Raw genomic sequence first — 57671 nt, forward strand, 5'->3', positions numbered from 1 at the left:
GGACTTGAAGGGCAAGTAACTGAAGTCGATGAAGAAAAACAAAAATTAAAAGTAAATATTGATATGTTCGGTCGTGAAACAAGTACAGAATTAGACTTTGAACAAGTAGACAAAATCTAAAACCGAGAACTTCTCGGTTTTTTTTGTACACTTTGCTTAGGTTGATCTCTAGGAAAGAAGGAAGAGACATGAAAAAAAGAGCGTTGGCAGTAATTATTTTTGGCCTTATTTTACTGAGTGCTTGTAGCACAGGGGCGAGCAAAACGACGGATAAGGCGGCGAATCAAAAGCCTACAACTTCGACAGTATCAGACAAAGAGAATAAAACGGCGACTCCGAGTTTATTTATTCATGGCTATAGTGGTACAAAAGGCTCCTTTGGTGGGATGCTGAAGCGACTTGAATCTTCTGGCGATGGCATTAAAGAGCTGACACTGACTGTTTCAAGTAGTGGTGAAGTCTCAGCGGAGGGTGAATTGTCGGGTGAGAAGAATAATCCGATGGTCCAAATTTTATTTGAAGACAATAAAAATAATGAATGGAATCAGGCGGAATGGCTACGGGGGAGCCTAGAATATTTGAAGGAAGAATATCAAGTCAGTCAGGTGAATTTAGTTGGTCACTCGATGGGTGGCGTCAGTAGTTTGCGATACTTAGGGGCCTACGGAAATGAATCGGATTTGCCAACTGTTGATAAATTTATCGCAATTGGCGCGCCTTTTAATGACTTTGACGAGACGCCGAGTCTAGCTGTTTTAGATGAAGAATTAGCAAATGGGCCGACGAATAAATCGGCACGCTACCAGGAATATCAGCAAACTATTGGGAATGTCTCAACGCAAATCGCTGTTTTATTGATTGGTGGACAATTAAGTGAAACAGATTTGAGTGATGGAACGGTGCCATTGGGGAGTGCTTTAGCAGTTAATGCGCTGCTAGCGCAAAATGGGAACCCTGTCGAAACGAAAATCTTTGAAGGCCAGAATGCACAGCATAGTCAATTACATGAAAACACGGCGGTTGATCAAGCAGTCAGTGAATTTTTATGGTCTGAAGAATAAGGGGTGAAAATGCTGATGATGGGAAAAGCTGAGATTTATGCCTACTTGGCTCAGCGAGGAATCTGGTATGAGGTGACGGAGCATCCGGCCGTGTACAACATGGCCGAATTAAGTACATTGGTGTTGCCGTATCCGGAAGCTGATGCCAAAAATTTATTTCTTCGTGATGATAAAAAGCGAAACTATTATTTAGTGACGGTCAAAGGTGAAAAGCGCGTTGATCTAAAGGAATTTAGAAAAGCCCAGGGGACGAGACCCTTATCCTTTGCGTCAGCAGAAGAGCTTGCGGAAAGGATGGGGCTCACGCCCGGCGCCGTCTCCCCGTTAGGGATACTGAACGATCATGCAGGCCAGGTTCAGCTAGTAATTGATGATGAGTTAGCTAAGGGAGCTGGCCGAGTCGGAGTCCATCCAAATGATAATACGGCGACTGTTTGGTTACGGACTGCTGATTTGGTCAAAATGATTGAGGAGCACGGGAATCCAGTCACGTATATGCGACTCTAGTGAAAGATTAATTAAAAAAAGCCTTCCTTGATATTTGTCCATCAAATATCAAGGAAGGCTTTTCTGTTGTGCTCATTTTTTGTTGGACTGGCTAGTCGGGTTCAAGCGAGAAGCACTCTCGAGAATCGCACGCAGAAATCAGGCTAAATATGTACGCGAATGGTTAAATCTTTCTTGCCCGAAATAAAAGGGTCACAAGACTATGGTAAAAGTTCTAGTAACATTTGCTCTTCTTTTGGTTTCAAACCCATTAGTTTAAGCTTAATTGTCTCATCTTTTGTTTGAATGCTAAGATGAATGACGCTAGCTCTCCGGATGGTGATATTTTCCAACTCTTCATAAAAGATAGTTTTTCCTTTTACTATGAGCGCGCGGTCGTATAATTTGATGATAGCTTTTGTCAGAAAAGCGTTAACTAAGAGAAATCCACCGACAACCATGCTGATAGCTGCGGAGCCCATGACAATGACTGGTGAAACCTCTGCGCCAGTATATAAACGAATATAAATGATATCTTCTGTCAGATATTGATGGACCATAAAACAGCTGTATAAAAATAATGGCAATCCTAAAATAATGGAAAGGACTCTGCCATTTTTAAATTCATACACTAACTGTCCCATTGATTCCTCTGTATTTTTCTTCTTTGAAGTAACGTCTTCCATGATAACCTCCAATAACAACTGATATTTTTATCTTTTTTATTATAGCATTTCAATAAATTCTGTAAATATTTTTTTAGGCTGTTACTCGTCAATCGATAAATCGTTTTTTGGCAGTCAATTTAAACACAGCTTTGGATGGATTCTTATCATCCTAAAATTTGTTATTTTGAAGTAGGAAAAGTTGGATAAAAGGTGTGAAATTGCCGATTTTCTGTGACTAACCTTCATTCGCACAACTTTTAGGGGATAAGTTAGGTGGATAATATAGGCAAACGTACGATTTACAGGATATATCCTTAATTGATACTCTACTAGAAACTTCAAAACAGTGCGAATAGGCACTAGTGGAAAAAAAGAGCTAGAGTATTTATTTTAGAGAGGGAGAGCTGAAATATAGGTTCGATTTCAGACGATTTTTCTGAGATTTCTCCGCAGAAGCTTATGTTTACGGGATTCATCAATTTCTACGAATTTTGATTTTACTATTTATTAGAGAGTAAATAGCAGTTTTTTCTCCACTGACCTTCATTCGCACAACTTTTAGAGGATAAGTCAGGTAGATAATACAGACTTTAAAGGGGAAACGTCCAATCTACAGGACATAGCCATAGTTGATGCTCTATTAGAAACTTCAAAAACAGTGCGAATAGGCACTAGTGGGAAAAAAAACTACGATCAGAAGATTAGGGAATCATCTTTTGGTCGTAGTCTGTAATTTAATTTGATTGTTTGTCGACTAATTCTTGGGTTAAGCGTTGTGCGGTGGGAGTGACAGCTAAGCCACCCTCTGCCGTTTCTTTGAAAATGGCGGGCATTTGTCGGCCGACTTGATACATGGCTTGGATCACTTCATCTGGTGGAATAACACTTCTAATACCAGCTAGGGCCATGTCAGCTGAGATGAAAGCTTGTGAGGAGCCTAATGCATTGCGTTTGACGCAAGGAACTTCGACTAATCCAGCTACAGGGTCACAAATGAGCCCCATCATATTCTTTAAAGTAATAGCAACAGCTTGAGCTGCTTGGTCAGCAGTCCCACCATTTGCGCAGACAAGAGCAGCGCTAGCCATGGCACTGGCGGAACCAATCTCAGCTTGGCAACCTCCTTCAGCACCACTGATGGAAGCACTATTGGCAATCACTAAACCAAAGGCACCAGCAGTGAAAAGAAACTCAATTTGTTGCTGATGGGTCAAGTTTAATTTTTCTTGGACAGCTAGCAGAACACCTGGAACGACGCCCGCACTACCGGCAGTCGGCGTAGCACAAATTAAGCCCATATTGGCATTGACTTCATTGATCGCAATCGCATTTCTGACTGCTGTTAAGATTGTTTGCCCACTCAGGAAATGACCAGTAGTCAAATAATCGTCTAAACGTTTGGCATCACCACCAGTAATCTTCGTGACAGAGGAAACACCCGCTACTCCGTCAGTAATCGACTGTTTCATGACTACCAAATTTTGTTCCATTAATTCAATAATTTGTTGGCGCGTCCGGCCACTTGTTTGAATCTCAGTGGCAATCATTAACTCTGCGACACTAGGATAATCTGTTGCTTGTTGGAGTAATTCTTCTATAGTAAGGAACATTTTTCGTCTCCTTTAGTCAAAATAATTTACACTATGAATGTTGGGTAATGTCACCAGTTTTGCTACGGTCTCGCCGATTTGCGGATCATCGACTTCGATAATCATGATCGCATTTTCCCCTTTGGATTCGCGCGTAACAGTCATGGTGCTAATGTTGCTGTCAGATTCTGAGAGAATGGCCGTGACTTTGGCAATCATTCCTGGGACATCCTGATGGACAATAATGTAAGTTGGCGTGCCCATGCTCAAGGAAATCTTGAAGCCATTCAGCTCGGAAAGTTGAATGTTGCCACCGCCAATCGAAATTCCTGTGACAGAAAGAGTCCGATTCCCTTTTTTTAAGAGAATTTTGACTGAGTTAGGATGCTCAGCTTTTTCTTTTTTTGGAACAAATAAAACTTCCATGTCTTCTTCGTGAGCAATCTTCAAGGACTCTGCCAAACGTGGATCATCTGGTTCCATACCTAATAATCCACCGACTAAGGCGATGTCCGTGCCGTGACCTCGATACGTCTTGGCAAATGATTCGTATAGATAAATATCTACTGAATCTGGTTGTTCACCGAAAATACTGCGCACCACTTTCCCGATTCGAGCGGCTCCAGCTGTATGCGAACTACTGGGGCCAATCATGATAGGTCCAATGATGTCAAATACGCTACGATACTTTAGTTGATCCAATCGATTCACCTCTTCGTTTTTTCATTTTTCGTACACTACTTACTGGTTGTAGTGTAGCACAAAGGATACGAAATAGAAGAGAATTTTTACGATTATTAGTAGAAAATTAGCGTAATGATAGCCCTATCTAATAAATAACAAAATATCAACAGTCCATTCATTTTGAGTATCGAAAATATAGAGAAACCAAGAGATTCTTACAGTTTACCAAGGGAATCCGTGCTATAGTTGAAGGGCAGCAATGACAGGAAAGCTGATGATGAAAATGGCTAATAAATGAAAAAGAAGAGTACATGGAAAAGAAGAGTACCAAAACCGAAGAGTAACTGTAGAAGAAACTGAGCTGAAAAAGTGACTGAACTGAAAAATGGATGAGCTGGAAAAAGGCTGCTTGAGAAAGAGACATGAGTGCGAAAAAAGACAAATGAAAAAGTTGGCAGTTGAAGAAATGAGAGCGAAAAAGCGGCCCATCGAAAAGGGAAGGGAAACTGATGATTATTGATTGCAAAGAAATCGAGTTTTTCTCAAAGAAGAAAGAAGTGCCGAATAAATATTATCAAATTCTAGAAAGAGAAATCGTTCAAGGGATTAAAAGTTTGTCTTTTGTTACCACTGTTAAGGTTAGACGAGCCAAGAAGACGAATTCCATTTATTTTGAAACACGAACCAAAAAATTAACAGAACCGTTGACTGTCTCAATCAGGACCCATGCGCCAATCGAGAAGCGACCTGACTATCTGTACATTCTTTTGCCTAATTATGAGGCGATGTCCAAAGTAATCGATGATATTCAATGGAAGTTTACCGCTCTCTATAATCAAAGTGTTGGCCTGGCAGAAAAAGAGGTTTATATTTGTCCAGAAGAGCGGCGTAACTTACAAGCCGACTTGGCCGATAAAAAGCGCCAGAAAAAGAAGAAAAATAATCTCCCAAATAAAGCTAAAGGAACACGCACTGATTTTAAACGAGCCCAAAAAGAGTCCTATGATGAGTTCTTAGAAAGCTTTAAAACAACTTCTGACTCGTAGGTATAAGGCGTTTAAAATGCTAGAAATCAGTGAAAATCATTGAAAAGGTCAAGAAAATAATGAAAAGTAGTTGAAAGTCGTTTAAATTTTGTTATAATAAACCAGTGTGCACCGAAGCACGCTATATTTTGTGTGCCTTACATTGGCATAGAAAACGAAAGTGGGAGGAGAAATATGCATCTCCAATTAACCACATCACGGACTCAAGGAGGTATGTCTCGTGGCAAAAAAAGTAGAAAAAATCGTTAAATTGCAAATTCCTGCAGGTAAAGCAACTCCAGCTCCCCCAGTAGGTCCTGCACTAGGTCAAGCGGGTATTAACATCATGGGATTCACTAAAGAATTCAATGCTCGTACAGCTGATCAAGCAGGTTTAATTATTCCAGTGGTAATCTCTGTATATGAAGACCGTTCATTCACATTCATTACAAAAACACCACCAGCAGCAGTATTATTGAAAAAAGCTGCAAAAGTTGAAAAAGGTTCAGGCGAACCAAACAAAACTAAAGTTGCTAAAGTTTCAAGCGATCAAGTAAAAGAAATTGCTGAACTTAAAATGGCTGACCTAAACGCAGCAAGTATTGAAGCAGCTATGCGCATGGTAGAAGGAACTGCACGAAGCATGGGAATCACTGTAGAATAATTCTACAATCGATTTGGCTCGTTAAGCTTAACTTAACAGCCACCCAAAAGAAGTAGCTTCTCAGTCGAATCTATATTGAAAGATATAGAATACGTGGGAGGTTAAACCGTTATAACCACAATCAAGGAGGAAACAAAATGGCTAAAAAGAGCAAAAAAATGCAAGATGCATTGAAAAAAGTTGAATTAACAAAAGTTTATCCTGTAGCAGAAGCAGTTGCTTTAGCAAAGGAAACAAATATCGCGAAATTTGACGCAACAGTTGAAGTTGCTTACCGTTTAAACGTAGATCCTAAGAAAGCGGACCAACAAATCCGTGGAGCTGTTGTTTTACCTAACGGAACTGGTAAAACACAATCTGTTTTAGTATTTGCTAAAGGCGAAAAAGCAAAAGAAGCTGAAGCTGCTGGCGCTGACTATGTTGGCGATGCAGACATGGTTCAAAAAATCCAAGGTGGCTGGTTTGACTTTGACGTAGTTGTAGCAACTCCAGACATGATGGCTGAAGTTGGTAAATTAGGTCGTGTCTTAGGCCCTAAAGGACTTATGCCTAACCCTAAAACTGGTACTGTAACAATGGACGTTACAAAAGCAATCAACGAAGTAAAAGCTGGTAAAGTAACTTACCGTGTTGATAAAGCTGGAAACATCCACGTACCAATCGGTAAAGTTTCATTTGATGATGCTAAATTGGTTGAAAACTTCAACACAATCCATGACACATTAATGAAAGCTAAACCATCAGCAGCTAAAGGTCAATACATGAAAAATATTTCAGTTACGACAACATTCGGACCTGGAATCCATGTAGATCAAGCTTCTTTCTAATTAATATACGAAAAAAACTTGACTCAGTCACCTTATCTATGGTAAGGTGATTGAGGTTAATAATTAACTGTACCGAAGACAGTAGGTGACTTAGGTCTTAATTTCCTACCGAGGACATTTATTGATGAACGTCAATAGTCCCTCTATGTCTACGGTGGCATGGGGTTATTTTTTTGCTTAAAATTTTATTTAAAGCAAATGAACCTCTCCATCAAAATCAGGAGGTGAAATATAAATGAGTGAAGCAGCAATTGCTAAAAAATCAGCAATCGTTGATGAAGTAACTACTAAATTCGAAGCAGCTGCATCTGTAGTAGTCGTTGACTACCGTGGATTAACTGTGGAAGAAGTTACTGAATTACGTAAACAATTGCGTGAAGCAGGCGTTGAAATGAAAGTTATCAAAAATTCTATCCTTTCTCGTGCTGCCAAAAAAGCCGGATTAGACGGTTTAGATGAAGTATTTACAGGACCAACTGCGATCGCTTTCAGTAATGAAGACGTTGTAGCACCTGCAAAAATCATCGACGGATTCGCCGCTAATGCAAAAGCATTAGAAATCAAAGGTGGGATTATCGAAGGAAAAGTATCTTCTGTTGAAGATATTACAGCCTTGGCTAAACTACCAAACCGCGAAGGACTTCTTTCTATGTTGTTATCTGTACTACAAGCGCCAGTCAGAAACGTGGCTTACGCTGTCAAAGCAGTGGCAGAAAAAGAAGACGATGCAGCTTAATCGCCGCATAGAATTTGTTTAAAAAATAAAACTATAACTTACTCAAAATGGAGGAAACACAAAATGGCATTGAACATTGAAAACATCGTTGCTGAACTAAAAGAAGCAACTATCTTAGACTTAAACGACTTAGTAAAAGCTATTGAAGAAGAATTTGGCGTAACTGCTGCTGCTCCTGTAGCTGCTGCTGGCGCTGCTGCAGGTCCTGCAGCTGAAGAACAAACTGAATTCACTGTAGAATTAACTGCAGCTGGAGATCAAAAAGTTAAAGTTATCAAAGCAGTTCGTGAAGCAACTGGTCTTGGCTTGAAAGAAGCTAAAGCTGTAGTTGATGGCGCTCCTGCACCAGTTAAAGAAGGCATCTCTAAAGATGACGCTGAAGCATTAAAAGCTGCTTTAGAAGAAGTTGGAGCTTCAGTAACTGTAAAATAACATTTGAAAATGTTGAGACTAGAAATCCTATTCAGTTAGGCTTTCTAGTCTTTTTATTTACTCTGAGACTATGTGTCGCATCCGGAATTCCTTCCATCAAAGAAGTTCGCAGTCTGGTCGCAAGCAGCTCAACAAAGTACGTTGATCTCATTGCTAAATCAGTTCAAACCAGCTGTAAGGGCTAAGGTCGGGTAAGGATGGTAAATTTCCAATTTCCCTTTTAGCGACCTACGCAAACCGTTCTACTTGGAATCTTGGTAAGTAGAACAGACAACACAGCTGGTAATTCATGATTCCCCTTCAAGGACTGCAGAACTTTTTGATTCCAGGAACTCCTACTGCTAAATTTATTAGCTATAATTTTGATTGAATAGGAATTGCAGACACATTTTATTGGACTATTAAGAAGTGAAGAGGGTAAGTTTTCTATTTGTAATGATAATTTAGTTTACCAATGAAATATTTACTGTTATACTTTGTCCGCATTCATTTGGCGAGTGAAAAAGGAGGAGAAATTAGATGGTGGTTAGACGAATAGGAATAAATCCAGAAGTTCTTCAGTTTCATATCACTAATTCTCGTATACCTGTAGAGATGATTAAATCAAAGGAAACGAATATCGAGTTGTTTCTAGCGGGAGAAAAGGATCCAACATTTAACCAAATTTCTACTATAGCTAAATTGATCAAAGTACCAACCGGATTACTTTTACTGAATAGAATAGTAGAAACAGAAGTAAACGAACTGAAGTTTAGAACGATGGATTCTGATGTAATTGATGAATTTAGCCCTGAATTAAGAGATTCGATTAAGGAAATGCAAGTGAAGCAGGATTTTTTAAGAGAAGAGATAGAGAATGAGCTAGATTTTATAGGGAAGTTTTCTGTAAGTGATGATTATATGGAAGTAGTCAGAGCCATTAGAGGATATCTGAATTTGCCTATTAATTTCTATGAAGAAACACAGCAAGCGGAGTTTGCCTACCTCAGAGAAAGAATAAACGCACTTGGTGTTTTCGTTTTTCTCAATGGCAAAGTGAAGGATAACTCTCACCGACCATTGGATAGCAATGAGTTCAGAGGATTTGTCCTAAGCGACAATAAAGCACCTATCATTTTTATTAATCAGTTAGACAGTAAGTATGGGAAAAAGTTTACTCTGTTGCATGAGCTAGTTCATTTATTCGTTGATGAAAATGAAATTTTTACACTTATTGAAACAAAGGATTATCATTATAGTCCAGTTGAGTATTTTGTGAACAAAGTGACGGCTGAAATTTTGGTTCCTAAAGAAGAAATAATGAAAATACGTGAGCTGAATGTCCCAAATTTATCAGAAAAATTCAAAGTGAGTGAATTTGTTATCGCAAGAAGACTCTATGATTTTAAATTTATAACTAAAAACGAGTATGAAATTCTAGTAAAGCGCTTAAAATCTGAATGGAAAAGAATAAAAACCGTGAAAAAATCAAGAGGTGGAAACTATCACAATAATTTGAGATTCAGAACAGACAAATCATTTATAAACTATGTTGAAAATGCGATAAATGACAATAGAATTTCTTACACAGAGGCTTTTAGCATTTTGGGTGTTGGTTATAAAGGGTATAAATCGTTGGTAGGTGGTATAGAATGACAGAGAAGTATCTGCTAGATTCCAACGTATATATAAATTTCTATAATCGTTATTATCAGGAAAATATATTTCCTTCTTTTTGGCGGGGAATTATTCCAATTCTGAATCAGAATGTTGTTATTCCTAAAATCGTGATTGATGAAAATTATCAGGACATTTGGTTTGCCAACTGGATTGATTTAAATTATTTACTACCTATTCTAAACCAAAAAGATTATCTCCATGAATGGGTAGACGTGTTAAGCTGTGTCGGTAGGAATAGTTGTTACAAGGATACGGCTCTAGAGTCAAGTCGAGGATGGGCACAAGAAACAATTGCAGATCCATGGATTATTGCGATTGCCCTGAAGGAGCATTTGACGATTGTTACTAGTGAGAAAAGAAATCCAAACCTAACGTCGATTAATCCATGTAAGTCTGCAAAAATTCCAGATATATGTGATGAGCTAGGGATAAGATGTATCACGATGAATCGTTTTTTCACTGAGATAGGATTGATTGTTTAATTAAGAAATCAATCCAGTTTAGCAATCAATATTGGACACGCTTCCTTCTTTTTGCTATGTTATTTAGAGGATAAAGAATAAAAATCAATTAGTAGTTGAGGATGACGATAGATGAATGAGGTATTTTTGGGAATTGATGTGGGGACAACGGCGGTTAAGTTGGGACTTATCTTTAAGGGTGAGCTTATCTACGAACAAGCTAGAAAAGTGACGACTTACTTTGGTGAACAGGGTGAACGCTATCAGCTAGCTGATGAATTACTCGATTCTATATATCTGGGGATAAAAGAAATCCCAACAGAATTACGCGAACGAGTGGGACGAATTGGTTTTAGTGTAGCCATGCATAGTTTGATGCCTGTAGAAAATTGCAAGGCTGATAAAATCTTTATTTGGTCAGATACGCAAGCGACAGAGACAATCGAAGCATTCCGAACAACAGATTTAGCCAAACATTTTTATCAAAGAACAGGAACGCCAATTCATACGATGTCGCCGTTCGCTAAAATTTCATACTTTAAAGAAAAAGGACTATATCCCAACGTGAGTCACTGGTTCGGACTGAAGGAGCTGTTGATGGAGGCCTTTACGGGCGAGTATCTATTGGATTATTCGACGGCTTCTGCGACGGGACTGTTGAATCTAGAACAGCTAGACTGGGATGCTGAAATTCTGGAATATCTAGATATTTCAAAAAAATCGCTAGCTCAATTAGTCGAACCTACCTATACAACAATGATTCGTCTAACACTGTCTGAGGAGCTAGAACTACCAGAGTCGACAAATATTACGATTGGGGCCAGTGATGGCTGTCTAGCGGCTTATGGAAGCTATATATCGACGGGTGTGGCCAATAGTTTAACGGTTGGTACAAGTGCAGCGATTAGAAAAGTTTCGCAGCAGGCGATTTTTGATATAGAACGTCAGAATTTCTGTTACTATCTGAGCCCAACGATGTATGTTGTGGGTGCGCCGTCTAATAATGGTGGCTGCGTGCTAGAGTGGGCTAGTAAGACCTTGGCAGAAAATCAACTAGAATTTTATGAAACACTTTCTAATCAATTAGAGCAATCACCGATTGGCGCCAATGGCTTGCGTTTTCATCCCTATGTCAATGGGGAACGGGCTCCGTTCTGGCGTAGCGGTCTAACTGCTGAGTTTAAATATATGACCATCAAGCATACAAAAGCTGACTTAAGGCGAGCGGTGGTTGAAGGGGTATTAATGAATATTCGGACGTTGAAAGAGATGGTGGGAGAAATCAGTGCACTGACTTTGAGTGGTGGTTTCTTTACTAATCCAGCTTTACGTACCATGACAGCGGAAGTTTTAGGGACGACTTGTTACCATGAGCAGTCGACAGAACCAATCTTTGGTTTATATTATTTACTGCAGGAAACTGCCGTGCATAATGAGGAGCATTTATCTGTTCATTTCGACCAACAAAAGGTAGAAGCTTATACTACATTGTATCAGGACTATTTTGAGTAGCTACCTTTCTACCTTTAATGAATAAGAGCAAGAAAACAGTAGCGTCATTCACATAAATCAATTGTGGATGGTGCTACTGTTCTCTTATGTTTACTGGTCTTTCTGGTTAAATTGATCTGGCAATATATCGGGCAGCTGATGGCCAAATTTTTTGATCAATTCTTTACGTTCCTGCTTTTTTGAGAGGAGTGAATCGAAGAAAGCTGTTTGTTGATTACCTAAGAGCTCATCCACAGAGAGCTTGAAGTGACGGCTCAAATCTATGAGTGCTTCAACAGGTGGTGTACTCATATTATTTTCCCATTCTGAAATGGTTTGAGGAGTGGTCTTTAAAACTTCAGCCAATTCTTTCTGTGTCATCTGGTTTTTAGTTCTTACCTTCTTTATCTGTGTACCAATCGCTAACACGACAATTACCTCCATTCTTTATTCGATACCTCCTACACAATCAAGTGGTATGAAGAGAATCGGTTTTTTATTGACTTAAGTCTATCGAATAAAGAACAGCCAAGTCAAATAATTGAACAATCAAAAAGCGCCTAACCAGTAAGAACTGGTCGGGCGCTTTTTGATTACGGTTCTACATTTTTAAGATTTGATACGATTAATCTAACCCAATCAAATAGTCAGAGTCGTTCATCGCTTCAACGGTTCCAAGTAGATAACCGTTACCGACTTGTGAGAAGAAGTCATGGTTGCTGGTTCCAGTTGAGATACCGTTCATAACGATTGGATTCACGTCATTGGCTGTATCTGGGAATAAAGGATCCATGCCTAAGTTCATTAGGGCTTTGTTGGCGTTATAACGTAAGAAGGTTTTAACTTCTTCAGTCCAGCCTAATTCATCATATAATTCTTCGGTGTAACGTTCTTCATTTTCATATAGTTCATAAAGAAGGCCGTACATCCAATCTTTCAATTTTTCTTGTTCATCTTCAGGCAATTCGTTAAAGCCCAATTGGAATTTGTAGCCAATATAAGTGCCATGAACGGATTCATCACGAATGATCAATTTAATGATTTCTGCGACGTTAGGCAGCTTGTTATTACCTAAATAGTATAAAGGTGTATAGAAACCAGAATAGAAGAGGAACGTTTCTAAAAATACGCTCGCCACTTTCTTCTCTAACGGTGTCCCATTTTTATAGATTTCATTAATGTATTCTGCTTTTTTCTGTAAGTATGGATTGGTATTCGTCCATTCGAAGATTTCATCAATTTCTGATTTTGTGTTCAACGTACTGAAGATTGATGAATAACTTTTGGCATGGACAGATTCCATGAATTGGATGTTGTTCAAAACAGCTTCTTCGTGTGGTGTACGAACGTCGTTTCTCAGCTGTTCCATCCCACTTTCTGATTGAACAGTATCTAGTAAGGTTAAACCGCCAAAAACATGGCCTACGGTAGTTTTTTCTAATTCAGAAAGAGTCCGCCAGTCGTCTAGGTCGTTAGATAAAGGAATACGGGTATCTAACCAAAATTGTTCAGTCAGCTTTTCCCATGTTGATTTATCGATAATATCTTCAATCTCATTCCAGTTAATAGCCTCATAGTAAGTATTTGACATGAGAAGTCCTCCTTTTATTCAGTCGAAACCAGTCGCTCAATGAACGACTGGTAAATGTTTTAAGTCAATAGTTAAGCGAATGCCTAAATAATGCGTAAGCAATCTGTGAATCGTATCTGGGGAAGAGCTTTGTCTAGATGACGCAGCTTTCACATTGATTGCTACCGATTTCTTCGGCATCGTCGGTAAAGGTCCGGACGTAATAGATAGATTTTACACCTTTATGGAACGCGTAGTGACGTAAAATGTTTAAGTCACGGGTCGTTTGCTTGGTATTATTCTTCCATTCATAGAGACCTTCAGGAATTTCTGAACGCATAAAGAGCGTTAAACTCATTCCTTGATCAACGTGTTGTTGCGCTGTGGCATAAACGTCGATGACTTTACGCATATCCATATCATAAGCAGACGTGTAATAAGGAATCGTGTCGTTTGCAAGATAAGGCGCTGGATAGTAGATTTTACCGATTTTCTTTTCTTGACGTTCTTCGATCATCCGTGTGATTGGGTGGATACTTGCACTGGTATCGTTGATATAAGAGATTGAGCCATTTGGCGCAACCGCTAGACGATTTTGATGGTACAAGCCGTCTTTTTTGACTGCTTCACGAAGGGCTGCCCAATCTTCTGCAGAAGGAATAAAGATATCTTTAAAGATTTCTTTGACCTTATCAAATTTAGGTTGGTATTCACCGCTAACATATTTATCAAAATAACTGCCATTGGCATAATCTGATTTTTCGAAGTTATGGAAGACTTCGCCGTATTCCTTAGCAATCGCATGACTTTCCATTAATGTCCAATAGTTTAATAACATGAAATAGATATTAGTGAAGTCTAGTGATTCTTCTGAACCGTATTCCATATGATTCTTGGCAAAGTAGGTATGCAATCCCATCGCACCTAAACCGATGGTGTGATTTAATTTGTTGCCGTGTTGAATCGAAGGAACCACATCGATATCTGAAGCGTCAGTAACAAAGGTCAACGCACGAGTCATGGCACGAACTGATTTACCGAAGTCAGGACTTTCCATCAAGTTAACGATGTTGGTTGAGCCAAGGTTACAGCTGATATCTGTTCCGAGTGTTTCATATTCTTGGCGACCATTAATCACAGATGGTTCTTGAACTTGCAAGATTTCTGAACAAAGGTTACTCATAATAATCTTGCCATAGACTGGATTAGAGCGATTAGCCGTATCAATATTGATGATGTAAGGATAACCAGATTCTTGTTGTAATTTTGAAATTTCGTTTTCAAGATCACGGGCGCGGATTTTCTGTTTGCGAATATTTGGATTAGCGACCATATTGTCGTATTCTTTGGTGATATCGACGTAAGAGAATGGCACACCGTATTCTTTTTCGACGCTGTATGGGCTAAATAGATACATGTCGTCATTATTTCTAGCTAATTCATAGAATTTGTCCGGCACAATTGTTCCTAAAGAAAGTGTTTTTACTCGGATTTTTTCATCGGCATTTTCTTTTTTCGCTGAAAGGAATTGAATGATGTCTGGATGGAAAACATTTAAGTAGACAACTCCAGCACCTTGACGTTGACCTAATTGATTAGAGTAGCTAAAGCTATCTTCAAATAATTTCATCACAGGAACGACGCCACTAGCGGCTCCTTCGTAACCTTTGATTGGTGCACCGGCTTCACGTAAATTAGAGAGTGTAATCCCAACACCGCCACCAATTCTTGATAATTGAAGCGCTGAATTGATCGAACGACCAATCGAGTTCATATCATCTGTGACTTGAATTAAGAAACAAGATACCAATTCACCACGACGTTTACGACCGGCATTTAAGAAGGACGGCGTAGCTGGTTGATAGCGTTGATGAATCATTTCATCTGCTAGTGAGAGTGCTAACTCTTCATCACCATTGGCAAAGTACAGTGCATTAAAAGCGACACGGTCTTCGTAGGTTTCTAAATAGGCCGTTCCGTCGTTGGTTTTTAAGGCGTACTGTGAGTAAAATTTGTAAGCAGCCATAAATGACTTGAATTGGAAATTTTGCTCGTCCAAAAATTGATAAAGTTTTTCGATAAATTCTTCTGAGTAAAGCTTGATGAAAGCTTCCTCAATATAATCATTTTTCAACAGATAGTTGATCTTCTCTTTAATAGAAGCAAACGTCATTGTATTTGGCTTAGCATTCTCTTCGAAAAATGCTGCTAGAGCTTCTTGATCCTTGTGTAATGGGATTTGTCCGTTAACTGGACGGTTGATCTCATTGTTTAACTTAAAGTAGCTGACGTCTTTTAAATTTTTAAGACTCAAGTTTATTCACAACCTTCTGTATAGTGTCGACATCTTGTGGGGTGCCGCTAAATTCTATTACATGGAGCAATGGAACCTGGTAATGTTGGGCCAATTGTTTTGCTGCATAAACGAATAATTCAGCAAAATTGCGATTGCCACTACCGACGATGCCTTTTAGTAGAAGCGCATTATCATTGTGATCTAAAAAATCATAGACGACATCCATAATTTCTTGGTCATAGGTAGGGACAGCCAGGACAAATGGCTCTTTTATCTCAAAAAAAGGATTTGCAGGCTCAATTTCATAAGCAGGCAAATCCAACTTTTTAACAAATCTTCTGGTTTGACCAGTCATTGAAAAGAAAACAATCTTCATATTAGCTAGCTAATTGTTTTAGTTGGTCAGGGCGGAAGCCGATCACAGTAGCAGCATCAGAAGTAGTCACAGGTACTGTTTGGAATCCTTGTTCTTTTAACCAATCAACAGCATCTGGTTGATTATCAATATTAACTTCTTCAAATGCTATATCGTTTTCGCTTAAGTAGCGTTTCACCATTTTACATTGCATACAATTATTTTTAGAAAAGATTTTTACGTTCATTATAAGTTCCTCCGGTTTCATAAATTACTATACTCATTAGTATAAATCTATCTAGGAAAAAGTCAATCTAAAAACACTATATATTGTGTCCGAAAAATAGTGAGATACCAAGTTTAGTGTTTTGAAAAAATATGAAAGCAAGAATTGCAAGGGAATAAAGGGGCTGTTTAGGTGAAAAAACTTTAAAAAAATTTTTTGAAATGGGCATTTTTTTGAGCAGCTTTTGACAGAATTTTTTGCTCGTACTTCGCTAATTTATTCACAATATCATTGACTTTTTCGGTGGATGGGCGTACTCTTATTGAGAACGATTATCAATTTCAATGGTTTTTTTAATAAACCTGAATGAAAAAAATTCACAAGGAGCAATTACGATGGTATTTCTAAATGAGGCACAGCACAATCGCGTGTATCAGATAAAAGAGTTACAGGTTGAAGAGTCAGTCAAAAGACATCTCAATGAGTTGGGTGTTATTCCAGGTGGCAAAATTGTCTTGATTAATACCTCAGGAGATAATGGCATTGTTTTGTTACATAATAGTAGGATTGCGATTACGCAAAGTGTATTGGAGTCGATTGTTGTCGAAGAACCGGCAGAAAATCCAGCCAATTGGTTGTCGTTGGATCAGTTAGTGACAGGTGAGTCAGGACGTGTCGTAAGTATTCACGGAACTGGGGCAGTGAGACGTCGTTTGATGGATATGGGACTGACACGAGGAACGTCGATTTATGTCCGCAAATTAGCCCCATTGGGCGATCCTATCGAGATTCATGTACGGGGTTATGAATTAACTTTGAGAAAAAGCGAGGCAGAACTTGTGTTGATTGAAAAGGAGGAGAATGAATGAGCGACTGTCAAATTGCTTTAGCAGGAAATCCCAATAGTGGTAAGACGAGCACTTTTAATCAGTTAACGGGTGCTAATCAATATGTCGGCAATTGGCCGGGGGTGACTGTTGAGAGAAAAGAAGGCGAGTTGAAATCAAATCGGGCCGTCAAAATTCAGGATTTACCAGGAATTTATTCACTCTCACCTTATACACCAGAAGAGGTTGTTGCCAGAGATTACTTATTAAAAGGGCAACCGAATGCTATTTTAAATATTGTCGATGCCACAAATCTTGAGCGAAACTTATACTTAACCACCCAACTAATGGAGATGGGTATTCCGATTGTGATTGGCTTAAACATGATGGACATCGTGAACAGACAAGGGAAAAAGATCAACCTTGAAAAATTAGCCTATGGCATGGGAGCACCTGTAGTCGGCATGAGCGCGCTGAAAAAGCATGGCTTAGAAGAAGCGGTTAAAGAAACCCTTCATGTTGCCAAAGAATTTCCTCCTGCAGTGACACATCCTATCTATGATGCCCGTCTAGAAACAGCTTTAAATGAAATCGTCGATGTGTTAGGACAGACGGTCTTGGAAAAACAAAGTCGTTGGTATGCCGTAAAATTATTTGAGCGAGATGAGCAAGCCCAAAACGAGTTGGACTTGAGTAGTATCCAAAAGAAAGAAATCAAAGAAATTATTGCCATTACAGAGAAGATTTTTAAAGAAGATAGTGAAACGATTGTGATTAATGAACGGTATGAATTTATTAGTCGTGTGATTAGCCTGTGTGCGATTGAAAAGGATGAGATTCGTTTATCCTTTAGCGATAAGATTGACCGTATCGTCACGAATCGCTGGCTCGCTTTACCAATTTTTGCCGGTGTGATGTGGGCGATTTACTATTTATCGATTCAAACAATCGGTACGATGGGGACTGATTGGGTCAACGACCAAGTCTTTGGCGAATGGATTCCGACCTTTGTTGGCGATGCTTTGGCTCAGTGGCAGGTTGCTGATTGGATGCAGGGATTAATCTTAGATGGGATTATTGCTGGGGTAGGTGCCGTTTTAGGCTTCCTTCCACAATTAATCGTCCTTTTCCTCTGCCTCTCATTCTTAGAAGATTGTGGTTATATGTCGCGAATTGCCTTTGTGATGGACCGCCTGTTCCGTAAGTTTGGCTTGTCTGGTAAATCATTTATTCCGATGTTGATTGCCACAGGCTGCGGCGTGCCAGGAGTTATGGCGAGTCGAACAATTGAAAATGAAAAAGATCGCCGGATGACAATTATTGTTACAACGTTTATGCCTTGTTCGGCAAAATTACCGATTATTGCCCTGATTGCGGGTGCTTTTTTCCCAACTAGTAGTTGGGTTGCACCATCAGCGTACTTTGTTGGCGTTGGCGCAATTGTTCTTTCTGGGATTGCACTTAAGAAAACTCAATTGTTTGCAGGGGACCCAGCGCCATTTATCATGGAGCTGCCGGCTTACCATTTACCACAGGTGAAAAGTATTTTACGTCAAACGTATGATCGTAGTAAATCCTTTGTGAAAAAAGCCAGCACAATTATTTTTGTTTCAAGTATTTTAATTTGGTTTACCTTCTCATATAACTTTGCTTTACAGCCAGTCGAATCTGAACAAAGTATTTTGGCTAGCTTAGGTCATGTGATTGCGCCATTATTTGCACCATTAGGTTGGGGGAATTGGCAAGGAGCGGTGGCGACGATTACGGGTCTGATTGCCAAGGAAAATGTTATTAATACATTCGGAATATTATTTGGTCATGCCCAAGAAGTTTCTGAAAATGGTCACGAAGTCTGGGGCGCTTTACAAGGAAGTTACACAGCAGTAGCGGCTTATTCATTCTTAGTCTTTAATCTACTATGTGCGCCTTGTTTTGCAGCGATTGGTGCCATTCATCGTGAAATGGCGAATGTTAAATGGACCTGGATTGCGATTGGGTATCAATGTGGACTTGCCTATGCCGTTAGTTTTGTTGTCTATCAATTAGGCCATGTCTTCTTTGAAGGAGGTCACGTGGGTGCTGGTTTTATAATTGCTCTCGTAGTGCTTGCCGGTATGATTTATCAATTAACGAAGAAAAATAAAGGGAAAACAAGCGTAACAGTTCCCTTAACGACTGTTGAAGGAGGGATCAAATGATTGCGACAATCATCCTTTCAGTTGTGATTTTCGGTAGTGCGGGTTATGTCATTTATTCACGTATTAAGACTGGAAAAACCTGTGATGACTGTAACACCAGCTGTCCCGTCAAAACACAACAGAATACAAAATAAGAAAATGATTAGCTATTTTTCAATATTTGTATAGCCAATGGGAAAAGAAGAGGAACTGATATAGTCAAGAGGACTATTCTCAGCCTCTTCTTTTTTGTTAAACGTATGCAAGTTCTTGTTTATTTTGATTATTTTAGTTAAACATAGTAGTATTAGCGTAAGAAGACACAAGGTGAGGATAACATATGCGAGAAAAGAAAAAAGTAGTAGCCTCTAGATATCAGCAGATTGCGGTTGATTTAGCTGAGCGAATTGTTGAAAATAGATATCAAGTTGGCGAGAAGGTTCATGCGCGCTCCACGTTAGCTAGCGCCTATAATGTATCGCCAGAGACTGCCCGCAAGGCGATTAATGTGCTGGTCGATTTGGGAATTATGGAAGTACGTCATGGCAGTGGAGCTTACATTGCATCGAAAGAAAATGCTAAGACGTTTTTAGAACAGTACAAAGATGTTCAATCGATTCAAGAAGTAAAAGTGGAAATCATGGAGAGTGTCAAACAGCAGAAGGATGAATTGGATCATTTTTCTAGATTATTAGATCAACTAGTAGCCCAAACCAAACGTACACATACCATGAATCCCTTTTTACCGTTTGAATTAGTTTTAACAGGTGAGGCACTTCATCTAGAAAGTTCTATCAGTGAGTTGAATTTGTGGCAGGAAACCAATGCAACCGTGGTGGCTATACTGCATCATGAAGAATTGTTGTTGTCACCTGGGCCCTACGCGAAAGTCTCAGAAGGAGATACCATCTATTTTGTAGGGAATGAATACGCGCTTCAACGCATGCAGAACTTCTTTTATCCAGGCGTCAGCTTAGATACGGATTCAATATTATAACAGTCTATCAACTAAAATAAGTCGGCCCTAGAAACAGCTTTTTCGCTGAGTCTAGGGCCGACTTAATTAGACTGTCTTATATAGAAGGGATTTTTAGAAAAAGAAGGCTTTCTCAGTATTATTCTTCTAGGTACAAATCAACAATTCTTTTTTGATCATCAAAACGAACGACTAAAATGGCGTCACCGTGATCAGCTAATAGTCGATAGTCAAAGGTTGCTAGAATATCTTCATCTTCCAAATTAAACCAAATAGAAGCAATCTCTGTCTTGTTGATTAAGTGCTCAATCGATTGTTCGTCGGGTGCGAAAGCCCGATCCAATTCCTCCTGCAGTTCCTCTTTATATGTATCATAGTAAATGTGAACATCCGGATTATTCTTTTGATATTCTTGTAATAAGAAACGTTTTGCCTGCTGATCCAATTCGTGGTAGGCATCCAAAAGCTTTCCTATTTTTAGAAAATCCTTTTCCTCGGTTACTTCGTCGAAAATATCTAAGTGAAAGCTTCGATTGTTTGTTGCATCCTCAACGTCATCAAAGAACCCTTCCTCAAGTGAAACTTTAATTTCGCCAAATAGTTTCGTTGCAAGTGTATAACTCATTTTATCCTCCTATTGATTCCATCATGAATCAGTTTTTTGTCTTAGCGTATTTTTTGGAACAGTTTTCGTCACAGTTCTTATAGGGATACTTGTCATAACTATCTGTGTTTTTTTCGGGTCTTCCTGGTAGTTGATGGTTCAATTGTTCAAGTGGTTGATGCTTATGTAAAAAAAGTCTGAATATATCTGTTCTTTTAGGATATGTACGGTAATTGCTCTGTTTTTTGAAGCTGTTTTTATCACACGCATAAGTCTCTTACAGCATATTTTACTATAAGTGGGACTATATGACTTTTATTTTTACTCATTCCTGTAAATATTTTCCGTGTTGTAAGTCTGAACAAACTATCACTAGATGGCCTAAGAATGTGAAGACAACTAAGACTGAAAATCGATAAAATACCTAAGTTATTTTATATTATAGCACGACTCTAAACTTTCTTGGTTTCAAATGAATAAATAAAAGGGGAAATATTAAATAACAGAAGCAACGAGCTAATAATCGCGACAGTATCTGAGAAAAAAGAGTATATTACGCCCTTTATAATAAACAATTATGGATTAATTAACTTCCTTTTTCCGTACCAAAATAAGTGAAATAAGCGCCAAAAAAGAATTATTTTTTTGACAAAGTGACAACACCGTGTTAATCTAGTGTGGTCACTTCGTTTTCAGAAAGAAAATGAAAAAACGTGAAAAGGGAGATTTTTTTTTGGTAAAAGTAAAAGTAAATAATTTAACAAAAGTATTTGGTAAGAAGGCAGCAACAGCGTTAGCGATGATGAAAGAACATCGTCCTAAGACGGAAATTCTGAAAAAGACAGGCGCTACTGTTGGTGTGTATGATGTGAATTTTGAAGTGAACGAGGGTGAAATTTTCGTAATTATGGGGCTTTCAGGGAGTGGGAAATCAACCTTGATTCGTCTATTAAACCGATTAATTGAACCAACTTCAGGAGATATTTACATCGACGGAGAAGATATCGCAAAATTGAGTAAAGAGGGTTTGCGTGAAGTTCGCCGTCATAAGATGAGCATGGTTTTCCAAAATTTTGGTTTATTTCCTCATCGAACGATTTTAGAAAATACAGAGTATGGCTTGGAAGTACGGGGCATTCCTAAAGAGGAACGTGAGAAAAAAGCCGAGCAAGCTTTAGAAAACTCTGGACTAATTTCATTTAAAGATCAATACCCTAATCAATTATCAGGTGGGATGCAACAACGGGTTGGACTAGCTAGAGCATTGGCTAATGACCCTGAGATTCTCTTAATGGATGAAGCTTTCTCAGCCTTAGATCCATTGATTCGTCGAGAAATGCAGGATGAACTGATTGATTTGCAAGCGACTGTGCAAAAAACGATTATATTTATCACCCATGATTTGAATGAGGCCTTACGGATTGGCGATCGCATTGCCTTAATGAAGGATGGCGAGATCATGCAGATTGGGACTGGGGAAGAAATTCTAACAAATCCAGCCAATGATTATGTGCGTGAGTTCGTGGAAGATGTCGATCGTTCGAAGGTCTTGACTGCCCAAAATATTATGGTGCCAGCTTTGACGACGAATATTGACATCGATGGCCCAACGGTTGCTTTAAATCGTATGCGTAAAGAAGAAGTTAGTATGCTAATGGTGGTCAATAAAAAACGTGAGCTGAAGGGCTACATAACGGCTGAAAATGCACTAGAAGCCAGAAAAACACAGCGTCCGTTGAGTGAGTTCGTGGATGCCACGATTACAACGATTGATAAAGATATGATGGTTAATGATATTTTCAACATTATTTTCGATTCACCAACTCCACTAGCGGTTGTTGAGAATGGGCGCCTTCAGGGAGTTATTATTCGAGGCGGCGTGATTGAAGCATTAGCAGAAACGAGTGAGGTGAGTGTCAATGAATAACTTTTTAACGAATCAATTACCCGTCGCTGACTGGGTTGAAAATATAACAGAATGGTTAACGAACACGTTTGCTGGATTGTTCTCATTTATTCAAAGTAGCGGACAATCAATGATGGATGGCATTACCAATGGGTTAGTGCAAATTCCACCAGTAATTTTTATTTTACTATTAACACTGATTGCCTTTTTAGTCTCACGCAGACACTTAGGCTTACCAATTTTTACATTTATCGGCTTATTGTTCATCTATAATCAAGGCTTATGGACAGATTTGATGAGCACCGTAACTTTAGTCTTAATTTCAAGTGTTGTCTCGATTGTCATCGGGATTCCATTGGGTATCTTAATGGCTAAAAGTAGTAAGGCGCAAAGTATCATCACACCGATTCTTGACTTTATGCAAACTATGCCAGGCTTCGTTTATCTGATTCCGGCGGTTGCTTTCTTCGGTATCGGGATGGTCCCAGGGGTCTTCGCCTCAGTTATTTTCGCGTTACCACCAACGGTTCGTTTTACCAATTTAGGAATTCGTCAAGTACCGACTGAGTTAGTCGAAGCATCGGATTCATTTGGGGGAACAGCGTGGCAAAAACTATTTAAATTAGAATTACCATTAGCTAAAAATACCATTCTAGCCGGGGTCAACCAAACAACTATGCTTTCTCTATCGATGGTTGTAATTGCCTCAATGATTGGTGCACCAGGATTAGGTCGTGGCGTATTGTCAGCCTTACAACGGGCACAAGTCGGGAACGGGTTTGTCAACGGGGTAGCCTTAGTTATCTTGGCGATTATCGTCGACCGCTTTACGCAACATTTAAATAAACCGAAGACGGCCGCTTCAAAAGCGACGTCTAAGAAAAAGAAATGGGTCACAGTTGCGAGTGTGGCAGTGATTGTCTTGGCCGCTGTAGGCTTAAGTGCGTTTACTGGAAATGATAAATCAGATAAAGAAATTAATTTGGCCTACGTTGAATGGGACACTGAAGTGGCTTCAACCAACGTCGTAGCTGAAGTTTTAAGAGAAATGGGCTACAAGGTTAATTTGACGCCTCTAGATAATGCAATTATGTGGGAATCTGTTTCTAAAGGAGAAATGGATGGGATGGTCGCTGCTTGGTTGCCGAACACCCATGGCTCGCAATATGCGCAATACAAAGATCAAGTCGATGACCTCGGTGAAAACTTAACCGGAGCCAAAGTTGGGATTGCCGTGCCATCATACATGGACGTTAATTCTATCGATGAATTAAGCGATCAAGCCGGAAAAACAATTACCGGGATTGAACCAGGGGCTGGTGTTGTAAATGCTGCCGAAAATACTTTGAAAACTTATAGCAATCTGAGCGATTGGACTGTTGAAACATCTTCTTCAGGTGCGATGACAGTTGCTTTAGGGCAAGCGATTAAGAATAAAGAAGAAATCGTGATTACTGGCTGGTCACCACACTGGATGTTTGCTAAATATGATTTGAAATATCTTGAAGATCCAAAAGGTGGTATGGGCGATGCAGAAGCAATCCATACGATCACTAGAAAGAATCTGAAAGAGGATCAACCTGAAGCATATCAATTGTTGGATAATTTCAACTGGACCAAAGAGGATATGGAAGAAGTTATGCTAGAAATCAATAACAAAAAAGATCCGGAAGATGCAGCTAAAGAGTGGATTGAGAAGAATCAAGATTTAGTTGAAAGCTGGAAGAAATAAACATAGCTAGTATGTTTGGCTAAGTAAATCAAAAAGGAGTAATCGAATTCTCGTAAGGGGAGACGATTATTCCTTTTTGTGTTGAAGCTATGAGTTGGATTGCTGACTGTCGCCTGCGAGTATGCCTTCGGCTGGTTAGTGGGAAACTGTTTTTTCAATTAAATCGTCGATGTAGTCATTGAAGTATTGAAGTTTTCCGTCGATTTTATTTAATTGGTTTAGATCTTCAGCATTTAAAATTTGATTGTTTTTTAGATGTGAAAGATGGCGTTGCAAAATCATCAATGGATCATTATCATCGCTTATGTTTTCTTCAATGAGGAGATTTATCAACTTATTCATGACATAGGCAGCGTATTCCCTCGTTACTTCTTGTTCAAGTGTGAGATTATATTGTTCTGACAAGTTCATTTTTGTTGCTCCTATCTCTGAATTATATTTTCAATATCCTTGTTACATTTGTTCAGCTTTAAATTACTACTTTAATTTATGATAGGCTTGTTTATTAGAAAGTATTGTTGTATTTTCTATTCTTTAAAAGGTGCTTTATATGTTCAATTTACTTTGCGTACCAATGATAAGATTGATAACTGTGGGGATGAGCAGTTGGGTATAAAGAAATTGTAGTGCTAAAGATAGGAAAATAGCAAGATACATGCTATACTTGCAATTGAAAAGGATATACGCGGCAAACGTATACCCTTCGCAGCACAACTGCACCGTTTAAAGAACGGTGACGAAAAACTTAAATTATTTCAAAAAGAAATAACCGAGTCTCGCTAAAGAAAGACGGTTATTTCTTTTTGTCGTTATTCACAATTTGTAGGATTCCGAAGATTAATAGGGCGACAAAAGCGCCGAAATTAATCATCAGACCTATACTTGCAATAGTATACAAAAGGCCTTTCCTTCCTATAGAACTTTGAGTTACGTGTATGAACATCATACACCACCTCCGCTTCCTATATTTTGATGGATAGCCACCGTCAATTAAACTTTACTGTTGGAGGATGTCATAGAAGCGGTTAGCTCCGAGAAATAAGAGGGAATTTCTGAAAATTGCTTTCCAAATTTTAGAGAATTTCAGCTTATTTCCGTGGGAGCTGCTTCTTTGGCACCGCGGACTTCGAGTAACGTCACTAATGAAAGCTCTTTCTTTTTGCTGTTTCTGTGTACTTTATAATAATTATTTATGCTTTAACTGTATTACGTACTTTTATAAATAGTTACTGCTAGCCTGAGAGGTTCTTTTCACGGCTATATTTTCATATGATATAATATGAAATAAATGGTAAAACTAGCTGCTTTTTTGAATTTCTGTGAAGTGGTTTTATTGAGAAGTTCGTTTTAAATAAAGAGAAGACTAAAAATAGAAATAATTGGAGGAATGTCTATGCGCAAAGAAAGTATTCGAGAGGTTATTGGTTTCTTTATACCCGTTGCAGTTGTTATCTTAGGTTCGTTGTTTGCTATCTATACTGAGGATTTTACCTATCTTAAAATGTGTACGATTGGTGGATATGGGTTTATTCCTTTATTTATTTGGAGGCTGTGCGCGAACATCTATTACGATACATTGTTTAAAAGAGAAGAAAATAATGCTGAAACGGAGAATTTCGAAAAAGACGATGAGTCGTTTTAAATTAGTACATACACAGTGAGGCTATTCCTTCATCAGAATAGGCTTACTGTCTTTTTTTTCATTAAAGGGATTATAAAAAATAAGGGTGCTAGAAAGCTTTTAATGATAAGCTTTCTAGTCCTTTTCATTTGTCCAAAATCTTTGTAAATAAAATTTAGGAAAAACCTAGTTCAGGTTCATCTAATGAATATCCACCTAAAATAAGGCTAGAGAGGGATGGATTTTTCTTAGTTTAATTTTGAATAAAGAATCAATCACCTCTTTACACGAATAAATTATCGTGTTATTATATATACATACCAACGGTCAGTATATAAAAATTTATAGCTATTTTACTGGGTTAGCGTAAGATTTTGAACAAATTTATTTTTACTCACATACTAATTTCCTTAACTAAATATTTGTGTGCTAAGAATTATTATTTAAGATTAAAAGAAAAATATGAACAAATTAGTGATTACCTAAGAGTAGTTGCAAAGATTAAAAAATAAAAATTAGGAGATGTTAAAAAATGAAAGAAAGTATTCCGATTTTCCGTATGGCAAAAAAACATTTAAACCCTAGTGAAGAGGTTGCATATAAAACAACGACTCCATCTATTTGGACTGGCGTAGCAATTGTGGCTGTAGGCATGGCTATTGGTTCAAAAAAAACGATGGCCGTAGGAGCACTCATGAGTGCAGGCAATTTCTTATTTCTAAAATCTCGAACTGGAAAATAGCACATTTCAGTGAGAGGCTATGAATCATAATAGATCTATTATTATCGGTGTTAAAAAGGTGAAGGTATGGACAAGAGAGTAAAAAGACATAAAAGCTGAGTTTATGACGATACTTTTCATTATAAACTCGGCTTTTTGTAATTTTTTGATTTCAAACATAGCTTACCTGAAACTATTTAGCTAATAAAAGGAGTGAGACATTGACGACTGCGATTATAACAGAAAATGTCAGTAAAACAATCAATCAAAAGGACATTGTAAAAGATATCTCCATCGAAGTAGAACAAGGAGAGATTTTAGGTATTCTAGGTAGAAATGGTGCGGGTAAAACATCCTTAATGAAACTCTTATTAAATATTGTATCGCCAACTACAGGAACTATACAATTATTAGATAAGACAGTTACTAAAGAAAATAATACAGTATTAGGTGAAATTGGGTGTTTAATTGAGACTCCGGTCTTTTATAATCAGTTAACGGCTAGAGAAAATTTAGAGATTCACTGTTTATATATTGATGAAAAATATTGTGAAAATATCTCGGCTACCCTGACTTTAGTTGGATTGGGCGATAATGAAAATGAGCCTGTTTCAAGTTTTTCATTGGGTATGAAGCAACGTTTAGGAATTGCTAGAGCGGTAGTAACGAAACCTAAAATCTTGATTTTAGATGAGCCTATTAATGGATTAGATCCAATCGGAATGATAGATGTTCGCAATATTTTATTAGAAATGAATCAAAAACACCAAACGACAATCCTGATTTCAAGTCACATCATAACGGAGCTTAGCCAGATTGCAAGTCGTATAATAATCATGGAAGAAGGAAGAATCATTCAATCTTTAGGTCAAGATGAATTAGACGCAGAGCAAAGAAGCTTAGAAGAAGTATTCATTCAGATTATCCAAGATTATCAAAAACCAGTCAATACACTAACAAAAGAGGAGAATCAATGAAAGCATACGTAAAAATTGAGTTGAAAAAAATTAGTTTAAAGAGTCAATTTGTCGGATTATTGATTGCCAATATTTTTGTTATGCTGCTGTCAGTATCTTTAGGGATGTTGATTCCAATGTCAATGGAAGTAATGGAAGGAATGAATTTTTCAATCAGCGCTGCTGTATTGGTTGATACACTCATTAAAGCAATTTTCATTATCTGGGAAGCTGTTTTGTTGGCAATGTTAGTTGTTAGTGAGTTTCAAAATAATACGGCCTTGATGTTTTATACATATCCAGTTCAAGTCAAGAAAATCATTATGGCAAAAGTTGTGATTGTCTTGTCGCTTATAACTGCTTTTATTTTTATTTCTGAGTTGATCCAAAATATTATTCTGTATTTAGTAAGTTTCATTTTTCCAAGTATCAATTACCAATTTGATATAAGCTTATTGTTTACGTTGATTATTACAACAGTCGGTAGCGTATTAATGGGGTTAATTCCTTTATTCTTCGGGATGCTTAATAAATCAGTTATTGCGACTGTGACCGTGTCAATTTTTATCATGTGTATTGTTACATCTTCAGCAGCCGGTCCAGGAGGAATTCTTTCAAAGGGAACCGCAGCAATATTTCTTGGGATTTTAGGTGTCATTGCTGGAAAAGCAACGTTTGCTAGAATTGAAAAAGAAGATTTTATATCAAAATAAATAATTATAATAACGAGAGGGGCAAATAAAATGATACCAATGATGCCAAAAATGAATAAAGATTTAGTTGTAATGGGAAATTATATTTTTGTAATAGTGGGGGTTATTGTCTTAGTTATAGGACTGATTATTTACCTAGTCACAAGAAAAAAAGAGAAAAAAGTTTTAAAATATGTTGGACTTGGAATGATGGCATTCGGCGTTTTATCAGTGTTGAACAATATTATCCAATATTTCATTTTCAGGTAAAACAATTTTTCATTTCAGTGACATTAACTAACTATCTTGCTGATTGAACGGTAGCTAGTGAATCCGAATGATTTCAGTAGCATTCAATCTTTCTATAGTCTGAATAGTCTGAATTATAGCTTTACACTAGAAATGATTAGTGCTACGATTCAATAAAAGTAAGCTAGTAAATAAGCAGAGCGGAGGCAAAAGCGTGGCTAGAAATAAAAATCCAGAGGTAACAATTGAAAAGATTTTAGTCATTTCTGAAAATTTGTTTCAGACTAAAGGATATGATAAAACAACAATCCATGACATTATTCGAGAGTTAGGAATGTCTAAAGGTGCAATCTATTATCATTTCACTTCAAAAGAAGAAATATTGGAAGCTGTTATACAAAAACAATTTAAAAATTCTCATGATGAGTTGATTGCGATCATTAGTACGATTGAGGCGGATAATGCCAAAGATAAGTTAATACAACTAATGCGCTTGATTGAACAGAGAACCTATAAAAATAGAGTAAGCCCTCTTCAAGAAGTAATGATAAATCAAGCGAATAATCCGCAATTTATCATTTCAGGTATGCAGATAGCTGTCCAACAAGAAGCTCCTTTATTTGCTGAAATTATTGAAGAAGGGATAAAGGATGGTTCTCTAGAAACCGAATACCCGAATGAATGTGCTGAGATGTTTTTGTTATTGATTAATTTGTGGTGTAGTCCATTTGTATTTGAATCAAGTTTGGAACGTGTAAAAAAACGATTGCTATTTTTAAGACATAATATGCAACTTTTAGGTGTAGACGTCATAAGTGATCAATTGATTACAGATTTGATTGGATTTTATCAAGAAATATATGCTGAACTTGAGATAGAATAAATTTTATTATCTATTGACGAAAATAATTAACCGAGCAGCTCGTTCATGAATGAGCTGCTCGGTTAATCACTAGAAAAAGTTAATAAGGACTGATGAGTTGTGTGAAATTAAATCTGGCTCAGAATGAACATCATTCTGACTCAGATTTTTTTGTTATTTCACTGAAAGGATTGCTTCTTCTGTTATCGCTGCCGGTAACAGTAGTAGTATGGCTAAGGAATCTGATGTAAACAACCTCTTTTTCTAACCTTTTACAATATAAATGATTAAGTCGTTATTAATCAAAAAGTACTTATATTTTATCTTTTTTTATGCTGATTTCGATGTGCTATAATTGAGAATAAATGTAGAAAAGAAGTAGGTGTCTGGGTGAAGTCGAGAGTTGAGATTGTGGAAGTGGATCAGGAGGAGTCTGTCCATCTTAAAATACATGAGCTGACGGGAACGATTGAGAAGGCTTTGGCGCTTTTGACGGAGAAGGAGAATTTTCTGTTAGGGGAATTGAATGGGGAAATGTATCGGATTCCGTTTCTGAATGTGCTGTATGTTGAGGTGGTTGATAAACGTAGTTACCTATATACGAAGGGGCAGGTTTATCAAAGTAATGAGAAGTTGTATCAGCTGGAGGAAAAATTATTGCCTTATAATTTTTTGCGGATATCAAAATCAATGTTGTTAAATGTTGAAGCAATTTTGAGTGTTTCGCCGATGTTGAGTGGTCGACTTGAAGCGACTTTACTGAATCATGAACGCGTGGCAATCTCGCGGAAATATGTACCGGCACTGAAAAAAGGATTAGGAATGGGGCGAAAAGAATGAAGCAATATATTCGGAAGGCCATCTCGATTATGTCCTTGGTTTTTACGATATTGGTCGTCGTTAGTTTACTGATAGATAAGGACGTGCTGCTTAACATTGTCGAGTTTATGCTGGGTGTTTCGGCAATTTCTGGCTTGCTGATTTTTCTGGTACAGGACAATGAGAGTTATTCCAATAGTCGGGTGATTATGAATCAGATTATTTATATCGCCTTGATTTTCGCGATGGTTGTTTTAGGTGATATCTTTTATAAATGGGATCTAGGCTGGCTACGATTGGGCTTCATTTTTCTATTGATTCTGGCCATTTACTTCTTTATTAAGCTGTTTATGTATGGCCGAGATAAACGAGAAGCCGATGAAATTAATAAATATATCCAAGAGAAAAAATCAAAATAAAAATCAAAATAGAAATCGAAATAAGCATCCAAGCTTGAAGACTGACACAAACAGTTTTCAAGTTTTTTTTGGTTTAGACGAAAATTTTTACCTCTTAGTTGCCTATTTCTACCACTTAGTCAAAAACGATAGTTGTCGGGTGAGAATTTGGGTATTCTAGGTTTATCAACAAGAGAGAAGAGGAGTTAAGCAGATGAATGAATTAATTAAAGTGAGCCATTTAAGTAAAGCCTATAAAAATCACCAAGTCGTAAAAGATCTTTCATTTTCGATTAAACAAGGAGAATTATTTTCTATATTGGGACCGAATGGCGCAGGGAAGTCGACGCTGATTTCCTTAATATTGGGATTAGTCAAAGCTGATTCGGGTGAAATCCTCGTGGAGGGGCAACCGATGGATCGCCAATCAATCGAATACAAATCATTGATTTCAGTGGTGTTCCAAGAAAGTATCTTAGATGCGGAATTATCAGTTAAAGATAATTTATTGATTCGTAGTTATTTCTACACGAATAACTGGAAAAAGGCGGAGCAATTATTAAAAGAAAAATTGGCGGATGTCGATGGCTTATATTTACTGAATAAACGGTATGGCGTGTTATCTGGTGGTGAAAGACGGAAGGTTGACATTGCCCGGGCGTTATTAAATACACCGAAATTATTATTTTTAGATGAACCGACAACGGGTTTAGACATTATTTCTAGAGCGAACATGTGGAAATTAATTCATCAATTGAAAGAGAAATATCAGATGACGATCGTGTTGACGACACATTATATGGAAGAAGCGCGGGACTCATCGACGATTGTTATGCTGGAAAAAGGCCAAGTCGTGGCTTACGATAGCCCGAAAGAGTTGAAAGAGACGTATCACTGTCTAACATTAGAGGACGTATTTTTGACAATTATGGAAAAGGGGAGCGAACAAAATGAATGCATTAGTATATAGAGGATTACGATTATTTTTCAAGAATAGACAGGCCGTGATGGGGGCCTTTATCGCAGCGATTATTTTAATCGTGTTATATGTATTTTTATTGGGCGACAATTTGGCGAGTCAGTTATCGGCGGTAGCACAGCCACAAATGTTGGTAGATACGTGGATGTTGGCGGGGGTAATCGGGATTGTCTCGGCCAGTTCGACCTTTGGCGCAGCGAGTTTATTGACGCGTGATAGAGAACGCAACGTCTATACCGATTTTATGATTTCACCGATTAAGAAAAGTAAAATCATGTTGGGGTACTTCTTGAGTACTTTTCTGGTTTCCTTATTGATTACGGTGGCAGTAGTAATCATCTCTGAATTGTACATTGTTTTTGTTTCTGGTGGCGCGTTGCTTTCTCTGAAACAAGCGGCAATGTTGGCGGTAGCTTGCCTATTCACTGTCTTTTGTTCATCAGCTTTCATGTTTTTTATCGTAAGTTTCTTCAATCGAATGGATACATTTTCAACCATGACCTCAATCATTGGCCCATTGTTGGGCTTCATCACCGGTTGTTATGTGCCGATTGGTAGCTTGCCAGAAACGGCGCACACTGTGGTAAATTATTTCCCTTTAACGAGTGGGATTGTCTTGATTCGTCAAATTTTGACTGAAAATGTTTTAGCGACTGAAAATACACAAGTTACGCAGACCATCAAAGAAGAATTAGGAATCACGATGAATTTTCAACATGAAACCTTCGTTTGTCTGGCTATCCTGGCGATCTCAGGGATTGTATTCTTAGCGATTGCTTTGTGGAATATTAAACGCTTTGAAGCAAAACGGTAAGACGGACTGCTCAGCTCAGGTTTTGAGAATATAGCTGGCTGAGACGAAAATTAACGAATGAAAAAATCAATAGGAATGATAGTAAACGATGTATTAGTCAGCTAGTTCTGAAGCTTGGCTAATATTTTTTTATGCGAAATTTTTGGAGGAGATTCTGGCTGAAAGACTCTTTCGATACCAATTTTATGAGAGCCATAGACTAGTGAATAGCTGTCTAATCGCATTTTATTGAAATATCTGAGAAATTGGCGTAGAATGCTTGAGCAATACTATTTGTGATAAAGGAGAATGTGTATGGTCAACACACGAGAAGAAGAGTATCTGCAACAAACCTATGGAGAGTTGGTGCTGGCGCAAGAGCAGCTGGTCAATTTGTTGACGCATGCGAAGGAGGATGGGTTGTCGGCACTGAGTGAGATGTCGGGTGATATCAGTTTAAACTTTGATAGTGTGCTGGATAATCTGGATACTTTTTCCATGATTGAGATGAAGAATCGGGAAATTGATCAGATGAATATCAAGGTTCAATCGGCTGACAAACAGTTGCAAAAGGTCGAGAGGTTACTAGAAAATCCTTATTTTGGTAAAGTCTCTGTTGATTTTTTGGACGAAGAACCTGATGAAGACTTCTATATTGGTATGCATAATTTTGCCAATGAAGAGGGCGAGAATCGGATTTATGATTGGCGCTCACCGATTGCTGAGCTATTCTACAACAACATGATTGGTCCTTCTAGCTATACGGCGAATCAGCTGGCTATTCAAGTCGAAATCTTAAATCGGCGACAATTTCTGATTGAAAAAAATCGATTGTTGCGGTTCTTTGACACCTCGATTGCGATCCAAGATGATGTGCTTTTGGCAGCCTTGGAACAAAATTCTAGTAGTCAGATGCAGGATATTACTTCTACGATTCAGCAGGAGCAGAATGCGATTATCCGGGATTCAGGGAAACATAGCATTTTGGTGAATGGCGTTGCCGGTAGTGGCAAGACGTCCACGATTATGCAGCGGATTGCTTATTTGCTGTATTCTTTGCGACAAGAAATTACCTCAGAGGATATTTTGATTTTATCCCCAAATAATAAATTTATTCAATATATTAGCGATGTCTTGCCGTCATTGGGTGAGAATAATCCACGTAATCAGACGATTTTACAATTTACACAACAGTATGTAGAGGGAAATATCGAAGATGAATCTGCTTATTTTGCGCGTATCAGTTCAGAAGAAGTGGATGGACAAACGGCCAATTTACGGAGCAAAGAATTGATTGATTTTCTGGAAAAAGCGAGTCAAACAATCCAATTAGACAAGCTACCGCTAAAGGCTATTACGCAAAAAGGAAAAGTTGTCATCTCAGAAAAATTGCTGGATGAGTTTTATCAAAAAACACCTAAAGGAGCAGCATTGATTGATCGTGTACAAGCAACTAAGCGATTGCTTACAGAATACTGGGACAATCGTTTGTTACGCCAAGCCAAAAATAAAGAAACGCAAAATCAGATTTTATCCTTATCAGAAGAGCAACAGAAGAAATATTTTGGCCATTTGATTGAAGATGATTCGCCATCAAGTGTGGCAGAGTATGGTTATAAACTGTTGAAACGGACCTATCGAAAGGTTACAAAAGCGATTAAAGCCATCGATTGGTTAGATAAAGAAGGCCTATTTTTAACCTTATATAATGAGTTTACAAAGGAAGATTATCACTTTACCTCGCCAACTGAATATACGCTGGATGAAGCGATTATTATGTTATATATTCAACATTGCTTCATTGGAAAATTAGAGTTGCCAAAAACGAGATTTGTTTTGGTGGATGAGGTTCAAGATTACACGCCGGCACAGATGCAGTTATTGATTGAACTTTTTTCCGGTAGTCAATTCACATTGGTCGGCGATGAAAATCAAGCTATCTTCAATTCAGCGATTTCATTTACGACAATCATTGAGACATTTGAAGAACACTCGAAAGAAATTTCTCAGTATAATCTGCTGAATAGTTACCGATCAAGCGGCGCAATTACGAAACTATTCAAAAAGTTAAGTCTACAATCTACGCAACAGATGGAGATTGTGCCAGTCCGACCGAAAGGGGAAGACCCACGATTCTATGCGATTGCTGACAAAACAGACTTGAAAAAAACTATTCTGGAGTTAATAGCGATGCGTGGTGAAAAGCTGACCATTGTGACAAAAACATTGGAGGAAGCAACTGAGTTAAGCGACTGGTTTTCAGCTGAAATAACGAATAAGAAGCTGGAAGTATATCCGATAAGTCTATCAAAAGGCTTAGAATTTGATCACGTTTTTCTGTATAATGTATCGAAAAATCATTATCAATCCACCAGAGACCAGCGAATTTTATATACCGCAATTTCTCGAGCAATGCAGACTTTAGTAATCGGCTATCAGCAAGATCTTTCTGCGTTTTTAGCATAGATAAAATTCAGATAGATGCCAGTCTAAATAAGTATCAAAGAAAATCAGCAGGTATTTTTAGGACAATTCAACTGCCTTTTGTTCATCTATAAAAGGCAGCCGAATTGTAGCTATAACTAGGTGCCGCTGTTCTTGTTTTTATTTACTAGTAATCACTTGATTTTTAATTAATTCGGTGATAATATAACAAGGTACTAAAAATGGGCTGTTAACTCAGTTGGTAGAGTGGCTGACTCTTAATCAGTAGGTCGTGGGTTCGAGCCCCTCACAGCCCATTGGGTGCCAAACCCACAACACCGGATTTCCGTTGGCGTTATTTATAACGTTTAGAAAATGGAAATCGCGGTGTTATTTTTTATGCTTTTTTAATTTTGAAATTTAATTTCCTTTAAGCCTACTTTCAAATAAAACACTAAAGATATCATTTTCTATAAATTTATCTAATAATCTAACATTTTTAAAAATTTCAACTGATTCTAAATATCTTTTTTTTAGTTCTGATCCATCAATTAGTTTTTTGTCTTCAGTTGACAGTTTTTCATAGATACCATCGAATATATCTTCAATTACTAAAGCAAGTTCTTCATTCGTTAGTTGTTTAAATTTTATTTTAGTATCTATTCTTGAAAAAATTGGAAAGCCTAATACTTCAGCAATGTTTTTTTCAGTATTAAAGTTAGAAGTAAGTATAAAGATACATTTTGAAACATCAACTTTATAATTTATATCTTCAAACTCTCCCTCATCAAACATTTGATAAAATACATTATAAAGAGAAGGTGAAACTTTATCAAACTCATCTATTAATACTATGTTTGTTTCTCTAGACAATAAATCTCTCGCTAAGGAGGGTTTTCCATGACTATCCCCAAAAATATATTTGACGGCTTCTTCTGTTTGCATCATAGAAAATTGAATTCTTGTTAGCCTGCCGGCATAAAAACTACTTATTTTTTTTGCAAGTTCAGTTTTACCTACCTCCGATGGTCCATAATACAACAAAACTAGTGGTTGATTTTTATCCAAAACAGCAGATTTATATAGTCCAACGCATGTTTTCTTCTTAGCTTCCGATTGGCCTATAATACTACCTGTGTTAATTTCTTTATAGAAGCTAATAATATCTTCTGTATCTGCTTCAAAATAGTTAGATTTGCGGTATTTTATTATATCGTCGAATTCTACCTCTAATGAATATTTGACACGCTTAGGTGGGTTCTGAATATATAAGTTCTCTATGTCATGTCCTAAAATTACTATATTAGGAAAGTTGGAGATTACGTGGTCTGTTACTGAAGCAAAGTCATCTGAATAAATCACAACATTTTCGATAAGATTTCTGTTAACCTCACCTACTTCATTTACAGCAGACGTATCATTACCTCTTACTTTTTCATTATATTGTCTAATCAGCTCCATAAATGGAGTATATTCTTCAACATCATGATCGTCTAAATAGGAGTTGAAATCCTTTTTTGAACCTTCGAAAAGAACTATTTTTTCCATTTATTTCACCCCTGCCAATATTACATCATATACTGGTATAATTTCATCAGGTGTAACTGATTTTTTTGAATCATTATTACCAAACCCTTTAAAGTCCAATTCAGTTTTATCCGAGTTTAGATCAAATTCTTTTTCAAAGTTTAATTCGGACATATATGTTTCGCCCACATATATGGAATACAAATTTAGGTTCATTCTTCTCAAATCTTGGATTCTGTAGTTATTCTTGAAAGAATCAATATTAAATCGAAAAATTCTTTTGTCTGTAATTTTTTCCGATGAATCGTCCTCATTTTTTTCTTTTGTTCCTACCAATTCATAATACCCTTTAGTGTTTCTGATTCCTTGATTCATTTTAGACACTGTCATAGTTATTTCCTCATCCACTCTTTGATTGCCTTCCATCATTTCTGTTATTGGAGCAATCATTGCAAAGTATGTCATAGATTCTTTTTCAATAGTTAGCTTATAACCCTCTGAAATATCTATTAAAGGTTTTCTCTTTCTAAATTCTACGGTATCCAAAAAGTCATACAATAAAGTGTTTTCTAACAATGTTTTTGCGATTTTTCCTCCATGAACAGCACCTGAAATCCCAATCTGTCCTTCTATAGATGCTGACAATCCAGTTATTTTTTCAAAGAAAGTTTTAACTGCACTATGTTTGCCAGCAGCGGCATTTGCAGTTAACTCACCATTAGTTTCACCACTAACTTCATTAACTAATTCTATTGTTTGGTTAAAGTTACCTTTCTTTTCAATTTGTAATAAATCAATTGCAGATGTCTCATCAAAATAAATGATTTTTTTTAAACTTTCTACCAAAACAAGCCCTCCCGACAATATATTTAATAAATACATTATAACAGGTTCGTAGATTTCTTGATAAGTAAAATAGCTACTAGTTAAATATCGATTCCTTATAGTTATTTACTTATTATTTTGCGAATGAATAGCAGTGGACTAACAAATCAGTCATTCTATATCCAAGTTTTCTTGAATAAATATTTTTTGTTTCCGTTCTGATAATTTAGTTCTGCGTAGCATATTTTTTTAAAAGATAACTCTGATTTAACTTATCTATCTCATGAGATACATCCATTTATGAAATCGCCACCAAAAAATATTGACATCTAATAAATTCCCTACTATACTGTAGATGAGAAAAAACTTAAATTAGGGCAACGGTGGTAGTTGCCGCAATGAGTATGTTACTGATAATGCAGGCAGAACTCAAATTACCTTGGGATAAATATACTATCCCCAGGTAGTTTGAGTTTTTTTGTTTGGAAGGAGGGAAAGCATGTTAATCAGTCAGATTTTGAACAATAATGTAGCCATTGTAAGAAAGGGAAGTAACAACGAAGCACGTGGAAATGAAATTATCGTTTATTCAAAAGGTGTTGCTTTCAAGCATAAGGTTGGTGATAACATCTCAGAAGAAGAGATTCAAAAGACTTACGTTTTAGACTCACATGATAAGTTAGAACATTTCAGCTATCTACTTTCTAATACGAAGGATGAATATCTTCAAATTGTTACAAAGACGATTGAGTATGGAGAAGCTATCATAAATAAAAAAGTTTCTGATTATCTTTATTTAGCGCTATTAGATCATGTTGATTTTGCCATTAAAAGGTTGGAAAAAGAGCAGATTGTCAAAAGTCCCCTAGATTGGGAAGTTCGTAAGTTTTATCCGGATCATTATAAGATTGGACTTTATGCGGTGAAACTAATTGAACAAACAACAGGTCTAGCTTGTCCGAATGAAGAAGCAGTATCGATTGCTTTACACTTTATTAATCTACAGACAAAAGAGAATGAAGATGACAATATGGTGCGAATGATGGAGGCAGTCAGAAATATATTATCGATTATTAAGTACCATTTTAAATTGGAGTTTGAAGAGGAAAGTATAAATTATGCTCGGTTAGTGACTCACTTACAGTATTTTATCATTCGAATGTTTAAGAATGAAGGGTATACATCAAAAGAGACTGAACTGAATAAACAGATTCGAAAACTATATCCAGAGGCGTTTAGTTGTGTTAATAAGATACGTATTTATGTCAGAGACACGTTTGAAAAGGAATTATCTGATGAAGAGGAGTCCTATTTGATGCTTCATATTCAACGTGTTACAAAACGAGAAGAGGAGAACTAATATGAAATATAAAGAATTTTGTGACCAGCTGATTGAATTACTCGGCGGGAAAGATAATATTCAAAGTGTAACAAATTGTATGACACGTTTGCGGTTTAAACTAAAGGATCGTGAGATTGCACGGACAGAAGAAATTAAGGATTTACCGGATGTAATCGATGTTGTTTCAAATGATGTCGCATACCAAGTAATTATCGGGACTCAAGTCCAAGATATTCGTCCTGAATTAAACCAAATTTTGGGATTAGGTGAAGAAAATGCCGGAGCGAGCTCAGGTGAAAAAGAAAAGCCTGTGACGATGGCTTTACGGATACTTTCTGAAGCGATGGGGCCAATTTTAGTTCCAATCATGTCGGCAGGTCTATTGGCAGGGATTTTATCACTGCTTTCATTGACCGGGTTAGTGTCTGCAGAAAGTTCAACTTATTTAATTTTAGATGCGATTCGTCAGTCTGTATTTTTCTTCTTACCTGTATTGATTGCGATTTCTTTTGGTCGTCAATTAGGGGTAAATGAATACTTAGCGGTTACAGTTGCTCTTACAATGATGTCTGAAACAATCAACGGCGTAGCCGGATTAGACTTTTTGGGATTGAAATTACCTGAGACAACTTACTCTAACTCGTTCTTCCCGATTATTTTAAGTATCATATTTATGAAATATGTTGGAAAAGCCTTAGATAAAATCATTCCAAAAGCCTTACAGTATTTCTTTAATCCAGTATTGATTTTGATTATTACATTACCTGTCACTTTAATTTTATTTGGCCCTCTAGGAACTTACATTGGGGATGGAATAAACTTTATATTTGAATTTATTGGCAATACATTTGGTAGTTGGAGTGTAGTTATGTTGTATGCGGCGCTACAACCATTTTTGATTACGATTGGTGCAGGGAACTTTATTTTGCCAATCTTTATGAATTCGTACGCAACATTAGGTTACGATCCAGTTTTTACTGCAGCATGGGTTATTTCTGATATTGCTGTTTGTGGGGCTGTCTTAGGTTACTTCTTTAGAGCAAAGGATCCAAAACAGAAGCAATTATTTGGGACAACAGCCTTTAGTGCATTTATGGGTGTAACTGAGCCTGCAATCTACGGTGTGTTTGTAAAATATCGTCGTCCATACATTGCTGTTTTAATTGGTGGTGGACTTGGTGGACTATTTGCTGGATTAATGAAAGTTGTTGGTTATGCACCAGTAGGTCTATTTGGAATTGCATCATTTATTGGTAAGGACAATTATAGAAACTTTTATATGATGGTGATTGCTGTCATTATCGGATTTATTGGGTCAGGAATTGTAGCCTACCTCCTAGGAATTCCAGATGATGAAAAAGTAGCAGCGAAGGAAGAATTAACATTAGAGTCGGATTCAAAAGAGGTTCCTAAACTAACAATCAAGGCTCCCGTTAAAGGGAAAAATGTTGTCTTAAGCAATGTAAATGATAAAGCATTTGCCTCTTCTGCATTAGGAAAAGGTCTAGGAATTGAACCAGAAGAAGATACTATCTATGCTCCAATTAGTGGTGAAGTAGTTAGTCTGTTCCCAACAAAACATGCAATTGGAATTAAGACAACTCATGGAATTGAAATATTAATTCACATTGGGATAAATACGGTAGAGCTTAACGGAAAGTATTTTGAATCATTTGTGCAACAAGGAGATATGATCACAATCGGACAGGCAATTCTGAAAGCGGATATGGCTAAAATCCGTGAGGAAGGCTACGATCCAGTCGTTATAACAGTTATTACGAATACTTCAGATTATTTAGATGTTTTACCAACCAACGATTTGAATTTAACTAACAAAGAAGATTGCTTAACAGTCGTTGTATAGATAAGGAGAGAATTAAATGACGAAATTATCGAAGGACTTTTTATGGGGCGGAAGTATCGCAGCTCATCAGTTAGAAGGAGCTTGGCAAGAAGGTGGAAAAGGGCCAGCGATTATGGACTTTGCTACATCAGGATCGGCTAATACACCTCGTGAATATACAAAAACAATCGAAAAAGGTAGACATTATCCTTCACACGAAGGAATTGATTTCTACCATCGTTATAAAGAAGACATTCAATTATTTGGCGAGATGGGCTTTAAAAGTCTGCGTATTTCAGTCGACTGGTCACGTATTTATCCAAATGGCGATGATGTTGAGCCAAATCAAGCGGGTATTGAGTTCTATCAAAATGTAGTTGATGAACTATTGAAATACAAAATTGAACCGATTATCACACTTTATCACTTTGAATTACCAATGAATTTAGTGACAACTTACGGCTCTTGGAAGAACCGGAAAGTCATTGATTTCTATTTGAAATTTGTAGAAACTATGGTTAAAGCGCTGAAAGGAAAGGTCAAATATTGGGTGACTTTCAACGAAATGAATCATATTGATCCACAAACAGAAGCTTCTGATATGTTCACCTATATTTTAGCAGGATTGAAATACAGTGAACTAGAAGGAAATAAAAAAGAAACATTAGCCGTGGTCGGCTATAACATGACCTTAGCTGGTGTGAGAGCCACAAAATTAATTCACCAATTAGATGCAGATAGTCAAGTTGGTTGTGTGTTCGGTATTACACCAACTTATTCTGTCGATTGTAATCCTACAAATGTTTTGAATGCATTTAAAGAAATGGATCGTGACTTCTACCAAGTGGATGCAATGTGTTACGGTGAATTTCCTAAATATAAATTAAGAGAATATGCAGATATGGGCATTGATATTGGGATGACTGAAGAAGATAAAAAAGCATTCGCTGAAGGGAAATTGGATTACATTGGCATGAATTATTACATGTCGGCGGTTGCATTGTATGAAGGCGGCGAAGCAGACGAAAGCTCGTTCTTTGGTGGTGTTCATAATCCATTCTTGGAAAAAACTAAATGGGGATGGGGAATTGATCCTGTCGGTATTAGATACTTATTAAACTATACTTATCGAAGATACGGACTCCCTATCATTATTTGTGAAAATGGGTTAGGGGCAGTTGATGAAGTTGGAGCAGACGGAATTGTCCATGATGATTATCGTATTGACTTTTTACGCAAGCATTTGAGTGAGTTGAAGAAAGCTGTTGAAGAAGATAAAGTCGATTGTTTTGGTTACTTAATGTGGGGACCGATTGATTTAGTTAGTGCGACAACTGGCGAGATGAAAAAACGCTATGGTTTTATTTATGTGAACAAACATGATGATGGAACAGGTGATTTATCAAGAAGCCGTAAAGATTCATTCTATTGGTATAAACAGTTGATTGAAACGAATGGAGAGGAACTTTAAAAAATGAAAAAAGTATTTTTAGGGTTGTTTGTTGGGTTATTAGGATTGAGTTTAACCGCTTGTGGAGCAGAAAATAATAAATCTGAAGCGAAAGAAAAAAATGATGAAGTGACTATTTACTTGATCAGACATGGAAAAACTTTTTTCAATACAACAGATCAAGTACAAGGATTTGCTGACTCACCATTGACTGATGTAGGGATCAGTCAGGCTGAAAAACTCGGAGAAGGCTTAAAGGATATCAAATTTGATTTAGCTTATTCTAGTGAATTGGGTCGACAGAGAAATACAGCAAAATTAATTCTTTCTAAAAGTGAGCATAAAACACCAGAATTACTTGAACATGATGGTTTCAAAGAATGGAATTACGGTGGCTATGAAGGAAAAACCAATGGTGAAATGTGGGAACCGATTTTTGAGAAAAATGGTTTGAAATTAGATGAGAACTGGTCTGACTATGAGAAACTAGTTGAAAAAATAGGTGACGCAGGGATTGCCAATGCCATTGCTGAAAATGATCCATTAAAAGCGGCTGAAACCTATGATGAAATTACTACTCGTGGACAAGCGGCAATGGACCAAGTGATTAAAGATGCAAAGAAGAAAAATGCTGAGAATGTGATGATTGTTTCTTCAGGAAGTATGATCCCAACGATCTTAGAGCTTATAGTTCCAGAAGAATATCAAGGTGAAGTATTAGATAATTGTAGCGTGACTATTCTTAAATATAAGGACAATAAATATTCTTTAGATGTTATTGGCGATACACAATACATAGAAGAATAAGTCTGAATCTGTTTGCTTATGGAGACGTATTTCTATCAGTGAGTAATAAATTTTTTCGATATTTGTAAATTAAGCAACCTAAGCCTAGTTTCTACGCTTAGGTTGCTTTATCTTTTAAAATAGAAAAAAGAGCGGCTATTGATGGATTTTTATATAGAAATTTAGAAACAAAATTAATCGACAGTATACATAAGGCTGATATCAATAGATAAGTACTTTAAATTGAGTGCTTCGAGTGGCGAGTTATAGGGGAATCAAAAAGTCAGAATAGAAATTCCAATTGCTCTGACTCCTTGGCTTAAGTACTTTCAAATAGCTACTTGACTATAAAAACTCCTAACTCATTTGAGCTTTAATTCTTTTATGTACTCTAACCCGAAAATTTCGATTTGATCTAATACTTTTCTGAATTTATCGCCTAAGGGACTTAAACTATATTCAACTTTAGGTGGAACTTCAGCATAAACTTTTCTGATTATCAGTCCGTCCTGCTCTAATTGTCTTAATTCCCTAGTCAAAACTGCTCGTGTAACCTCTGGTATCAGCCTGTTTAATTCATTGAATCTTTTTGTCCCAGTACTCAGCTGGTATAAAACGACAATCCCCCACTTCCCTTGTAATACGCGTTGTGTTGTCGCAAACGGGCATTTTCCATACACACTTTCTCCGTAAATAGTTGTCATAATTAAGTCCTTTCTTAATACACAGTATTGAAATTGATACTATGTATTATAAATGTGCGTACTAGTAAAAACAATCCTATCCTATAAAATAAGGTTAGGATATGAAACTATCCAAACTAATGTAAAAGGAGTTTTACCATGACACAAAATGTAATTGAGGTATTTAACGCGTATAACAAAGCACTATCTGAGGGAGATTTTCCAGCTGTATTTGCCACAATGGCAGATGATATTAAATGGCATCAACCTGGAAATAACACTCTTTCTGGAGAAATCATTGGTAAGGAAAGACTGGGGCAGCATCTAGGTGCATTTGCTGAAAGAAGTAATGGAACATTCAAAATTAGAACGAATTGGGTATCAAGTAATGACTGTTTTGTCGCTGTCAATGTTACTTTTCTCGCACAAAAGAAAAGCGCTGATTTGAACATGGATGGCTTTGACTTATTTAAAATAGAAGCTGGTAAAATTAAAGAGGTATGGTTGTTTTCTGCAGAACAACAAGTTGAAGATGACTTTTGGGGATAAACGCGTATATCTATGGCTATAAATGTATAATCTGCAAACTATTAAACTATAATGAATTTTTACATAAAGATCTAGAAGCTACATTCATCAAGAGCATAGGTAAGCTGGATGTGAGTAGATGAGTCTCTAGTGGAACATCTAAGGGACAATTTACCAGTTGAAAATTGTCTGACTGTAGTCTGCCGTATTTATTATTAATAATAGTAGGAAGTATCGAAAAATGGCTAGTAAGGCTGGCTTTTTTTTGATACTTTTTAGTGTACATTCCTTTGAGGGATACTTTATTTTTTTTTGTAAAAAGTAAATGAATAGTTGTTTTTTTTAAATAACGCGTGGTCAATCACTTCTTTTAATGAGATAATATATTTTATGAAAGTTGAGTTAACGGGAAAAATGAGGTGAGGCCATGTCTATTATAAAAACGGAGTTAGGAAAGAAAATTCGATTATACAGAGAAGCGGCAGGATTGACGAGGGAAGAATTTTGCCAGGATCAAGCAGAGTTAACAGTCCGACAATTGCAACGGATAGAAGCGGGGGTGTCAGTCCCCACCTTGCCTAAACTAGAGTTTATCGCTAAAATACTGAAAATTAGTATCTCAGATTTATTAGATGAGCAAGCGATTCAGCTGCCTAATGGTTATTTGAAGCTAAAGAGAGCACTTCTGAAATTCTATACTTATGGTGATACGAATAAAAGGGAACAAAAAGAGCGGATTTTTGACGAAATTTATGAAAAATACTATGAGATATTACCGGAAGAAGAGCAGCTATCGGTGGATGTTCAACGCTCGAGTATGGATGTGAAGCATACTGATAATGCCGCATTTGGAGAGGAAATATTATCGGATTACTTTTACCAGATAACGATTAAAAAACAGTATACCGAGAATGATTTACATATTTTATATCTATATTTCAACTGTCAATTTTACGAATTGGATGACCGTAATACTTTTGACGAGTTGGTGAGTACGCTGATAGAGTCCGTCGATTACAAGTCAACAGATGAATTATTTTTACTCTCAAGAATCCTTATCACGGTGATTAGCATTTTTGAAATAACACATAACTATGCGTCATTCGCTAGGATTATAAAGGTCTTACGAGTGATTATGGATGCCACCAAAGACTACAATAGAAAGCCAGTAGTGGATATGCTTGAAGGGAAATATCTTTTATTTCATGAGCAAAAGATAATTGAGGCAGAAAAACAATACATGAAGGCTTCAGAATTGGCAGCTTTGTTAGGAGAAGAGTTTCTTTCTAGTAAAATAAAAGCTGAATTTCAGAAGGATTTAGGTGAATATCAGCTGACAGGTAAAGGTTCAAGCGTTGAAGAATAAGCTTAGTTAGAGAGTTTAGAAAGTACAATTGAATACCCAATTAGCGTCAGGTAGGTGAAAAACTTATCTGGCTTATTTTGTCTTGAAATTTCTAACAGAGAAAAGGGACATTCTTGTCCTGTTCCGCTATCTTACTATCAGGTAAAGTAGGGTTATCAGAAACGAGGAAGGGAAAAATATGTTTGAGATTCAAGTAAGTGCAACGTGTATTTCAACGAATAAAGTGAGTATCAAAAATAACACCGATACCAAGAAGTTAATCCAATTGTTGGAGAAGGGAAAATTACTAAAGATCATTTTTTTAGAGGCGTACGAAACAAAAACTTTTTTATTTGATGAGCTAGCTCGTGAACAGCTCGAGGTGAAAGAAATCAGCTAAGTAGAAGAAGAGGCATTGGCGTAATTCGAGTTGAATAGACGTCGTGAATGGGTGAGTGTCGGTCAGGTAAGTGGGTTAAAAAAATCAGTGAAAGTTTAGAAAAGGTGGAATAAGAGGATGGGTATAATAAAAAACAAGGAGTTTATGATTTTATTTTTGGGGAGGTTACTTGCTAATTTTTCAGATAGTCTCTATGCGGTGGCTACGACGTTACTGGTCTATCACATGACCCATTCGACGCTTTATTCAGGGATCGCGTTGTTCTTGACTTCATCGACCGCGATTATCCAAATTCTGTTAAATCCCCTATTGGATAGAATCAATATAAAGAAATTCCTCGTATTGTCGCAACTGCTGCAAGCATTATTGTTATTGCTAATTCCTAGTTTATACTATACCGGCCGTTTAACCGTCACCAGTATTTTAATCATAATGCCAGTGATTACACTCATTAATCAGCTGGTTTATCCTAGTCAAATTAGTTTACTGCCAAAATTGGTGAAAAAGGCAGAGCTCTTACAGGCAAATAGCTTATTTACGCTAGCTTATCAGGGAAGTGACACTTTTTTTAATGCGATATCTGGCGTTTTAATCTCAATAGTCGGCATTTATTCCCTCTATTATATTAGTAGCACCACTTTTCTCATTAATAGTTTGCTGTTCCTCTTGTTATCGAAAACAGTTGTTAATACACAACAAGCTTCCTCTAAAGAAAAATTTTCTATACATAGATATAAAATGGATTCGAAAGAAATTATTGATGTCTTAAAGGGTGAAACAATTGCGCCAGTTTTGCTTGGATTTGTCTTGATCAATTTGGTGGTGACGGCTATTTACGCGAATTTACCGGCGTTTGCCCTTAGCGATTTGCAATATAGTTTGTTTCTATCAGCATCAGGTTTAGGGATTCTATCAGGGATTTTTCTGGTAAACATGCGTTTCATAAAAAAGTTGAATTTTAGCAAACTGTATCCAATTGCTTGTGTGCTGATGACTGTTTCGTGGAGTGCTAGTTGTTATAGTAACTTCGTCGGTAACCCATCCTTAGCCGTGTTTTTATTCTTTATTGGCTTTATTCCAATCGGGGTGATTAATGTCTCAGCTCAGATGGTTTTGCAAACAGTCTCACCCAAGGAAATAGTTGGAAAAGTGGTCGGTTATGCAGTAGGTCTGGCTACTTGTTTATCGCCTTTGGGTGCGATAATTGGGGGACTTTCAAGTATTTATTTGGATGCAGTTCAATCGATTGCTACTTTTTCAGTGTGTATTTTATTTGTGGGCGTTTATTGGGCCAAACAAGATGCTTTAAAGCAGCTACTTTCTTTGCAAAAAATAACCGAAATTGAGAGTGAGCAAATCGAGTAAATCGAATAAATTAAGTGAATTATGAGACTAGAACAAATTGAGTAGACCGAGTAAATCAAGTGAACTAATGGATGGGAAATGTAAAATAGAGTGTAGAAGAAGTGTGTGTTAGAAGGTTTTGTTCATAAAAAAGTGGGGCAAGCTACGGAGTTTGAGACAGTTGCGTTAACAAAAAAGCAACTGTCTGAAATAAACCAGTAGACTTGCCCTATTTGTCTACTGAATGCGGCTTGAGAGGTTGTGTAAGTCCAATTTTTAGTTAAGAGTTGGTCCGCCTATTTCTTATTTTTATAGGTAATTAGTCGCTACCCACAAAATTTCACCGTTCGTCATTTCCTATGATTCAGTCTGAAATGATGAATAAAGGAGAATAGGTTTGTCCAGTTTTCGGGATCTGTTAGGTCTTCAAAATAAAAATAATTGTCATTTTTGTAGCGATTCTCATAGAAGTCAGAGATGATGATGTCCGCCTCCCCAATTTCTTCGACAATCAAAATGTTTTCGTGCCCTAATAGATCGTATAGTTGGCTATGAAGGTAAACGTGACCGAATATATTTTTTGAAAACTGAATGTAGAGAGTTATGGGTGTGTGCATAGTTTGTGATAAAAAGTAATAAATTAATCCATGAGCAAGGGACAAGTGAAAGGGTGAGAGTACACCTTTTTCTGAGAGAGGCTGTTCAGCTAAAAAGCGATTAAAAAATTGCGCACCTTCTTCATATAGAGGAGATTTGTTTGGCTGAATGGCTGGGTTAACAAACATAAATTCTTGTAGATAGGACGAGTCAAACTGAATGTAGCGAACATTAATTAGATAGAGGGAGAAAAAATAAAACAATCTATATCTTGATTCTTTGTAGGAGGTTGATGTTCTGATTTTTGGATATTCAAGAGTTAGCGCGTCTATCAAACGTCTGCAGTAATCAATTAATTCGTTGGTTAATTGAGCAAGCCGCTTACCAATCTGTATCTGCGTTTTTTTCGAATCACTATAGGAGCTGAAGAGACGACTGGTAAAGTTAAAGAATAGCGCCTCCGATTTTAACCCTTGGGGATCATGAATCTCAGGGTAACTTTTTTTGAGTAGCCGCACAAGTGGCGTGGATAAATCGTTTACGTATTTAAATTCGGATAACACGCCGATAAGTGGTTCATCGAGATGCAGCCGTTTACTTTCAACAGGGTATAGTTGATGGATGACCGCGAGTGAGTATAAAAATTTCGTTTGCTTAGCTGTTGATGAGTTAAAAATTAGCCGAAATTCACGTTTAGTAAAGTAGGAAGACAGTTTAGCAACAGAAATATTCTTAAAGAACCAGTCCATTCCTTGATTGACGTTCCAAAAGAAATAGGTTTCAAATAAGCGAATATTCTCGTTTTGTCCGATAAGTGTAATCGCGTCAATTGTGGCTGAATAACCAATTTTGATGTGAAATGGTTTCAAAAATCGATTGGCTTCCAGAAATAATTTGTAGAGATAGGGCGTGCTGATAGAGAGACTGGCTGCTAAATCATGGATACTGTAGAGGTTATTGGAGAAAATCTCTTTAAATAAGCGAAATTGTAAGGAATGCTGATGATACAGATAAGTCATTTTTCTTAGCACGTACTGATTATTAAAAGGCGTCGGATTTTCGAGGTGAAAGCCGCCCGCTTCAATGATTCGAATCTGGGTAAATTCTTCAACTGCTTGTAAATCTTCATTCATTGCCTGCATATAGCGTTTTAAGGTGGATAATGAGATGGTAAATTTTGAAAGAATTAGGTCCTTATGGATGGGTGTATTTTGCGAAGACAAGTATTTTAATAAAGTTAGCTTGCCAATTTCACGTTTATTTAAAATCATTTCAAGAGAGCCTTCTTTCTTAAATATGAATAAAGATACCATGTGTTGTTTACGAATGAAAGTAAGCGCCTGTATTCTGATACGAATCGTGTCAGACCTTAATCAAATTCTCACTAAGTCGAGCGATGTCTAGTGAAAAAACATTCAATCTAGTTTTGGAAACTAAATTGAATGTTTTTTGAAACTATGATAAGATGTTATTGAAATTAAAAGAGGTGAATAGCTTTGGATGAACTAAGGAAAGAATTGGCAACCTGGGGCACTGAATTGTCGACGTTCCACTTACCGAAATGGGAAGAGTTGCCAGAACTTGATTTATATATGGATCAAGTATTGACATTAATTGATCGCTATCTCTCACCGGTCATTCAACCGGAAAAACATACCTTGTTGACTTCTTCGATGGTAAATAACTATGTCAAGTTGGGCTTAATTCCAGCACCTGAGAAGAAACGCTATTCGAAGCGACATGTGGCTTTTTTAGTTGCTATCACGCTATTGAAACAAGTATTGACAATACCAGAAATTAAAGAGGGCATCTTATTTCAAGGGAAAGCTGTTGGGATTAGAGAGGCCTATAATTTATTTTGTCATGAACAAGAGTTGGCAATCCATATTGCTGGTCGTCAGGCGCAAGGTGAAAGTGTAGCGATTACGCAACAAGAGGTGCCATTAGAGTATATAGCTGTTAAGGCAGCGACTTATTCGTTTGCTGCAAAATTATTAGCAGAGAAAATGATTGAACTGGAGACAACTTACATGAAAGAGGGAAATTTTGATGAACAAAGATAAAATTGCTATCCTAGTCGATTCAGGAACAGATGTACCAGAGGAGATTATCCAACAAGAAAATATTTATATGATTCCGTTAAAAATCATTTATAAAGATAAAGAATATACCGATAAAGTAGATATTACGGCAGATGAAATCTACAAAAAATTGCCGATTGAAATCCCTAGTACATCTTTACCAGATGGTGAAGCAATTACGACTATTTTTGACAAAATTAAGGCAGATGGCTATGAAAAAGTCCTAGCTATCACTATTTCTAGTGGGTTGAGTGGGACCTTTAACGTCGTTCGTTTGATTGGTGAGCAATATCAAGGCTTAGAAACATTTGTCTTAGACACGAAAAATATCGGTATCGGTGCTGGTTTCCAAGCGATCCGCGCAGCTGAGCTTTTGAAGAGTGGAACTGACTGGACGACGATTACTACGCAATTAAGTCAAGAAGTGGTCCAAAATAAAGTCTACTTCAATGTTGCGACATTGGAATATTTACAAAAGGGTGGCCGAATTGGTTTGGTCGCATCGATTGTTGGGAATGCGTTACGCTTGAATCCAATCATTTCATGTAACGATGAAGGGATCTATCACACGGTTGCTAAAGCTCGTGGACGTAAGAAAAGTTTAGATAAAACCGTTGAACTTGTCCGGAAATTTGTCGGCGATCATGCGCATTTTAACCTGGCAGTGGCTCATGGTGATGCGTTGATTGATGCAGAATGGATGAAAACGAAACTAAAAGAAACGTTTCCGAAAGTCGGCCAAATTTACTTTGGTCAAATCTCACCAGCTCTAGTCGTGCATACTGGCCCAGGCTTACTAGGCGTAGGGATTCAAGTCATCGATTAACATTTAAATTTCATTTGTAGAGATGGGTGAAACGTGGCTGTTTCTTACGTAGAAACTCCTGGTGAAAAAATAATGCAAATTTCCAAACCTTTTTCCTAGAAAATGCTATGATAACTTCTAGAAAGAAGGGAAGAAATTTGAAAAAAGCAATAGCAGAACTTATTGGTACATTTATTTTGGTGTTTGTTGGAACAGCTACAGCAGTTCTTGGTGGTGGAATTGAGGGGATTGGTATTACCGGGATTGCGTTGGCATTTGGTCTAACGATTGTGGCTGCGGCCTACAGTATTGGGACAGTTTCTGGCGCGCATCTGAATCCAGCAGTTTCCATCGCAATGTGGTTAAATAAACGAATCACAGCAACAGAACTTGTGTATTACGTTGTCAGCCAAGTCATTGGAGCGATTCTAGCTAGTTTTACTTTACGATTAATCTTGAACGATGCTGGAAAATCTCTGGATAACTTGGGTCAAAACGCCTTCACTGAGTTAGGAACTGTAGGAGCCTTAGCTATCGAAATTATTTTGACATTCATCTTTGTTTTAGTCATCATGACAGTAACAAGTGCTTCAAAAGGCAACAGCAAACTAGCTGGTTTAGTGATTGGATTAACTTTAACACTCATTCATTTTGTTGGTATTCCATTAACTGGTATGTCGGCAAACCCAGCACGAAGTCTTGCACCAGCAATCTTCGTCGGTGGCGATGGACTAAGTCAATTATGGGTATTTATCGTAGCCCCAATCATTGGTGGACTATTAGCCGCAATTGTTGCAAAAACATTGTTGAAAACGGAAGAATAAAGCTCGCTATAAATACTTTAAGTAAATAAACAAAGTAAGGAACAAAAATCGAAGGTTGATTTTTGTTCCTTTTTTTGTGGAAAATCTTTGTGAGCACTTTAATTTGTTAGAAGCCATGTGCCGCAGTGCCAGTCCTACTTAATCAGAATCATTTAGCGGGGCAGACAAATAACAAACGCTCTTTCAATAGTTCTCACACAGGGCTGTTAATGAGATATTTCTGAATTTTTCTTAAAAGGTTGTTAGTTGCGATGTTTTTGTTTATTTTTGCAGATCGCCAAATTGCAATAATCCATTGTCTAGTAGCTTTTGCTGTTAAAATTGTCTTTTTCACCTCATTTATTATTTGAGAAGGTGCACAACAAACAACCATTTTATAAAAAGGGGCTAGTTTACTACCCATCAAATGTAAGGATTGGAGCTTATAAAAATTATAAACCTTGTAAAGTCAGGATTTTAGGGATGATATTTGTAAAATTCATCTGAGTTAAATTCATATTTTACTGGAAATTACAGTACTTAGTGTTTTTCTTAAAAGGTTGTTAGTTGCGGTGTTTTCGGACATTTTAATAGAATCGAAAATAGAATGAATCTCTTATCAAGTGGCTTTTGCTTTAAATAATAGCCTTTTTGCCCCATATTTCACACATAATAATACGCAACAAACAACCATTATTAGAAAAGTGGGCATTTTTATGTTTTTTTTAAGATTATGTTCTGTTTTAAATAACCGTTTAAGATTGAAATTAGGTGTGGTATTTGCTCAGCGAGTTTATAAAATTTTATGAATATATTTCCTTGCATATAAGCTAATTTGTTTTTTGTAGTGCAATTTTTTTAATGTTTCTTATAAGATATTTTTTGCAGATGGCTATTTCATAATCTGTTTAACTCTGACTATAAAAGAGTAAGTCTACATGGGAGAATAGAATAAACAAAATAAAACTTTTTTAGAAAATTCGCTAAACTTTCAAAAAAATTTTAATCAAGTGGTATACTGATAGAAAATTTGATAAAGATAGGAATAGAATGAACTATGCGACAAATAGGAAGAAAACTATACAAAAAATTGTCTTATTCTGGGAAATTCAAGCTGATATTTTATAGTGTTTTCATTGCTATAGCGCTGGCATTTATCGTTTTAGGTTTGATGGCTAGTCAGATGTTGTCTGATGAAGTTTACGAAAGAAATCAAGAGAAGTTATCAGTATTGACCTACAATGTGCAGGCACAAATGGAACAAATTCAAACATTGACGACCGAGCTAAATCAAAATGAGACATTCCAATTAAATCTAGAAAAGAAAAATAATGAAGAGTTATCTGGTGGGGAGCTTCATGGGTTGAGGAATGCACTACAAGTGGAACTTAATTGGCTTCTTGTAAATAAACAAAATATCAAGCGAGTATTGATTTTTGATGATTCATTGGCGAATGTATCGGGTAATATTATCAGTGGAGAATCAACATTTCAGGATTTTTCAATCTACAATACAATTAAAGCGCTACCGGCCGATGATACAATTGGTGAATGGTTCTTGGATGAAAATGTTCAAGAAGCAATTTATGTCCGAAACTTATTTAGTACGAGACACTCAGTAAATGAGCGGATAGGGGTTATGGTTGCGTATTTAAATCTGAACTTTGTAGATGATTTGCTGGCAGATGCTTCGCTCTTTTCTAGTGACGACTACTTGACCTTGGCTTATCAAGAACAAATTTCTTCTACAAATTATGAGCTATTTAAAAAGCATAAGAAGGACCGACAGTTGATTGATCCTAAAATGAAAGGGTTACGAAATTCAGTTGAAAGTTTGGGTGGTGAGAAGTACTTCGTCCAAAAGAAGATGTTTCAAGTTGGCAGTAATCAGTTTACTGTTGGCTATTATATGGAAAATCGACAACTATTAGCTCAGGTATTCCAAATCATCACTGTATATTTTATTATTATGGCAATTATTTTATTACTGGGATTTAAGATTGTTGAAGGATTAATTGCACGATTAGTTTCGCCTATCAATAAACTGGCGTCTACTATGCAGAAATTTGAAGGTGAGGAAAGTTTTAAATCTTTGAGCGAAGATTTGGATATGGATTTACGGGATGAAGTAGGTGTGTTAAATCATAGCTTTAAGAAAATGATTGATGAAATTCAAGAGCTAGTCATTAAAGAGTACCATTCTGAATTATTGACAAAAGAGATGGAATATCGATTTTTGCAGGCTCAGCTAGACCCACATTTTTTATATAATACTTTAAATTCGATTAATTGGTTGGCAATTGATCATGAAGAAGATGAGATATCAGAAATGGTTAGCTCGCTAGCTGTGCTTTTGCAGTCGAAATTCGATCAAAAAAAACAATACCATTCGATCCAAGAAGAGCTGGACATTGTCCAAGCGTATCTCAACATTCAGTTTATTCGTTTTAAAGAGAGGCTCCGATTTTCTCAAGAGGTTGATAGACAGTTGCTTTCTAGTCAAGTACCAAAATTGATTCTTCAACCACTGATAGAAAACGCCATAAAATATGGACTAGAGCAGCAAGATGAACCAGTTAATATTCACCTAGTCATTAAAAATGAACAGTCGGGTATCCGAATAGATGTGTCCGATAACGGTGCAGGATTTGAGAATAGTTTGAAAAATAAAAAGAAATCGACAGGTGTAGGGTTAGAAAATATTAGAGAGCGGATCACAATAATTTATGGGGAATTAGCGACGCTAGAGATTGACTCACAACCTTATATTCTGACGCGGGTATCGATCTATTTACCTAACACAGAAATTTCAGAGGGAAAGAAGGAAAATTGATGTATACATTTAAGGCAGTCGTTGTAGATGATGAGCGAATTAGTGCGGATGGAATTACGAAAGCACTGACTAATACAGAACTTCCGATAGAAATTACAGAAACTTTTTATTCAAGCGAGAAAGCCTTGGATTTCCTCAAAATAAATAAAATCGATATCTTGATTACGGATTTAAAAATGCCAAAATTGAGCGGACTAGAGTTAATTCAGGCAGCATTGAAAATAAACCAAAATCTTCAGATGATCGTTTTAACTGGATTTGGCAGTTTAGATTATGCAACAGAGGCGATGAAGTATGGTGTTCGCTATTTTTTACAAAAACCTGTCACAAAAAGTAAGCTGATTGAAAGTTTGGATAGTGCGATAAATGATTCTAGAAAATCAAAAAATAGTTCATTTTTAATCAAGCGTCAAATCGTCGAAAAAATGCTGAGAGATGGGCAAATCGAAGAACAGTTTACGGGAGATTTTTCTTATTTGATGTACACCGCCGAAACACACGCCAAAGTAGGTCCATTAGTTGAACAACAATTAATGTCAGAGGGTGTTCGTTACATCGTGGGTGGTGTACATGAAATCGTCATATACTTCTTTTTTACAAAAAATCAGGTGAGGCAGACAATAAAGAAGATTGATTTTTCAAGCATCTCGCAATCTTTTGGTCTTTTTTTAGCGGAGAACCAGAGCTTACAGGGAATGAAGGAAACCTTTGAAAAAGGCATAAAATTTCGAAACTTATCTTTTTACTTTGATCAGCCGATTGTCCTTGAGATTAATGAAATTCGAGAGAAACATGAGCATCTAAAATCAGAGTTTGTCCGTAAGTTCGAGCAACTAACAAAAGAGTTGAATGAAAACAATTTTTCAACGAGCTATTCACTTTTAGATGAACTTTTTCAATTGGCTGAAAGGGCTTATATTTTACCAGATACATTGAAACTTTCATTGAGTACTCTATTTGAAAGACTAGAAATTAAATTTGGTACAAGCTCTGAAGAGATTTTGAAAAATAAACATGCGATTGAGAGCTCTGAACAAGCCAGTGCTTTAAAACAAATAATTAAGCGGAGCATTGATGATTTAGCGCTATCAGAAGGAGGGTGGTTATCTAAAGATAATCGCATTTCTGATAATATTAATCTTATTATTGAAAAATATTATGCTGAACACGAACTCACCTTAAAATGGATTTCTCAGAATTTTTTATATCTGAATGCCGAGTATCTAGGTAAGGTGTACTTGAAGGAAAGTGGGCAGAAATTCTCTAATAAATTACAACAAGTACGGATGGATTATGCGAAGCAATTTTTATTAGAGGGAAGAAGAGTTTATGAAGTAGCTGAGAAGGTTGGCTTGGGCGAGAATCCTGATTATTTTAGTAGAGTGTTCAAGAATTATTTTGGGATGAGTCCCAAAGATGTTAAGAATAGCTAGTATCAGTGATCAGAAAAAAGAGATTCTAAGGTAGATTTTGTGTATGAAGCGAATCGTTCACAGCAAGACGTATCACCCAATTGCACAAAAGAAATAGTTCAGCTAGACTAGCTGAATTAAATTCTTCAAACAGTAAGATATCTGTTTTTTACGGATTTTTATCTGCTTAGTCTATAATTGTCGGAATGATAATTATAGTACCATTGATTTGTAAGCGATAACATATAAAGGAGAGATAAGAATGAAACGAAGTAAATTGAAGAAATGGCTAGCGTTGGGGACTGTATGTGCTGTATCAGGAATTATTTTAACTGCTTGTGGAAATGGCAAGAAAGCGGAGAATAGTTCAGAAGATAAAACAGAAATTCGATTTTCTTGGTGGGGTGGTGATACCCGTCATGAGGCAACTTTAAGCGCAATAAAATTATTTGAAAAAGAAAATCCTAAAATTAAAGTAAAAGCTGAATATAGTGGATATGATGGGATTGTAGAAAAGACAACGACCCAAATTGCAGGTGGAACTGCTGCTGATCTGATGCAAGTAAATTATGATTGGTTAGTAAATTATTCACCAACGGGAGAAGGTTTTTACGATTTAAGTAAATTATCGGATTTAGATTTGAGCGGCTACACCAAGGAAATATTAGAAGTAGGACAAATGAAGGGCATTCAAAATGCAGTACCTGTTTCGACGAATGCCTATACCTTGATGATTAACAAAACCCAGTATGATAAAAAGGAATTGAGATGCCTAAGACTTGGGATGATTTAATTTCTAGCGGTGGAAAATTCGATGAAGGACAATACCCGATTTATGCCTCACCATACACAGGAATGATTTTGGCGACGCAATATATCCAACAAAAAACAGGTAAACCATTTATTACAAAAGATGGTGATCTAGGGTTTACGGAAGCCCAATTAAAAGAAGCATTAGACTTTTATGCAGAATTAGTTGATAAAAAAGTCATTCCACCGGTTGAAGAATCTGTCGGAGAACTTTCTGGAGCATCCTCTCTAAGCGAATCGCCAGCCTTTTTAGATGGAAAATATGCCGGTGTACATGAATGGTCTTCTCAGGTCCAAGTCTATGAAAATGCACTGAAGAATGCGGACAATCAAGAATTAGCTTTTCTCGGCTTACCTACACAAGAAGGAATGAAAGATTCAGGTGTTTCAACTAAACCGTCGTTGTTATTTGCAATTTCGAAAACGACCAAACATCCTGAGGAAACAAGTAAACTTCTCAACTTTTTATTAAATGATGAAGAAGCAGTCAAAGAACTTGGACTTGAACGTGGCGTACCTGCCAATACAAAAGCCAGTAAAGTATTAGATGATGCTGGAATCATCGATGGATTGGCGAAAACGGCTAATAATTATGTAGCTGAAAATATGTCTGAACTACCACTTAGTCCATACTTTGAAGCATCTAAAGTAACTGAAGCTTGGGCTGATTTGATGGATAGCTATGCCTATGGAGAAATTAGTTCAAAAGAGGCTGCCAATCAAATGTATGAAGGAATTACTCAAGCTCTTCTAGAAACAAAAAAATAAAGTTGAAGTGAGTGGTTACAATGAGGAAGGATAAGATGGGGCTATTATTTATAGCCCCTTGGCTATTGGGACTGTGCATATTCAAACTATACCCATTTATAGCTTCATTTATATTAAGTTTTACTAAGTACGATATTATTGGCACACCTGAATTTATCGGGTTGCAAAACTATATCAAACTATTTACACAAGATAAAGTGTTTTTGAAATCATTATTTGTGACTCTACGCTATGTAGTAATCAGTGTGCCCATTAATTTGGTCGTGGCATTGTTAGTAGCGATGGTTATGAATTCGAAGATGAAGGGAATCAGTATTTTTCGAACGGTCTACTATATCCCCTCCATTTTAGGCGGTAATATTGCAATTATGGTCTTGTGGAAATTTTTATTCTCAAATACTGGTTTGGTGAATCAGATTGTTTCAAGTCTGGGCGGTAGCCCTATTTCGTGGTTCTCTTCTGAGTATGGGACATTGTTCGTGATCGCTATTTTGCATGTTTGGCAATTTGGGTCAGCAATGTT

At 36.9% G+C, this 57671-nt stretch carries 60 protein-coding genes, 1 tRNA gene and 1 other annotated feature (2 of these 62 cut by a window edge); of the genes, 46 read left to right on the forward strand and 15 right to left on the reverse strand.

Annotation, left to right across the window (positions count from 1 at the left end):
• The 3 genes from nusG to BAU15_RS02665 all read left to right on the forward strand — a co-directional run.
• Positions 1-120: the 3' end of a transcription termination/antitermination protein NusG gene (nusG, locus tag BAU15_RS02655; protein WP_161841191.1), read on the forward strand. The gene continues 423 nt to the left of window position 1, outside the view; 120 of the gene's 543 nt are visible here — the last part of the coding sequence; the start codon falls outside the window, past its left edge; it ends in the stop codon at positions 118-120.
• A gap of 68 nt (positions 121-188) precedes the next feature.
• Entirely contained in the window at positions 189-1061 is an 873-nt protein-coding gene (locus BAU15_RS02660; RefSeq protein ID WP_161841192.1) for an alpha/beta fold hydrolase, read from the forward strand.
• Between the two features lie 18 nt (positions 1062-1079).
• Positions 1080-1568 carry a prolyl-tRNA synthetase associated domain-containing protein gene (locus BAU15_RS02665; protein ID WP_161841293.1) on the forward strand — a complete coding sequence of 163 codons (489 nt, stop codon included), beginning with the start codon at positions 1080-1082 and terminating at the stop codon, positions 1566-1568.
• A gap of 200 nt (positions 1569-1768) precedes the next feature.
• On the opposite strand, the gene BAU15_RS02670 is transcribed toward BAU15_RS02665, so the two are convergent.
• The 3 genes from BAU15_RS02670 to sdaAB form a co-directional block, all read right to left on the reverse strand.
• Entirely contained in the window at positions 1769-2233 is a 465-nt protein-coding gene (locus BAU15_RS02670; protein ID WP_161841193.1) for a hypothetical protein, read from the reverse strand.
• 716 nt (positions 2234-2949) lie between these two features.
• A complete protein-coding gene (gene sdaAA / locus BAU15_RS02675; RefSeq protein WP_161841194.1) occupies positions 2950-3825 on the reverse strand; it encodes an L-serine ammonia-lyase, iron-sulfur-dependent, subunit alpha in 876 nt (291 codons plus the stop codon).
• A gap of 12 nt (positions 3826-3837) precedes the next feature.
• Positions 3838-4506, reverse strand: a complete 669-nt coding sequence (gene sdaAB, locus BAU15_RS02680; protein WP_161841195.1) for an L-serine ammonia-lyase, iron-sulfur-dependent subunit beta — start codon at positions 4504-4506, stop codon at positions 3838-3840.
• A 367-nt stretch (positions 4507-4873) separates the two neighbouring features.
• On the opposite strand from sdaAB, the gene BAU15_RS15835 reads away from it, so the two are divergent.
• The 9 genes from BAU15_RS15835 (at position 4874) to BAU15_RS02720 (ending at position 11804) form a co-directional block, all read left to right on the forward strand.
• The gene (locus BAU15_RS15835) at positions 4874-5008 is read left to right on the forward strand and encodes a hypothetical protein (protein ID WP_272927905.1); all 135 of its coding nucleotides are present in this window, start codon (positions 4874-4876) and stop codon (positions 5006-5008) included.
• A complete protein-coding gene (locus BAU15_RS02685; RefSeq protein WP_161841196.1) occupies positions 4998-5534 on the forward strand; it encodes a hypothetical protein in 537 nt (178 codons plus the stop codon). The genes BAU15_RS15835 and BAU15_RS02685 overlap by 11 nt, the downstream gene beginning before the upstream one ends.
• Positions 5535-5754: 220 nt before the next feature.
• Positions 5755-6177 carry a 50S ribosomal protein L11 gene (gene rplK, locus BAU15_RS02690; RefSeq protein WP_161841197.1) on the forward strand — a complete coding sequence of 141 codons (423 nt, stop codon included), beginning with the start codon at positions 5755-5757 and terminating at the stop codon, positions 6175-6177.
• A gap of 137 nt (positions 6178-6314) precedes the next feature.
• Positions 6315-7004 carry a 50S ribosomal protein L1 gene (gene rplA / locus BAU15_RS02695; RefSeq protein WP_161841198.1) on the forward strand — a complete coding sequence of 230 codons (690 nt, stop codon included), beginning with the start codon at positions 6315-6317 and terminating at the stop codon, positions 7002-7004.
• Between the two features lie 54 nt (positions 7005-7058).
• Positions 7059-7185, forward strand: a sequence feature (ribosomal protein L10 leader region).
• A 54-nt stretch (positions 7186-7239) separates the two neighbouring features.
• Positions 7240-7740 (forward strand): 50S ribosomal protein L10, encoded by a 501-nt coding sequence (rplJ, locus tag BAU15_RS02700; protein WP_161841199.1) that lies wholly within the window; start codon positions 7240-7242, stop codon positions 7738-7740.
• A 63-nt stretch (positions 7741-7803) separates the two neighbouring features.
• Positions 7804-8172 carry a 50S ribosomal protein L7/L12 gene (gene rplL, locus BAU15_RS02705; protein ID WP_010769564.1) on the forward strand — a complete coding sequence of 123 codons (369 nt, stop codon included), beginning with the start codon at positions 7804-7806 and terminating at the stop codon, positions 8170-8172.
• Positions 8173-8691: 519 nt separating this feature from the next.
• Entirely contained in the window at positions 8692-9807 is a 1116-nt protein-coding gene (locus tag BAU15_RS02710; protein ID WP_161841200.1) for an ImmA/IrrE family metallo-endopeptidase, read from the forward strand.
• A complete protein-coding gene (locus tag BAU15_RS02715) occupies positions 9804-10313 on the forward strand; it encodes a DUF4411 family protein (RefSeq protein WP_161841201.1) in 510 nt (169 codons plus the stop codon). The genes BAU15_RS02710 and BAU15_RS02715 overlap by 4 nt, the downstream gene beginning before the upstream one ends.
• A 111-nt stretch (positions 10314-10424) precedes the next feature.
• Positions 10425-11804 (forward strand): gluconokinase, encoded by a 1380-nt coding sequence (locus BAU15_RS02720; RefSeq protein WP_161841202.1) that lies wholly within the window; start codon positions 10425-10427, stop codon positions 11802-11804.
• A 90-nt stretch (positions 11805-11894) separates the two neighbouring features.
• On the opposite strand, the gene BAU15_RS02725 is transcribed toward BAU15_RS02720, so the two are convergent.
• The 5 genes from BAU15_RS02725 to nrdH all read right to left on the reverse strand — a co-directional run bounded on the left by BAU15_RS02725 (position 11895) and on the right by nrdH (position 16251).
• On the reverse strand, positions 11895-12212 hold the full coding sequence (locus tag BAU15_RS02725) for a helix-turn-helix domain-containing protein (RefSeq protein ID WP_161841203.1): 318 nt from the start codon (positions 12210-12212) through the stop codon (positions 11895-11897).
• Between the two features lie 196 nt (positions 12213-12408).
• On the reverse strand, positions 12409-13374 hold the full coding sequence (gene nrdF, locus BAU15_RS02730) for a class 1b ribonucleoside-diphosphate reductase subunit beta (RefSeq protein ID WP_161841204.1): 966 nt from the start codon (positions 13372-13374) through the stop codon (positions 12409-12411).
• A 133-nt stretch (positions 13375-13507) separates the two neighbouring features.
• Positions 13508-15667 (reverse strand): class 1b ribonucleoside-diphosphate reductase subunit alpha, encoded by a 2160-nt coding sequence (gene nrdE / locus BAU15_RS02735; protein WP_161841205.1) that lies wholly within the window; start codon positions 15665-15667, stop codon positions 13508-13510.
• Positions 15657-16025 (reverse strand): class Ib ribonucleoside-diphosphate reductase assembly flavoprotein NrdI, encoded by a 369-nt coding sequence (gene nrdI, locus BAU15_RS02740; protein ID WP_161841206.1) that lies wholly within the window; start codon positions 16023-16025, stop codon positions 15657-15659. Before nrdI ends, nrdE begins: the two co-directional genes overlap by 11 nt.
• A 1-nt stretch (position 16026) precedes the next feature.
• Positions 16027-16251, reverse strand: a complete 225-nt coding sequence (gene nrdH / locus BAU15_RS02745; RefSeq protein WP_161841207.1) for a glutaredoxin-like protein NrdH — start codon at positions 16249-16251, stop codon at positions 16027-16029.
• Between the two features lie 374 nt (positions 16252-16625).
• Here nrdH and BAU15_RS02750 point away from each other — a divergent pair, with 374 nt between their 5' ends.
• The 4 genes from BAU15_RS02750 to BAU15_RS02765 all read left to right on the forward strand — a co-directional run bounded on the left by BAU15_RS02750 (position 16626) and on the right by BAU15_RS02765 (position 20231).
• Positions 16626-17099, forward strand: coding sequence for a FeoA family protein (locus BAU15_RS02750; RefSeq protein WP_161841208.1), 474 nt, complete (start codon positions 16626-16628; stop codon positions 17097-17099).
• Positions 17096-19255 (forward strand): ferrous iron transport protein B, encoded by a 2160-nt coding sequence (gene feoB / locus BAU15_RS02755; RefSeq protein ID WP_161841209.1) that lies wholly within the window; start codon positions 17096-17098, stop codon positions 19253-19255. The genes BAU15_RS02750 and feoB overlap by 4 nt, the downstream gene beginning before the upstream one ends.
• Entirely contained in the window at positions 19255-19389 is a 135-nt protein-coding gene (locus tag BAU15_RS02760; RefSeq protein WP_161841294.1) for a FeoB-associated Cys-rich membrane protein, read from the forward strand. Before feoB ends, BAU15_RS02760 begins: the two co-directional genes overlap by 1 nt.
• Before the next feature lie 185 nt (positions 19390-19574).
• On the forward strand, positions 19575-20231 hold the full coding sequence (locus BAU15_RS02765) for a GntR family transcriptional regulator (protein WP_161841210.1): 657 nt from the start codon (positions 19575-19577) through the stop codon (positions 20229-20231).
• Positions 20232-20349: 118 nt separating this feature from the next.
• Here the strand turns inward: BAU15_RS02765 and BAU15_RS02770 are convergent, their stop codons facing one another.
• On the reverse strand, positions 20350-20835 hold the full coding sequence (locus tag BAU15_RS02770) for a DUF2004 domain-containing protein (RefSeq protein ID WP_161841211.1): 486 nt from the start codon (positions 20833-20835) through the stop codon (positions 20350-20352).
• 712 nt (positions 20836-21547) lie between these two features.
• Here BAU15_RS02770 and BAU15_RS02775 point away from each other — a divergent pair.
• Entirely contained in the window at positions 21548-22741 is a 1194-nt protein-coding gene (locus BAU15_RS02775; protein ID WP_161841212.1) for a quaternary amine ABC transporter ATP-binding protein, read from the forward strand.
• A complete protein-coding gene (locus BAU15_RS02780; RefSeq protein WP_161841213.1) occupies positions 22734-24452 on the forward strand; it encodes an ABC transporter permease/substrate binding protein in 1719 nt (572 codons plus the stop codon). The genes BAU15_RS02775 and BAU15_RS02780 overlap by 8 nt, the downstream gene beginning before the upstream one ends.
• A 135-nt stretch (positions 24453-24587) precedes the next feature.
• Here the strand turns inward: BAU15_RS02780 and BAU15_RS02785 are convergent, their stop codons facing one another.
• Both BAU15_RS02785 and BAU15_RS15885 read right to left on the reverse strand, forming a co-directional pair.
• Positions 24588-24863 carry a hypothetical protein gene (locus BAU15_RS02785; protein ID WP_161841214.1) on the reverse strand — a complete coding sequence of 92 codons (276 nt, stop codon included), beginning with the start codon at positions 24861-24863 and terminating at the stop codon, positions 24588-24590.
• Between the two features lie 382 nt (positions 24864-25245).
• Entirely contained in the window at positions 25246-25398 is a 153-nt protein-coding gene (locus tag BAU15_RS15885; RefSeq protein ID WP_420022111.1) for a putative holin-like toxin, read from the reverse strand.
• Between the two features lie 447 nt (positions 25399-25845).
• Between BAU15_RS15885 and BAU15_RS02790 the strand changes: the two genes are divergently transcribed.
• The 12 genes from BAU15_RS02790 (at position 25846) to BAU15_RS02845 (ending at position 35283) form a co-directional block, all read left to right on the forward strand.
• Positions 25846-26094, forward strand: a complete 249-nt coding sequence (locus tag BAU15_RS02790; protein ID WP_161841215.1) for a hypothetical protein — start codon at positions 25846-25848, stop codon at positions 26092-26094.
• Between the two features lie 511 nt (positions 26095-26605).
• Entirely contained in the window at positions 26606-26815 is a 210-nt protein-coding gene (locus BAU15_RS02795) for a hypothetical protein (RefSeq protein ID WP_161841216.1), read from the forward strand.
• A 200-nt stretch (positions 26816-27015) separates the two neighbouring features.
• Positions 27016-27771 (forward strand): ABC transporter ATP-binding protein, encoded by a 756-nt coding sequence (locus BAU15_RS02800; protein ID WP_161841217.1) that lies wholly within the window; start codon positions 27016-27018, stop codon positions 27769-27771.
• On the forward strand, positions 27768-28463 hold the full coding sequence (locus BAU15_RS02805) for an ABC transporter permease (RefSeq protein WP_161841218.1): 696 nt from the start codon (positions 27768-27770) through the stop codon (positions 28461-28463). Before BAU15_RS02800 ends, BAU15_RS02805 begins: the two co-directional genes overlap by 4 nt.
• Positions 28464-28493: 30 nt before the next feature.
• Complete coding sequence (locus BAU15_RS02810; RefSeq protein WP_161841219.1) at positions 28494-28712, forward strand: LPXTG cell wall anchor domain-containing protein; 219 nt, start codon at positions 28494-28496, stop codon at positions 28710-28712.
• A gap of 193 nt (positions 28713-28905) precedes the next feature.
• The gene (locus tag BAU15_RS02815) at positions 28906-29574 is read left to right on the forward strand and encodes a TetR/AcrR family transcriptional regulator (RefSeq protein WP_161841220.1); all 669 of its coding nucleotides are present in this window, start codon (positions 28906-28908) and stop codon (positions 29572-29574) included.
• 369 nt (positions 29575-29943) lie between these two features.
• Positions 29944-30393, forward strand: a complete 450-nt coding sequence (locus tag BAU15_RS02820; RefSeq protein WP_161841221.1) for a LytTR family DNA-binding domain-containing protein — start codon at positions 29944-29946, stop codon at positions 30391-30393.
• A complete protein-coding gene (locus tag BAU15_RS02825) occupies positions 30390-30791 on the forward strand; it encodes a DUF3021 family protein (RefSeq protein WP_161841222.1) in 402 nt (133 codons plus the stop codon). Before BAU15_RS02820 ends, BAU15_RS02825 begins: the two co-directional genes overlap by 4 nt.
• A gap of 193 nt (positions 30792-30984) precedes the next feature.
• The gene (locus BAU15_RS02830) at positions 30985-31740 is read left to right on the forward strand and encodes an ABC transporter ATP-binding protein (RefSeq protein WP_161841223.1); all 756 of its coding nucleotides are present in this window, start codon (positions 30985-30987) and stop codon (positions 31738-31740) included.
• Entirely contained in the window at positions 31721-32563 is an 843-nt protein-coding gene (locus BAU15_RS02835; protein WP_161841224.1) for an ABC transporter permease, read from the forward strand. Before BAU15_RS02830 ends, BAU15_RS02835 begins: the two co-directional genes overlap by 20 nt.
• 294 nt (positions 32564-32857) lie before the next feature.
• Positions 32858-35008 carry a HelD family protein gene (locus BAU15_RS02840; RefSeq protein WP_161841225.1) on the forward strand — a complete coding sequence of 717 codons (2151 nt, stop codon included), beginning with the start codon at positions 32858-32860 and terminating at the stop codon, positions 35006-35008.
• Positions 35009-35210: 202 nt separating this feature from the next.
• Positions 35211-35283, forward strand: a tRNA-Lys gene (locus BAU15_RS02845).
• 103 nt (positions 35284-35386) lie between these two features.
• Here BAU15_RS02845 and BAU15_RS02850 read toward each other — a convergent pair.
• Together BAU15_RS02850 and BAU15_RS02855 are read right to left on the reverse strand one after the other, a co-directional pair.
• A complete protein-coding gene (locus BAU15_RS02850; RefSeq protein WP_161841226.1) occupies positions 35387-36514 on the reverse strand; it encodes an AAA family ATPase in 1128 nt (375 codons plus the stop codon).
• Entirely contained in the window at positions 36515-37339 is an 825-nt protein-coding gene (locus BAU15_RS02855; protein ID WP_237580111.1) for a DUF6414 family protein, read from the reverse strand.
• A gap of 478 nt (positions 37340-37817) precedes the next feature.
• Between BAU15_RS02855 and BAU15_RS02860 the strand changes: the two genes are divergently transcribed.
• The 4 genes from BAU15_RS02860 to BAU15_RS02875 are packed head-to-tail and all read left to right on the forward strand — an operon-like array spanning position 37818 to position 42760.
• Positions 37818-38678: a PRD domain-containing protein gene (locus tag BAU15_RS02860; RefSeq protein WP_161841228.1), complete on the forward strand. Its 861-nt coding sequence runs from the start codon at positions 37818-37820 to the stop codon at positions 38676-38678.
• Between the two features lies 1 nt (position 38679).
• On the forward strand, positions 38680-40524 hold the full coding sequence (locus BAU15_RS02865; protein ID WP_161841229.1) for a beta-glucoside-specific PTS transporter subunit IIABC: 1845 nt from the start codon (positions 38680-38682) through the stop codon (positions 40522-40524).
• 16 nt (positions 40525-40540) lie between these two features.
• Complete coding sequence (locus BAU15_RS02870) at positions 40541-41974, forward strand: family 1 glycosylhydrolase (RefSeq protein ID WP_161841230.1); 1434 nt, start codon at positions 40541-40543, stop codon at positions 41972-41974.
• A 3-nt stretch (positions 41975-41977) separates the two neighbouring features.
• Positions 41978-42760, forward strand: coding sequence for a histidine phosphatase family protein (locus BAU15_RS02875; RefSeq protein WP_161841231.1), 783 nt, complete (start codon positions 41978-41980; stop codon positions 42758-42760).
• Between the two features lie 341 nt (positions 42761-43101).
• On the opposite strand, the gene BAU15_RS02880 is transcribed toward BAU15_RS02875, so the two are convergent.
• Positions 43102-43443 (reverse strand): winged helix-turn-helix transcriptional regulator, encoded by a 342-nt coding sequence (locus BAU15_RS02880; RefSeq protein WP_161841232.1) that lies wholly within the window; start codon positions 43441-43443, stop codon positions 43102-43104.
• A gap of 138 nt (positions 43444-43581) precedes the next feature.
• Here BAU15_RS02880 and BAU15_RS02885 point away from each other — a divergent pair, with 138 nt between their 5' ends.
• From BAU15_RS02885 to BAU15_RS02900, 4 genes are all read left to right on the forward strand, one after another.
• Entirely contained in the window at positions 43582-43971 is a 390-nt protein-coding gene (locus BAU15_RS02885) for a nuclear transport factor 2 family protein (RefSeq protein WP_161841233.1), read from the forward strand.
• 406 nt (positions 43972-44377) lie between these two features.
• Positions 44378-45316 carry a helix-turn-helix domain-containing protein gene (locus tag BAU15_RS02890; RefSeq protein ID WP_161841234.1) on the forward strand — a complete coding sequence of 313 codons (939 nt, stop codon included), beginning with the start codon at positions 44378-44380 and terminating at the stop codon, positions 45314-45316.
• Between the two features lie 178 nt (positions 45317-45494).
• On the forward strand, positions 45495-45695 hold the full coding sequence (locus BAU15_RS02895; protein ID WP_161841235.1) for a hypothetical protein: 201 nt from the start codon (positions 45495-45497) through the stop codon (positions 45693-45695).
• A gap of 117 nt (positions 45696-45812) precedes the next feature.
• The gene (locus BAU15_RS02900; RefSeq protein ID WP_161841236.1) at positions 45813-47060 is read left to right on the forward strand and encodes an MFS transporter; all 1248 of its coding nucleotides are present in this window, start codon (positions 45813-45815) and stop codon (positions 47058-47060) included.
• Positions 47061-47389: 329 nt separating this feature from the next.
• On the opposite strand, the gene BAU15_RS02905 is transcribed toward BAU15_RS02900, so the two are convergent.
• Complete coding sequence (locus BAU15_RS02905; RefSeq protein WP_161841237.1) at positions 47390-48907, reverse strand: helix-turn-helix domain-containing protein; 1518 nt, start codon at positions 48905-48907, stop codon at positions 47390-47392.
• Positions 48908-49132: 225 nt separating this feature from the next.
• Between BAU15_RS02905 and BAU15_RS02910 the strand changes: the two genes are divergently transcribed.
• From BAU15_RS02910 to BAU15_RS02945, 8 genes are all read left to right on the forward strand, one after another.
• Positions 49133-49699, forward strand: coding sequence for a DUF1836 domain-containing protein (locus tag BAU15_RS02910; RefSeq protein WP_161841238.1), 567 nt, complete (start codon positions 49133-49135; stop codon positions 49697-49699).
• Positions 49686-50543 carry a DegV family protein gene (locus tag BAU15_RS02915; protein WP_161841239.1) on the forward strand — a complete coding sequence of 286 codons (858 nt, stop codon included), beginning with the start codon at positions 49686-49688 and terminating at the stop codon, positions 50541-50543. Before BAU15_RS02910 ends, BAU15_RS02915 begins: the two co-directional genes overlap by 14 nt.
• Positions 50544-50650: 107 nt before the next feature.
• Entirely contained in the window at positions 50651-51346 is a 696-nt protein-coding gene (locus tag BAU15_RS02920; RefSeq protein WP_161841240.1) for an MIP/aquaporin family protein, read from the forward strand.
• Between the two features lie 1036 nt (positions 51347-52382).
• Positions 52383-54158, forward strand: coding sequence for a sensor histidine kinase (locus tag BAU15_RS02925; RefSeq protein WP_161841241.1), 1776 nt, complete (start codon positions 52383-52385; stop codon positions 54156-54158).
• On the forward strand, positions 54158-55591 hold the full coding sequence (locus BAU15_RS02930) for a response regulator (protein WP_161841242.1): 1434 nt from the start codon (positions 54158-54160) through the stop codon (positions 55589-55591). The genes BAU15_RS02925 and BAU15_RS02930 overlap by 1 nt, the downstream gene beginning before the upstream one ends.
• A 241-nt stretch (positions 55592-55832) precedes the next feature.
• Positions 55833-56363 (forward strand): ABC transporter substrate-binding protein, encoded by a 531-nt coding sequence (locus BAU15_RS15840; RefSeq protein WP_161841243.1) that lies wholly within the window; start codon positions 55833-55835, stop codon positions 56361-56363.
• A complete protein-coding gene (locus BAU15_RS15845; RefSeq protein ID WP_161841244.1) occupies positions 56339-57148 on the forward strand; it encodes an extracellular solute-binding protein in 810 nt (269 codons plus the stop codon). Before BAU15_RS15840 ends, BAU15_RS15845 begins: the two co-directional genes overlap by 25 nt.
• 20 nt (positions 57149-57168) lie before the next feature.
• A protein-coding gene (locus BAU15_RS02945; protein WP_161841245.1) for a carbohydrate ABC transporter permease crosses the window boundary here: on the forward strand, positions 57169-57671 show its 5' portion. The gene runs 376 nt beyond the window's last position; the window shows 503 of its 879 coding nt (coding positions 1-503); it begins with the start codon at positions 57169-57171; the stop codon falls past the right edge of the window.

Origin of the sequence: Candidatus Enterococcus huntleyi, from assembly GCF_009933175.1 — a bacterium.
GTDB classification, from domain to species: Bacteria; Bacillota; Bacilli; order Lactobacillales; family Enterococcaceae; genus Enterococcus_K; species Enterococcus_K huntleyi.

Bases quoted from the DNA above. Each gene is read 5' to 3' on its own strand.
- BAU15_RS02660 (WP_161841192.1), top strand. From the start codon at position 189: ATGAAAAAAAGAGCGTTGGCAGTAATTATTTTTGGCCTTATTTTACTG.
- BAU15_RS02665 (WP_161841293.1), top strand. From the start codon at position 1,080: ATGGGAAAAGCTGAGATTTATGCCTACTTGGCTCAGCGAGGAATCTGG.
- BAU15_RS02670 (WP_161841193.1), bottom strand. From the start codon at position 2,233: ATGGAAGACGTTACTTCAAAGAAGAAAAATACAGAGGAATCAATGGGA.
- sdaAA (WP_161841194.1), bottom strand. From the start codon at position 3,825: ATGTTCCTTACTATAGAAGAATTACTCCAACAAGCAACAGATTATCCT.
- BAU15_RS15835 (WP_272927905.1), top strand. From the start codon at position 4,874: ATGGATGAGCTGGAAAAAGGCTGCTTGAGAAAGAGACATGAGTGCGAA.
- BAU15_RS02685 (WP_161841196.1), top strand. From the start codon at position 4,998: ATGATTATTGATTGCAAAGAAATCGAGTTTTTCTCAAAGAAGAAAGAA.
- rplA (WP_161841198.1), top strand. From the start codon at position 6,315: ATGGCTAAAAAGAGCAAAAAAATGCAAGATGCATTGAAAAAAGTTGAA.
- rplJ (WP_161841199.1), top strand. From the start codon at position 7,240: ATGAGTGAAGCAGCAATTGCTAAAAAATCAGCAATCGTTGATGAAGTA.
- rplL (WP_010769564.1), top strand. From the start codon at position 7,804: ATGGCATTGAACATTGAAAACATCGTTGCTGAACTAAAAGAAGCAACT.
- BAU15_RS02710 (WP_161841200.1), top strand. From the start codon at position 8,692: ATGGTGGTTAGACGAATAGGAATAAATCCAGAAGTTCTTCAGTTTCAT.
- BAU15_RS02715 (WP_161841201.1), top strand. From the start codon at position 9,804: ATGACAGAGAAGTATCTGCTAGATTCCAACGTATATATAAATTTCTAT.
- BAU15_RS02720 (WP_161841202.1), top strand. From the start codon at position 10,425: ATGAATGAGGTATTTTTGGGAATTGATGTGGGGACAACGGCGGTTAAG.
- nrdF (WP_161841204.1), bottom strand. From the start codon at position 13,374: ATGTCAAATACTTACTATGAGGCTATTAACTGGAATGAGATTGAAGAT.
- nrdI (WP_161841206.1), bottom strand. From the start codon at position 16,025: ATGAAGATTGTTTTCTTTTCAATGACTGGTCAAACCAGAAGATTTGTT.
- nrdH (WP_161841207.1), bottom strand. From the start codon at position 16,251: ATGAACGTAAAAATCTTTTCTAAAAATAATTGTATGCAATGTAAAATG.
- BAU15_RS02750 (WP_161841208.1), top strand. From the start codon at position 16,626: ATGGTATTTCTAAATGAGGCACAGCACAATCGCGTGTATCAGATAAAA.
- feoB (WP_161841209.1), top strand. From the start codon at position 17,096: ATGAGCGACTGTCAAATTGCTTTAGCAGGAAATCCCAATAGTGGTAAG.
- BAU15_RS02765 (WP_161841210.1), top strand. From the start codon at position 19,575: ATGCGAGAAAAGAAAAAAGTAGTAGCCTCTAGATATCAGCAGATTGCG.
- BAU15_RS02770 (WP_161841211.1), bottom strand. From the start codon at position 20,835: ATGAGTTATACACTTGCAACGAAACTATTTGGCGAAATTAAAGTTTCA.
- BAU15_RS02780 (WP_161841213.1), top strand. From the start codon at position 22,734: ATGAATAACTTTTTAACGAATCAATTACCCGTCGCTGACTGGGTTGAA.
- BAU15_RS02785 (WP_161841214.1), bottom strand. From the start codon at position 24,863: ATGAACTTGTCAGAACAATATAATCTCACACTTGAACAAGAAGTAACG.
- BAU15_RS15885 (WP_420022111.1), bottom strand. From the start codon at position 25,398: ATGATGTTCATACACGTAACTCAAAGTTCTATAGGAAGGAAAGGCCTT.
- BAU15_RS02790 (WP_161841215.1), top strand. From the start codon at position 25,846: ATGCGCAAAGAAAGTATTCGAGAGGTTATTGGTTTCTTTATACCCGTT.
- BAU15_RS02795 (WP_161841216.1), top strand. From the start codon at position 26,606: ATGAAAGAAAGTATTCCGATTTTCCGTATGGCAAAAAAACATTTAAAC.
- BAU15_RS02805 (WP_161841218.1), top strand. From the start codon at position 27,768: ATGAAAGCATACGTAAAAATTGAGTTGAAAAAAATTAGTTTAAAGAGT.
- BAU15_RS02810 (WP_161841219.1), top strand. From the start codon at position 28,494: ATGATACCAATGATGCCAAAAATGAATAAAGATTTAGTTGTAATGGGA.
- BAU15_RS02825 (WP_161841222.1), top strand. From the start codon at position 30,390: ATGAAGCAATATATTCGGAAGGCCATCTCGATTATGTCCTTGGTTTTT.
- BAU15_RS02830 (WP_161841223.1), top strand. From the start codon at position 30,985: ATGAATGAATTAATTAAAGTGAGCCATTTAAGTAAAGCCTATAAAAAT.
- BAU15_RS02835 (WP_161841224.1), top strand. From the start codon at position 31,721: ATGAATGCATTAGTATATAGAGGATTACGATTATTTTTCAAGAATAGA.
- BAU15_RS02840 (WP_161841225.1), top strand. From the start codon at position 32,858: ATGGTCAACACACGAGAAGAAGAGTATCTGCAACAAACCTATGGAGAG.
- BAU15_RS02850 (WP_161841226.1), bottom strand. From the start codon at position 36,514: ATGGAAAAAATAGTTCTTTTCGAAGGTTCAAAAAAGGATTTCAACTCC.
- BAU15_RS02860 (WP_161841228.1), top strand. From the start codon at position 37,818: ATGTTAATCAGTCAGATTTTGAACAATAATGTAGCCATTGTAAGAAAG.
- BAU15_RS02865 (WP_161841229.1), top strand. From the start codon at position 38,680: ATGAAATATAAAGAATTTTGTGACCAGCTGATTGAATTACTCGGCGGG.
- BAU15_RS02870 (WP_161841230.1), top strand. From the start codon at position 40,541: ATGACGAAATTATCGAAGGACTTTTTATGGGGCGGAAGTATCGCAGCT.
- BAU15_RS02875 (WP_161841231.1), top strand. From the start codon at position 41,978: ATGAAAAAAGTATTTTTAGGGTTGTTTGTTGGGTTATTAGGATTGAGT.
- BAU15_RS02880 (WP_161841232.1), bottom strand. From the start codon at position 43,443: ATGACAACTATTTACGGAGAAAGTGTGTATGGAAAATGCCCGTTTGCG.
- BAU15_RS02885 (WP_161841233.1), top strand. From the start codon at position 43,582: ATGACACAAAATGTAATTGAGGTATTTAACGCGTATAACAAAGCACTA.
- BAU15_RS02890 (WP_161841234.1), top strand. From the start codon at position 44,378: ATGTCTATTATAAAAACGGAGTTAGGAAAGAAAATTCGATTATACAGA.
- BAU15_RS02895 (WP_161841235.1), top strand. From the start codon at position 45,495: ATGTTTGAGATTCAAGTAAGTGCAACGTGTATTTCAACGAATAAAGTG.
- BAU15_RS02900 (WP_161841236.1), top strand. From the start codon at position 45,813: ATGGGTATAATAAAAAACAAGGAGTTTATGATTTTATTTTTGGGGAGG.
- BAU15_RS02905 (WP_161841237.1), bottom strand. From the start codon at position 48,907: ATGATTTTAAATAAACGTGAAATTGGCAAGCTAACTTTATTAAAATAC.
- BAU15_RS02915 (WP_161841239.1), top strand. From the start codon at position 49,686: ATGAACAAAGATAAAATTGCTATCCTAGTCGATTCAGGAACAGATGTA.
- BAU15_RS02920 (WP_161841240.1), top strand. From the start codon at position 50,651: ATGATAACTTCTAGAAAGAAGGGAAGAAATTTGAAAAAAGCAATAGCA.
- BAU15_RS02925 (WP_161841241.1), top strand. From the start codon at position 52,383: ATGCGACAAATAGGAAGAAAACTATACAAAAAATTGTCTTATTCTGGG.
- BAU15_RS02930 (WP_161841242.1), top strand. From the start codon at position 54,158: ATGTATACATTTAAGGCAGTCGTTGTAGATGATGAGCGAATTAGTGCG.
- BAU15_RS15840 (WP_161841243.1), top strand. From the start codon at position 55,833: ATGAAACGAAGTAAATTGAAGAAATGGCTAGCGTTGGGGACTGTATGT.
- BAU15_RS15845 (WP_161841244.1), top strand. From the start codon at position 56,339: ATGCCTAAGACTTGGGATGATTTAATTTCTAGCGGTGGAAAATTCGAT.